Origin of the sequence: Microcoleus sp. MON1_C5, from assembly GCF_036701875.1 — a bacterium.
Classification (GTDB): domain Bacteria; phylum Cyanobacteriota; class Cyanobacteriia; order Cyanobacteriales; family Microcoleaceae; genus Microcoleus.
The window spans coordinates 1-50989 of the sequence record NZ_JAUBRN010000054.1; the positions used below are offsets into that span (position 1 = coordinate 1).

Genomic DNA, 50989 nt, shown 5'->3' on the forward strand with positions numbered 1-50989 from the left:
GAAGTTACATCAGAAAATCTTTGGAATTGGTTTACTCACTGCTGTTATTGTACCTCATCTTTATGAGAAAGGCTATAATACTTATTTAACACTTTTGTTCGCGAGCGTGTTTGCGTAATATATAACTTAATAAAAAAATCAGTGAGGTTTCTGAATAACCATAAAAACAATTTTGTAAATTAGTAAACTTACTGTTTTTTTAGTTAAAGGAATTTGAATTACGTGAGGCAACCTGTCGAATATACGGTAAAAGGCAAGTTTTTCAAAAAGAGTTTTAGGAAGGGCTGGAGTGCTTGCCAGCCCAATCAACCCAACAACGCATTACCCGCCTGTATCTCCCAGAAGTCGCAAGCGCTTTTTGGTCTCGCCATACCTTGCTTCAGCTTCCTCTTTTTGCTTCGCAGCCACTTGGTAGTAAAGCTTCTGTTTTTCTATTTCCTCATCGTTCGCGTGGCGACGATAAAGAGGGTGGTAGCTAGTGTCCGCACCGACTCTTCATCAGATACCAGGCCGGCATCCCGATATTTCCCAGCTTCTTTGAGGCAGTGCCCAAGGGCTGCGACATAATAGTCAACCAGCCCCATGAATTGATTAACATTTTTCTGTGACCACCGTTGCGTTTCTGCCGAGGCGATCAGTTGCCCGTTGCCTGTGGCTGGGGGACAGGAGCGCCGCGCGCGTCAAAGCTGAGGCTCCTTATTGCGGTTTGGAGTGATTATGATTGCGGTCTCTCTCCTACAGCTACAGCTATGCCTGCAAATAGTGCAACGTTATGCAGGCAGCCCTAACCCCTTCAAGCGATCGCCATGATTAATAACGGCTTGAGTGATGGTTTCAAGCGTGATATTCTGCACGATCAAACTCCTTTTTAGTTGTTATTCCTGTTAGGAACCACGACGGTCAACCACCCATTCCAACGGTCGCGGCTGAAAATTCAGTTCGCGTTTTGCCTTGGCATTTGATACACCTCGCATCTGAGTACCGTAGTAAACAGCATCCGCACCGCCTTCCATTTGCAGAGCATCCTCAACCGATACCTGTGGCGGTGGTGGAGCATTCAGCCATTGAGCAAACGCAGTGAGCCATTCGCGCACCGAATGAGGTCGATCGTTAGCAATCAGATAAATACCAGGATTGCCCTGCTCTGCTGCTGCAACGGTAGCGATCGCCGCATCCTCATCTACCAGATGTGATTAGAACGCTAGCTCCAGCACCCACTTAAAAGAGTCCAGAATTGTGAGGTGCAACGGCTGCCGGAATCACGCAAGAATAAGTTACCTATTTGAGGCAATTGAGCCTCTCCTGGTAAACGTGTTCGAGCTATTGATGTGGTAAGTTATTTCTGCGGGACTCTTGAATATATTAACAAGTTTTTAGCTATCCAGAGACAGGCTTTTAGTCTGGCCAGGGTTAGATGAGCTTTGAATCCTTATCAGCCGTTTTTGAGCAGTTAGCCCAATAGTTCGGATTGACTGCACGCCCGATATCCGTGCAGTGATGTTGGTGGGATGTGTGGAATCGGCAGGTTGGACAGTTGGAAAGCATAATGGTAAAGTCGGCACCATTGTCTATTCTAGGAGTTGCACTATCGCGATCGCCTCCAAGCCCGCTGTAGCAAAGCAGCAATCCGCTATGCCACTCTCGTACACCTTGGCTTATTGTCCAATAGTACAGGCTCAAGCTGATGAAGAGGCGCGGTATGCTTGACTAACTGTGAGTAAATTAGGGTGCTATTCTACTTTGGTCGTTCCCAATTCCCCACCAACAAAGAGAACAATGGCTGCTTTCGGCTTGTCACTAAGATTCAAGTTTGCCAAAAGCTGCTTATGGATACCACAGGTGTTAGTTAGCTGTAGCAGATTAGTGTTGCAGGTAGCTACAGCTATGCCTACAAATAGTGCAACGTTATGCAGGCAACCCTAACCCCTTCAAAATCATGGGCAATAACTTACTGCACGCCTCTACAATGCTGGCCGTCTGGGGCAAACTGCTCAATGTTGCCTCAAACATCTTCCTCGCTTTTCGTGTCAGCCCTTCCTTTTTAGCAGGTTCCTCTGTTTGCTTAGCTTCTGCTAAAGCTTGCACCTGCTCTAATAAATCCGTTTTGTCAGGCTCTGATAAATCGGAATCATTTTCGATGACTTGTTGGAGTTGTGTCAGCAGTTCTTTGATGTTGGGTTCATTGGTTTCCGAGGAATCGGGCAACTGATTGAGAGTGTTGGTCACATTGCCACTAATCGTGCCCAAATTAACGACTCCATCACCACCCACTAACCCGCTGATGTCGCCAATGTTGCCACCGCGTGAACGAATGTTGATTCCCTTATTCTGAGTCACAATTAATTCTCCTTTAATGATTTGAATTGTTTCTGCTTGAATCTTAGAGTGATGCGTACCTGTTTCAATAAACTGCTCAATCGTATCCTTAAGTGTACGAATTTCAGCGTCTCGTTCGGCTAGTTGTAGCTGAACGGCGATCGGCAATTCCTTCTTGATTCGAGCGTAATCTCTAAAATACTGATGGCTTAACTCAGATTTGTCGGCTCCTGGTGCAGTTGTAAACCTGAGATTCAAGCCATTGTTGCCCCGCCGTTCGATCGCCACAAACCGTAGCTCTTGCTCTGGATGGTTGGTTGATAACTTTTTAAGCGCAATGGAGATAGCGCGGGGGTCAATATCCTGACTGTGGTACAAATCTAGAGTATCCACGTAAGGTTTAATGAAATCTGCAAACTCTCCCTCAGCAAAGGTTTCTCCCCAGTTATCCGGTTTTCGCAATCGGTTGGGATTATCTTTGGTTTCCAGGCGCATGAATACATAGTCGCATTGCACGTCCTCTAGCTTGGTGTTACCTGTAATCCCCCAATCTTCGATACAAGCTCCCGTGAGAATTGCTCCCGTCATATCTGTACCATCGAGTTGTGCTTGCTTCAGGATGGCTCGGGACAAATCAGCATTCCGTAAATTAGCGTTGTTGAGGTTTGTTCCAATAAAACTGGCATCTTGCAGATTTGCACCTGGCAGATTTGCATCTTGCAGGTTCACCCCTTCCAAATTCAAGCCATCAAAGTTTTGAGACTGTCCGTTGAGCGTGACAACGAGTTGCCGAATGTGGGAATTGGCAAGGTAGGTATTGTCCAGACGAGCATAATCAAGCGCTTTAACTTGATAGAAACGAGTACGAGTAAGATTAGCCTCTCGTAAATCGCAAAACTTAAGCGTTGCACCAGTAAAGTCTACATCAGTTAAGTTAGCTCCCTTAAAGGAATTTCCTCTTCTTGTCACTATTGCTATTACTGCTTGCAGCCTCCATAATCCGCCCGGACTACAAGTGAGTGCTTTTCGGCTAAGGTGCCAGGAAATTGCAATAGTTACAATTACGATCGGCATTACTTTGGCTATGGGTACACTTATAATAGTTACTGCAAGCATTGGAAGAAATGTACTTACAGCAGCTACCACAAGAGAGTCTAATGAAACTCTCAATAAAATTAGCGATAAAGTGGCAATTTCTATACTTATTGAAACTAAAACTATGGCTCCCGATCCTAAAAAGAAAGGAAGACTCATGTCAAGTCTACCCGTTTGGGAAGGCAGAGCGATCGACAATAATAGAAGTGGCAGCAAGGCTCCTATACCTATAATAGTTCCCAGAACAAAGTTTTTTTGTATACTATTAAATAATGTGATACTTAAAGAAAGTAAAACCGAAATCCCATAAGGTAATGAAGATGCCGTCAATAATCCCGTCGCCAATAAGCTTCCTGCTCCTAGAAAACAACCAGCTAAACTAGCTAACAGCAGCGTAGCAAAAAGTAAGAACACTTGCCATCTCACTTTTATTCCAAAATTAACCTTATCGAAACTTGACTTTTCAAGGTTTACCTTAGTAAAAGATATTCCTTGAAAAACAGCCCCCTCAAAACAGGTTCCTGCTAAGCTTTCATAATGCGGTTGTTGCATCTTTTAAAAATGATAATCTACTGAATCATAAGCATACTTAAGTACACTTGTTTACACAGTCAGTATGGCCTTGTTCCCAACATTTTAATAGGCAGAGTAATTGCTTTAAACCCTCAATAGGCTTGTCTCCGGCGCGCAATGCCACTGGTGGAATAATTTCTGTAATGCTAATTCCTTCCGAAGTAGTTGAAGAGTCTACTACCTCAAACTGAAAGTTTTTGATTGCATTATCTATTGGATTTAAGGAGTTATCTGAAGCTTCCTCGAAAAGAGAATCAGATAATTGGGTCGTAGTTATTCTAAAGCTGATGAGTGACTTGATCCATTCTGTTGCAAGCTGTTTTTGCTTCTTAGAGAGATTGTCCCAAGCCGGACATAAAATCTTTGTTGTCATACTGCTAGCTTCTCTAATTTTTTATGTTAAATAATAATAATAGGAGTAAATCAGATGCTTTATCAGCCCTGAAGTTACTTCCCTCGCAACTGGTAAACTAACTGACGAATTCCACTTTCTTTGAGGCTATCCGTCGCTCGCGCTACCTCGTCAAACGCCACCTGAGCCATCGCATCATCATACTTTTATGAATGTCTGGTAAAACTCCAGCATACATCCAAGCTTGACCGCTTCTACTCACTTACTAGAGGCTGGTTGCGACATCAGGACGGTTCTAGAATTGCTAAAACACCAAAACCTAGCGACAAAGATGGTTTACACTTGTGAAAGATTATTCAGCCAGCGTTGATGGATGCGTTCGCCCCAACCAACCAATCCTTAAAATCTCTAACTTGTCTTGTTTTCAGCTAATCAACAGCCACCATGACCGACTCGATCGCCACGCAACTCAAACAAGCTTCAGAAGGTTTGGTCTTCCTCAGCGAAACCGACGCTCCTTTCGACATCATTAGCTGGCAGACACAGGGAGAACTCACCCCGGCGAAACTTCTGCAACTCACCGAAGATTCACCCGATGCTCCCGTAGAACTGGGGACGGTTGATGATTTCTTTGCGATCGCCACCCAAGAAGAAGATTGGCACGATGAAGAAGAACGGGAAACAGTAAAGCGGTTTCAAAACTTAGTGAGCGTGTTGAAGCAGAACCTATCGCAGTTGCAAGTTTACCGAGTGGGCAACACCAACATCGATGCGTACATCGTCGGGGTGACGGACGGTGGTGGTGAATGGGCGGGGCTGTCTACTAAACTGGTGGAGACTTGATTGCAACAGGCATGGCGAGCTATGAATGTTTGTTAATCATTTCGTTAAATAGCAAGCATAATTAGAGTCAGGAAAGGTTGTAATATGAGAACGGTCGGCAAAGTAATTAGTGGGTTTTTTTCTATTGACTTTTTTGTTATGCTAGGAACCTTTTTATTCCTCTCTTACACAGAGAGCAAGCGATACCAGCTAGCTTCTATAGTTTCCTCATTTAAAGGAAGCAGGGCTGAAACACACGCCGGGGCGCACGATATCGACCCACAGTTTGAGACATACGGCGGGAACGCTGGCGCTGCGAGCTGGGGCAAAACTGCGGCAAGTGCAGGACTTGTTGGGGCATAAAGACCCCAGGACAACCTCTATTTATACTCACGTAGCGCAGCGGTGGGCAAATAATCCGGCTCTGAAATTAGGGATTACAATTGGGCAGTAAACGACCGGAGCTACTTTTGCCCTGTTTTTCCCACTTTACTCCCAGTTACCTAAGGAATCGAAAAAACCCTGAAATAGGCGAGCAAATTGCCCAACGTATAGCCAGCTTGCCCAGCGATGACCTCCTAAAGCAAGCTCAGACACCAGCTCAGATAGAGGAATGGTACAAAGCCAGAAAAATCCAGCTTCTTCTGGCTGAGTGTTGGAGAGCAAAGTGGCTCGTTAAAAACTATTATCCAATTGAAGAAGTGCTATATCTTTAGGAAAATGCCAAAAAAGCCAAGATCGGATTTCAAAGTTTTAAAAGTTCTAAACCCGAATCCACTACATTTTAACAGTTTGAAGTTATTATTAATTCCCTCAACATTTGAGATTTGATGCCAGCACAAATGAAGCGAGCGCCCACTCCCGCAGCTCCGGTCAATGAAGCGATCGCCCACCCATCCACTATGTCAACCAAGCGAGCACAATCCATCGAAGTCACGTTAAATTATATTTAATTTGTAGGATTGAAACAGTAAAATTACTGAGGCAAAACTAAGAGAAATCAATTAGAATTATAAAAATTATAAAGTTTCTGCTAACAACCAGGAAAAAGCCATGTTTATTATTGCAGGTTATGAATACTTAGAAAAAATTCACGATAGTTTAATAACCCTAGTTTATAGAGCGCGAAGAATTCGAGATGGTCAACCTGTTGTTATTAAAATTATTAAAAAGGCATATCCTTCCAGTCAAGACATTTATGTATTTAAACATCAGTATGAATTGATGAAAGACTTAGATTCAGAAGGCATTATCAAAGCTTATAGCCTAGAAAAATCTAACAATTATATAGCTATAGTTTTAGAAGATTTTGGTGCTAATTCACTGAAAAACTTTTTTCAAACTGGTAAACTTATAGATTTATCTGTATTTTTGCAAATATCAATTGGATTAACTCAAGCTTTAGAAGAAGTACATAGAATAAATATTATACACAAAGATATCAAGCCCGATAACATCCTTATTAACGAGCGAACATTAAAAATAAAGATCGCAGACTTTTCAATTGCATCACTTCTGATGCAAGAAAAATATCTAGCCAGCAATCCCGATCGATTAGAAGGAACTTTGGCTTATATGTCCCCAGAGCAAACTGGTAGGATGAATCGCGCGATCGATTATCGTACTGACTTTTATTCTTTGGGTGTCACATTTTATGAAATGCTGACTAGACAGTTGCCATTTCAAACTACAGATGCGATGGAACTCGTTCACAGCCATATTGCCAAAATACCTGCTTTACCGCATGAACTAGATCCAACTATCCCGAAAGTAGTATCTGATATCGTAATGAAATTATTAGCCAAAACTGCTGAGGATAGATATCAAAGTGCTTATGGAATTAAGGCAGATTTGGAAGCGTGTTTAACTCAACTACAAACCAATGGAAGAATTAAAGATTTCATTCTCGGTCAGCATGATATTTTTGCTAAATTTCAAATACCCCAAAAGCTTTATGGCCGCGCTCTAGAAATTGCTACCCTAAACGCTGCATTTGAAAGAATCAGTCAAGGTACGAGTGAGATGATACTTGTTTCCGGTTATTCAGGAATCGGCAAGACAGCCTTGATTAATGAGATTGATAGACAAATTGTGCGGCGAAAGGGTTATTTTACTTCTGGAAAATGCGATCAATTTAAACGCGGTATTCCTTATGCTGCACTAATTCAAGCTTTTCAGACCTTGATTCGACAGCTATTAACTGAAAGTAAAGAAAAAGTCGAAATTTGGAAAAATAAGTTATTAAAAGCTTTGGGTACAAATGGCAGAGTTATTATTGAAGTCATTCCTGAAGTAGAATTAATTATTGGGCAGCAACCACCTGTTCCTCAATTAGAATCTGGAGAATCACAAAATCGATTTTATTTAGTATTTCAAAAGTTTGTGGGTGTTTTCACCAGTAAAAAACATCCTTTAGTTCTTTTCATAGACGACTTACAGTGGATTGATTCTGCCTCATTAAAATTACTCCAGCTACTAATAATGTCATTAGATAGTCAATACTTTTTGTTAATTGGAGCTTACCGAGATAACGAAGTGAACGAAACTCATTCATTGACGTTGCTTTTGAATGAAATTCAAAAAGCGGGAGTTAAAGTAAATCAGATCGATATACAACCTTTAAATACTGTTCAAGTTAATGAATTAATTGCAGACACGCTTCACTGCGAATTAGAAAGAGCCTTACCTTTAGCAGAAATAGTCTTTAACAAAACGGCTGGCAATCCCTTTTTTGTAACTCAAATACTTAAAAGATTCTACCAAGAGAACCTACTTTCCTTCGATCTAACTGCTGGTAAATGGCAGTGGGATATTCAGCGAATTAAACAAGTTAAAATGACAGAGAATGTTGTTGAACTAATGGTTAAAAAAATTGAAAAGCTTCCTATTTTCACGCAAAATGTTTTAAAAGTAGCAGCTTGTATTGGTAATACATTTACATTAAAGGATCTAGCAATAGTCAATGAAAAATCTTTATCAGGTACCGCAACAGAGCTTTGGCAAGCACTTCAAGAAGATTTAATTTTCCCTTTGAGCGGTGCTTATAAAATTCCTTTAGCTAATGATTTAAATACAACCTTAACATTAGTTGATGAGTCCGAAAATCAAAGTAATTTATCTCTAAATATTGAGTATAAATTTTTGCACGATCGCGTTCAACAAGCCGCTTATTTTTTAATTCCTGATGGGCAAAAAAAAGAACTTCATTTAAAAGTCGGTCAACTCTTGCTAAAGAATACTCAAACAACAGAAATAGAAGACAAAATTTTTGATATTGTCAATCATTTAAATATAGCTATTGAGTTAATTACCCATCAAAAAAATCCACACAATCTGGCTGAGTTAAATCTGTTTGCTGCTCGGAAAGCAAAAGCAGCAGCAGCTTATGAACTCGCCCATGGATACTTAAATTTTGGTCTAGAACTACTTGCAGAAGATAGCTGGTATAGTAATTATGAATTAACTTGGTCGCTATATACAGAGGCAGTAGAAGTAGAATATTTAAATGGTAACTTTGAAACTTCAAGTTGCCTTGGTGATATTGTGTTAAAACAAGCTACTTCGCTTTTAGAAAAAATTAAAACATACGAAATAAAGATTCAATTTTATATTTCTCTCAATCAGATGCAAGCAGCGCTTGACACATCGTTCTTAGTGCTGGAAATGCTAGGAGAAACTTTAGTTAAAAAATTGCCGGAAGGATTAGAGATCGGAAATTTAAGCAATCTACCAGAAATGGTCGATCCTTATAAACTTGCGGCTATGCGAATATTAATTAAAGCGATAACACCTGCTTATGTAATGAATCCAGCACTTTTGTCACCGATCGTGTTTACGATGGTCAATATTTGCCTTAAGTATGGAAATTCATCACTATCTACTTTCGCTTATGCTTTTTATGGACTGCTCCTTTGTACTTCAATAGATAATATTGAAAGTGGATATCAGATCGCTCAAATAGGAATAAATTTATTAGAAAAGTTGAATGCTAAAGAAGTTAAAACGAAAGTATATGAAGTATTTTATGCTCATATCAAAATTTGGGTAAGCCATGTTAGGGAAACCATAGAACCTTTACAAGAAGCTGTTCAACATGGTTTAGAAAATGGCGATTTAGAGTATGCGGGTTACGCGGCTGGTTACACTTCACTTTATCCATTTTTTGTAGGCGAGCAACTAAATGAAGTCTGTGCTAAACAAACTATTTACATAAACCTATTAGTTAATTTAAAAATAAGTTACTTTAGCTTACCTATTATAATTTGGCGACAATTAGTTGGGAAACTTTTGAATAAGACAGAAAATGAATGTAGAGCGCTAGGTAATTTCTTTGATGAAGAAGTAATGCTGCCTGGTTTTATTGAATCAAATAATGGTGCATTACTTTTTTCTCTGTATCTTGCCAAATCCATATTTTTATATTTATTTGAAAATTACGCAGAAGCAGTTAGTTATATAAAGCTAGCCGAGCAATATTCTGGTTATTTGGCAGGTCTATTACATACAAGCGAACAAAATTTTTACTATTCTATGATTCTACTTGCACAATGTTCAATTGTCGGAGAAATTGATAGAGAAATCAACCTAAAACAAGTGGAAGAAAACCAAATTAAATTAAAAAAATGGTCGTTATATGCTCCCATGAATTACGAACACAAATATTATTTAGTAGAAGCAGAAAAGGCTAAAATTTTAGGGCATATACTGCCAACAATGGAATATTACGATCTAGCAATTCAAGGAGCCAAAGAGCAAGGTTATATTCACGAAGAAGCACTAGCGAATGAAAAAGCAGCAGAATTTTATCGCAGTCTTGGAAGAGAAAAAATAGCTCAAACATATTTAGGAGAGTCTTACTATTGCTATGTTCGTTGGGGAGCAATAGCAAAAGTTAAAGATTTGGAATCAAAATACCCGCAATTACTCTCTTTAACCTCTAATGAAACTTCTAGTCGAGAACTAACTGTTACGACAAGTTCTTCAAGTATAGCAACTAAAGCAGATGTTTTAGACTTGGGAACTATTATCAAAGCATCCCAAGCTCTTGCGGGCGAAATTGTACTTGATAAGTTTTTGGAGAAATTACTAAAAGTTTTAATGGAAAATGCTGGCGCTCAAACTAGCTGCCTTGTTTTAGAAACCGATGGTATTTTAACTCTCAAAGCGACTGGTACTGTAGAAAAAGAAAAAATAACTTTGTGGCCATCGACATCTATAGATAATAGCCCAAGTTTACCAGTTTCTTTGATAAATTACGTAGCCAGAACTAAAGAGAATATTGTTTTAAATAATGCCTCAAAAGAGGGAATATTTGTCAAAGATTCGTATATCATTAAGGCTAAAGTTAAATCCATTTTATGTGCTCCAGTTATTAATCAAAATAAACTCATTGGCATAATTTATTTGGAGAATAATTTAACTGTTGGGGCATTTACATCGGCTCGTTTAGAAATTGTTAAAATTCTTTCTACACAAATAGTTATTTCTTTAGAAAATGCTTTGCTTTATAAAAATTTAGAAGAATACAGCCGCACGCTAGAAGAAAAGGTGGAAGAACGCACATTTGAACTCAGCGACAAAAATGATAAATTAAAAGACCAAGCAATTAAATTACAAAAAGCTTTGGATGAACTAAGGCAAGCTCAAGCACAAATTATTCAAACTGAAAAAATGTCTAGTTTGGGACAATTAGTTGCTGGTGTTGCTCACGAAATTAACAATCCGGTGAACTTTATTTATGGTAATTTAAACCACGCTAAGGAATATAGCGAACAATTATTACATTTAATCGAGCTCTACCAACACAGCAATCATAGTCCTCAATCAGAAATTCAAAATTATATTGAAGAAATTGAGTTGGAATACTTATTGGAAGATTTACCTAAATTGTTTTCTTCAATGCAACTGGGAGCAACCCGTATTCGCGAAATCGTTTTGTCACTCAGAAATTTTTCCCGTTTAGATGAAGCAGATATGAAATCAGTAGATATACATGAGGGTATTGAAAGTACGCTGCTAATTTTGCAAAACCGTTTGAATAAAAAGGCGGTTCATTCAGCGATTCAGGTAATTAAAAACTATGGAAAACTGCCATTAGTAGAGTGTTACCCAGGTCAATTAAACCAAGTATTTATGAACATTATTACTAATGCGATCGATGCGTTAGAAGAGCGCCCTCGGTCACAAACACAAATTAAGAAAAACTCTAATACGATTATTATCGTGACTGAAGTAATAGATTGCGATTGGATAAGAATACGGATTGCTGACAATGGAACTGGCGTAACAGAAGAAGTGCGTACTAAACTATTTGACCCATTCTTCACAACCAAACCCGTTGGTTCGGGAACGGGTTTGGGGTTGTCTATTAGTTATCAAATTGTGGTTGAAAAACATGGCGGACAACTGAACTGCGTTTCAGCACCAGGTCAAGGTGCGGAGTTCATAATTGAGATTCCCGTAACTCAGCAAAATCGCCCAAAGTCAAGCTTTCGAGTGTAGATTTTATTTTGTTGATTCTGAAGGTAGTAAATAATTTTGGCTCCTCCTAAATTTGTGATTTTTTTTCAATTTGGAGTAACCTATATTTAGTAGCAGTGATGCCAAAAATAGCGGACAGAAGAGTAAGCTTTAAACTTAGCTCGAACCTGTCAAGCTTTTCGCTAAACACAAAGGCTTTTAGTTGAGCATTGCTTCAGAGTGAAAGTTCTAGATAATCGCTTACAATCAGTCACTTAGTATAATTACTTAGAGGAAGCATCAAATGTCCGATCATTTGAAAGGTGGAGCTATTCATCAACTGTTTGAATCTCAAGTGGAGCGTACACCGGATGCTGTGGCGGTGGTGTTTGAAGGACAAAAATTAACTTACCGAGAATTGAATGTAAAAGCGAATCAGTTAGCGAATTACCTGCGCTCGCTCGGAGTAAGGCCAGAAGTGTTAGTAGGCATCTGCGTCGAACGTTCCTTTGATACGATCGTGGGAATCTTGGGCGTATTCAAAGCTGGCGGCGCTTACGTCCCCATAGACCCTGCCTATCCATCTGAGCGCATCGCTTATATACTAGATGATTCACAACCACCAGTTCTATTAACTCAGAAACAACTGATTGCCTCGTTACCAGAACATCAAGCACGGGTAGTTTGTGTAGATTCTGATTGGAAAAAAATCTCTGTGATGCCCGAAATTCCTCCCATCAGTGATGTGGTACCAGAGAACTTAGCTTATGTAATCTATACCTCCGGCTCAACCGGAAATCCCAAAGGAGTTCTCATTGCTCACCGAGGATTGTGCAATCTAGCGCTGGCACAAATCAAACTGTTTGATGTGCACCCCGATAGTCGCGTTCTCCAATTTGCCTCCTTGAGCTTTGACGCTTCTATTTGGGAAATTGTCATGGCTCTGTGTTCCGGAGCGCGGCTTTACCTGGGAACGCGAGAGTCGCTGCAACCGGGACAACCTTTACTGCGACTATTGCAAGAGCAGGGGATTACCCATCTTACTCTCGTGCCATCAGCACTTAGTGCTCTGCCGAGTGAGGAGTTGCCAGCGTTGCAGAATATCATCGTCGCGGGAGAACCATGTCCAACAAATTTGGTTGCTCAATGGGCTAAGGGACGGCGGTTCTTTAATGCTTACGGGCCTACTGAGTCTACTGTCTGCGCTACAGTCGCACAATGCTTTGAAAGCATGGACGTGCTGCCAATTGGTCTTGCGATCGATAATACTCAAATCTATATTCTCGATCGCCATAAACAGCCTGTTTCTGTAGGCATTCTTGGAGAACTCCACATTGCTGGTGTGGGACTAGCAAGAGGCTACCTCAACCTTCCCGAAACTACTCAAGAGAAATTTATTCCCAATCCCTTTAGCAATGAACCAGGTTCGCGCCTATACAAAACTGGTGATTTAGCTCGCTACTTACCAGACGGTAATATTGAATTTGTAGGGCGGCTCGATCATCAAGTAAAAATTCGCGGATTCCGAATAGAATTAGCAGAAATTGAAGCATCACTGCGACAACATCCTGACGTGCAGGAAGCCGTTGCGATCGCACGCGAAGACGTACCGGGCGACAAGCGTTTAGTCGCCTACATCGTCTCTAATCTCATCCCGGAACGGATACCTTATCAAAGTCCTTGCCTAGTTGAATTTGATGGGAGTCGTACTATCGAAGTAAGCACCGAAGACATTTCAATAGGTGGGATTAGCTTAGTAGGAATAACAGAAATTTTAGAGCTAGGTAGTCGCGTTCGCCTGCACTTACAACCACCAGGAAATTCTCAATTATTGTGGGTAGAAGGTAAAATAGTATGGCAAGAAGAACAGCGAATTGGGATTCAGTTTGAGCTAACGTCAACCCAGCCAACTACCATCCAAGCTAGCGTTGATTATCTCCTGGAAAAACAGAAATATTTGAAAGTTTTGCAACGCACTGTTAGCCGTAACCTCCGCAGCTTCTTGAAACAGAAGTTGCCCGAATATATGGTGCCTTCTCACTTTGTCATCCTGAAAGAGTTACCGCTAACTCCCAACGGAAAACTGGATCGCAAAGCGCTACCTACACCTAGAAAAATCATAGATAAACAGCCAAATAACAATATTGAATTGGTTAGCGAAAGTGGAGGAAATCCCGAGGTTTTGGAATTGGAACGAGAGCTGGACTTAATGCATTTTGTTCCTCCTGGTACTCCGGTTGAAGAAGTGCTAGCAAGAATTTGGGCGGAAATTTTAGGATTAGAGCGAGTTGGGATTCATGACAATTTTTGGGAATGCGGAGGACACTCGTTACTAGCTGCTCAAGCTATTTCTCGCATCCGCAATACGCTTGAAATAGAATTGTCTCTGCGTTCTTTGTTTGAAGCACCCACCATAGCCGAATTAGCCCAGCAAATAGAAACAGAACTTCAAACAAACTCAAGGTTACAACTTTCTCCAATCGAAGTGATTTCTCGCAACCAGAATTTGCCTCTCTCTTTTGGCGAACAACAGTTGTGGTTTTTGGCACAAGTGGAACCGGGTAATCCTTTTTATAACGAACACTTTACGATTTACTTACCTGGTTCCCTCAACCAGTTAGCGTTAGAACAAAGTTTCAACCAAATTATCGAGCGCCACGAAATTCTGCGAACCAACTTTTCTGTCGTTGATGGGCAACCAATTCGGATCGTTCAGCCAAGTTGTGATTTACCTCTACCATTAATTAATCTTCAAGAAATAGCGTCAGAAAGCGATCGCGAAACAGAAGCTTTGCGGTTGGTAACAGAAAAGGCACGGCAACCTTTTAATCTTACCTCTGATTTGTTGCTACGAACTACGCTAATTCAACTCAGCGAGACGGATTACAGACTATATATAACCGTACATCACATTATTTTAGATGCGGTTTCTATATACAGCGTACTATTTCCCGAACTGGTAGCACTCTACGAAGCTATTTGCGATCGCAAACCCTCCTCCCTGCCAGAATTAACCGTTCAGTATGCCGACTTTGCCTACTGGCAGCGGCAACAACTACAAGTAGAATTACTGAAGCCACAGCTAGCTTACTGGAAACAGCAATTAGCAGATTTGCCCCCGCTACATTTGCCCACCGATAATCCACGACCGCCAGTTCAAAGGTTTCGAGGTGCAATGCAAACTCTGGCACTCTCGAAGGGTTTAACTGAGGCTTTGAAAGCTTTTTCCCTTCAGGAAAATGTCACTTTATTTATGACATTAATGGCGGCATTCAAAATTTTGCTTTACCGCTATTCAGGACAAGAAGATATTCCCGTCGCCACTGTTATTGGTGGGCGAAATCGATCGGAGATTGAAAGATTGATTGGGTACTTTCTTAATACGCTGATTCTGCGTACTGACCTTTCTGGTTTTCCCAGTTTCCGAGAGTTACTTTCCAGGGAACGAGAAGTAGCTTTAGGAGCTTATACTTACCAAGACTTGCCATTTGAAAAACTGGTGGAAGAACTTCAACCAGAAAGAAAGTTGGGTCAAAACCCGTTATTTCAGGTGATGTTTATTTTAGAACCGCCGCTCGTAACTTTGGATTCTAAGGATTGGCAAGTCAGCCAGATGGACATTCATATCGGTACATCGAAGTGTGATTTGTTTCTCCAACTAGAAGAAAAAACGGAAGGAATTATCGGGCGTTTTGAGTACGATACAGACTTATTTGATGCTGCTACTATTTCCCGGATGGTTGGACATTTTATCACTTTGTTGGAAAGTATGGTTGCCAACCCAGACCAGTCCATCTTGAAGTTGTCTTTGTTAACAATTAGCGAACGGCAACAGTTAATAAATTACAATGCTACGGAGGCCAATTATTCGTCAGATAAGTGCATTCACCAGTTATTTGAAGATCGAGTAGAGCAAAATCCCGATGCGGTAGCAGTAATATTTGAAGGGCAACAACTCACCTATCAGGAGTTGAATCAAAGGGCAAATCAATTAGCGCATCATTTACGATCGCTAGGAGTTGTACGAGATGCAGTAGTTGGTATCTGTGTAGAACGATCGCTGGAAATGGCGATCGGACTTTTGGGTATCCTAAAAGCAGGTGCGGCTTACTTACCTCTCGACCCGGCTTATCCGCAAGAACGGATAGCTTATATGCTGGAAAATGCCGGAGTTCCAGTAGTGCTAACTCAGGCAAGTTTATTGCCGCCACTGTTAGAGTATGGGATACCAGCGATCTGTTTAGATCGGGGCTGGAAATCGATCGCCCAACGCTCGCAAGATAACCCCACGACAGCCGTATTACCCGACCATTTAGCTTACGTTATCTATACATCAGGTTCGACAGGCAAACCAAAAGGGGTAGCAATGAGTCACCGTCCCCTGGTGAATCTGATCGATTGGCAATTACAAAATTTCGCTTTTCCTGCTACTAAAACCCTCCAATTTGCCCCCATCAGTTTCGATGTTTCTTTTCAGGAATGTTTTTCCAGTTGGTGTTCTGGCGGCACTTTGGTGTTAATTTCAGACATTACTCGCAAAGATGCAGTAGCTTTATTGCAACTTCTCCAAAATGAAGCGATCGAACGTTTGTTCCTTCCTTTTATTGCGCTTCAGCATCTAGCTGAGGTTGCTGAGGAGCGAGGAATCGTACCTAATAGTTTGCGAGAAATTATTACTGCTGGCGAACAGTTACAAATTAGTCGAGCGATCGTCAATTGGTTTAGTCAGCTAAAAGATGGCACTTTGCACAATCAATATGGCCCTTCCGAAAGTCATGTCGTAACGGCATTTACTCTTACTGGTTCACCTGAAAATTGGCCTAAATTGCCCTCGATCGGTCGTCCTATTGCCAACGCCCAAATCCACATCCTCGATTCGCAATTACAACCAGTACCTATTGGTATTCCTGGAGAACTTTACATCGGCGGTGTTAGTTTAGCCAATGGTTATATCAACCGACCAGATTTAACATCCCAACGGTTTATTGAAAACCCATTCTTAAATAGTGATGAGTTCTTAGTTTTTAGTTCTGAATTAAAAGAAAACTCAAGACTCAAAACTCAAAACTCAAAACTGTACAAAACCAGCGATCTTGCCCGCTATTTACCAGATGGTAACATCGAGTATATGGGTCGAATTGACGACCAAGTAAAAATTCGCGGTTTTCGGATTGAGTTAGGAGAGATCGAAACTGCTTTGGTACAACACCCAAACGTAGCAGAAGCTGTTGTGATAGTTAGGGAAGATATACCAGGCGACAAGCGTTTAGTTGCTTATGTAGTTGCCTCTAAAGAGTTAGCATCTTCTGCTAACGAATTGCGGCACTTTTTGCAAGAAAAGTTGCCTGAATACATGATTCCTAACGCTTTTGTATTTTTACAAGCACTGCCATTAACTCCTTCGGGAAAAGTAAATCGCCGAATTTTACCAGCGCCAGAAGGAAATCGAGAAGAACTACAAACAGCATTCATTGCGCCTCGTACTCCTGTGGAAGAAAAGTTAGCTGAAATCTGGAAAAAGATTCTGGGTATCGATCGAGTTGGCATTTACGATAGCTTTTTCGATTTGGGCGGGCATTCTTTAAAAGTTACTCAGTTAATGTTTAAAGTGAGAGATGCTTTTCAGGTAGAAGTATCGCTGCGACAATTTTTTGAAGTACCGACCATTGCGGGAACTGCGGATGCGATCGCTCTCGCTAGTCGCCCAGATTTCAATTCTACATCACCACAAAAAGAAACTATCGATCTAAACGCGGAAGCAATTCTAGATTCTACAATCTCTGCTGAAAATATTACTTTTGAATGGAGTAAAAAACCCTCTCACATCTTATTAACAGGAGCAACCGGATTTCTTGGTACTCACTTACTTAATGACTTACTAAACCAAACGCAGGCAAATATTTATTGCCTGGTAAGAGCATCCAACCTCGAACAAGGCAGTGAAAAAATCCAAACAAGTCTAGAACGCTACTTACTTTATAACCAACCTATCAGCAACCGGATCATCCCAGTTTTAGGAGATTTATCTCAACCATTCTTAGGACTTACATCAGATGAATTTCGTTCACTGGCAAGCAAAATAGATGTAATTTACCACAATGGTGCATCAACAAATCTAATTTATCCATACTCTGCATTAAAAGCGGTAAACGTTCTCAGTACGCAGGAAGTTTTGAGATTAGCCTGCATTATCAAAGTAAAACCCGTGCATTTCGTTTCTACCATTGGCGTATTTTCCTCGGATACTTACGAGCAAAATACAATAGTTAGAGAACAAGACGAACTACCTGATAGTGAAAGTCTTTCTGAAGGTTACGATCAAAGTAAATGGGTAGCTGAAAAATTAGTTATGACTGCCTATTCAAGAGGGCTACCCGTTTATATTTATAGACCGGGATTTATCTCAGGAGACAGCCAAACGGGTATTTGCAATACTGCCGATCTGCTCCGCAGAATGCTTAAAGGCTGCATTCAAATGGGAAAAACACCTGATTTAGACATCATGGTAGACATGACTCCTGTGGATTATGTTAGCCAAGCGATCGTTCATTTATCCAAACAAAAAGAATTAGTCGGGAAAGCTTTCCATTTAGTTAACCCTCACCCCATTCCTTGGAATCAGCTTTTCGATTTCATTCGCTCTCTTGGCTACTCACTCGAACGCATTCCTCATAAACAATGGAACTTTGAGTTATTAAAATTGGTTGAAAATTCAACAGAAAATGCTTTGCATCCACTGGTCAGCCTTTTCTCTGATGAAGCCGTATCTTTACAGACAATCAAAATTCTAAGTATTTGCTTTGATTCTCAAAAGGCGATCGATGGTTTAGTTGGTAGCTGCATTAGCTGTCCACCAGTAGATGAAAGATTGTTAAATACTTACTTCTCGTACTTACTGAAGTTTTGACTAACCGCGCCTTATACCAATTCTCTAAATGCCGACTACAGATAACGCCTCCAATATATATGCTCTTCCAAGAATTATAGATATTGTCTACTTATTTTGACGAACAGTAGAAACTAAAACTAGAAAACTTAGCGTGGGAAAAAATTCCGAGTTTTGATTTTTCAAAAATGCCATATCAGATGAGTCAACGTGAGTTCAATGGAAAATTTAAGTGTATTGGGTGGTCACAAATCACACAAAAATACCACAACTAGGGACGAAAGGGAAAGCCTAAATTCCTACTCTCTTGCTCTCTTGACGAGACGAACTCAGCTTTTCAGGTTTAACGTTTATCATAAAAGTCTACTTCATTAAAAATAGTAAACTGGTTGTTCAATCTCATACAATGATGGTTGATTTGGTTGATAAGTATAAGCAATCATTCCGGCTACTAAATTCACCATAAAATTAGCTACTTTTCGATGTCTTGTATGTTCAATTTGACATAAGTTTTTTAATTGGTCATTCACGGACTCAATTATCCCTCTTCTTCTTAGCTTCATTTTTTTCATTTTTTCTGACAACAACATCACCCAATACTTCTCGGTTAAGCTCTAAGCGGTGTTGAGAATCGAGAAATGAAGATGCTGTTGCCATTGGTAACAAGTTAAGGCTGCATGGCAGTTGTCAAGAGGATTTCAGTAGAAGCTTTAAAGAAAAATTCGTCAGTGTTACGCTGTCGCTCGGGGAAAGGGGCGACAATTAACTTAACATTGGGTTTTCGTTGTCGTTTAACAATACCTAAATCTTGATTTTCAGGTGCCGTGAAATATGAGATCGGGTCAGTTGCCTTACCTTTTTGATGGGCTACGTAAAAATGGTAAAGACTGCGGTCAATCATTTCTAATGAGATGGCATCTATTGATCAAGAGAGTTGGTCAGCAACAGTATTACCTAAATCGACCAAGACAGCATAAAACAGGCAAGTACCCCAAATTTGTAACTGAATACGGTTGAGAGAACCCGTCCACAAATAACTTAATCCCCAGAGTCTTTTAACGGTATTAAAGGCTTCTTCAATGCGCCACCGCCTGCGATATAAATCTGCCACAACGTAGGGAGGTAATATCTTAGGGTCAAGTACACTTCTTAAATAAGAATGCCAGGTTTTACCCGAACGAACCTCACTCAGACGTAAGGTGATATATGGAGTTTTTGTGGTTCCTGACCCCAGACGAATTAGGCTATCTCGGAGGTCGTAACTCTGGGTGAATACTTGTTCGTATTTAATTGATGCTCCTTTTTTTAACCGAGTAATAAGCGTGAATATCTCGTTCAATTAATTTCAGCCAAAAGCTAAAATGATAGAATCCCCTATCCAGCAAGAGTAAAGTTTTGCCTTCAACCAATTGCAGAATATTTTCTTCTAACTTCACATCAAAAGCTTTGGGATTTTCCAGAAACCAAATTTCGACAGGCAGCCGGGTCATTAAATCTATAACTGTTGCCATTTTCCCGGCCAACTGCCCTTTTGGCAAATCTTCCCGGCTTTTGAGCTTGCAAAATAATGCTTCGAGCGTTGAGCTATCTACTATCCAAACTCGTGAAAACTTCCGCAAGGCAAGTTGAATGCTTTCTGGTAGGGGTCGTTGATTTCTCTGGTGCCAAGATGTTCTTAAACTCGGTAATAAATTTTTGAATACTCCCTCAAATAATTGAGCTGGAAAACTTAAAACTCTCGCTCGACATTGCTTGTTGAGTAACAGTCGTGGGTCGGCACCACAAAAAACCTTCACGCTGCCAGCATTCTTGTGAGTTCTGTCACTCCCGCCACGTCTCGCCACAGTAAAGTTAATACCGCTGCTACCATCAACGGTAGGTTAAGAATTATAAGCGAATAAACCCAGTTGACGGTAGTAATTTTCTTGTGATGTCATGGCTGGTGTAAGTAATGCCGATAGTTGCGAGGCAATCACCTCGTCTTCCACCATCGGTCTGGTGGTTTTTTTGGCATGGTCACGGTTGGTTTTTTGACTCTTAGCCCTATTTACTGACCTACACAATTGCTCAATTTTTTGTCAATTCTATCGTTTGATAATACCAACGCCCGCAACTATCATGCGGGCCCGCAACTACGATCGATCGCCCGCAACGCCAGTCGAGCACACGACTTATTAATAATGATAATCGCTGTCGCTGGGAGAGTCCGCCGTATGCAGACTCTCCCACCTTTACCCCCTTGTTTGATTATCATTATTATTCAATTATCTTTCTACACAAAGGAGTATTGACAAAATCTAGTCCCTTCTAAGTTGTTACCAATGGTATCGGCAGGGAGCATCATTGGCTATCGACTTTCCCCTCAATGATTTGCTGAACCTGCGGCGACACGTTTGACAAGAAATTCAGCCCAGTCTCCCGCTCTACAAGATCCACCGAAACTCGAAAACTTTTCCATCCAGAACCTTTGACGCTGCTATCGTTGGGCATCATCACGGCGATAGCCCTGGTGTTTGATGTGATTCCCTGCATTCCCAATCCTTGTCTGTCGAGCACCACGATAACTTTCCAATTCTTAGCCGGCACTGCAATCTTTTCTTTTTTACCGATGCTGCCCTTCCTCCCCACGGGCCCCGCCGGAGATGTAAAGTTCTTTGCCCTGCTGCACCAATTCTCGGCAATACTCTTCTAAGTCACCCCACACGCCTCTGTTAACTTCAGGCACTTGGGGCATCATATTGGTCATCAGGAAAGTGCTGCTGTTATCCGCTTCATTGGGGGTGCGATCGGCACTGGGTGCAATGTGTCCTCGGTCGTAGCCGCTTCCCGTGTAATCGTTGGGGCGGACTTTGTACCAAGCATCCGGCAGGGCATCGTCGGGGCGGAAGTTGTCTTGGCGATCGGCTGTTCCCATCCAAGAGCGGTTCAGTTGCCACGAAACCCAATTGGCGGTCTTAGTTTTGCTGTTGTAGCTCATCACGTACTGTGGCTTTACCATCAGGTAGTTGTCGGTGCTGGCAACACAGGGAGCTGCATTGCTGGGATTGCCCAGGAGTAAGTTGCGGTTATTGATGGCGCTCGCTGATTGGTTCTCTGGTGCCTGGTTTGGGTGGCTGCACCCTTGGTTTCTCGCGACCAATTTGAGGAAGTCGAGACGGTGGCGATGGCGCAGTTAGATTGCAGCCGCTAAAAATCCCTACCAACACTCTTGGCGATCGTCCCCCGTGGCCACAATTTCCTCACTGTCAGACTCCTATTTTCATTGTTTATCCCGCCCATGATTACAAAGGGCGCACCGTTTCCACAATTGGGAAAGAAAAGCGCCTCAATACTCGATTTGCCGATCGCAGCGGCGAACAATTTATCAAGATTATGAGCCATCTGGGTTTGAGCTATCCCAAGAAGATGAACGAAGCCGTACCTGTCAATGAATACTGTGGCGATTTCATCCCCGAAGCGAGTCTAAATAATGGCACGAGTGCGGCGATCGATGGCGATCGCGAAAAAGTCGAACTGACGCTATGGACCAATACTGAAATCTATGAGGATTACTTAGCCAGGTACATTTAGGGGAAGCAGGGGCTAGGGAAAGCAGGGGCTAGGGGGTAGGGGAAGAAGGCAAGAAGGGAATAGTATCAGCTTTCACGAAATCAGAACCTCCTAGGTAGCCCTGGCGGTTGTTATATCTAGTTGACAAAAATAAAGATTATTTATGTCCAGCTACTTATTTGCTGGATTTTTAGGAAAAACGCTTGATTGAAAACATCAGCTATGTCATAATTCTAAAAATTAAATACAAAATCTCTATCGGTTTACCGTATTTTACGGACTTTGTACCACCTTTCCTCTGGCTGAAAGCCACATTTTAAGTTTTTTAGGATTTATAGCAACCGCCAAGGTGGCTAGAAGATTCTAAATTACTGAAACCCTTAATTCTATTCGCTTCTTCCCCTAGTCCCTAGTCCCTAGCCCCTAGCCCCTAGCCCCTAAGCCCTTCTTCAGGAGATTTATGGTTATGAATTTGAGATTTTTTCGGGGAATCTGGAAAAGATCCCTCAAGCCCTCTGTTTTGGTAATAGTGGCGATCGCAACCTTGGTGGGAGTTTCACTCTTCTCGATTTCACCGCTAACTGCAACACCCAGCGCCCAAATTAAATTTGTTTCTCCCAATTGGGTAACAGCCAACGCAAAAGATCCAAATTTGCGAATTTTGGATGTGCGAAATGCGCCTCTGGAGTATATTGGAGGCCATGTTCCAAACGCAGTACACATTGCAGATACTGCGTTTCGTGGCCCAGACGGATTTTTGCCCGTGCAGTATTGGGATACCCAGAAATTAGCTTCGATCTTTTCTCGATCTGGTGTTAGCAGTAACAGTCGCGTTCTCGTTTATTCCGATGCACGAGATATCTTGGGAGCTACAATGGTTGCTTATTTACTAGAGCGATCGGGAGTAAAAGATATTGCAGTTTTAGATGGGGGATATACAGGATACAAAGCCTCTGGGCAACCTGTTGTTAAGGAATATCCCAAATACAAGTTTACACAGTTTGCGGTTCAAGATAATCCCTCAATTCGCGTTAACCTTCAACAGGTTGGAGAATTAATTGGTAAACCAGGTGTTGTTTTTATCGATCCTAGACCAGGTGATTTATTCCGAGGTGAGAAAGATATCTGGGTACGCAATGGGCACATTCCTGGTGCGAAAAATATTCCCTGGCCTGCGTTTACGGAAGCCGAGAACTCTCAGGAGGCTCTCAAAAATCCTCATCAGTTGAAGTCACTGGATGGAATTCGGCAAATCCTGGCGGACAAGAAGATTAAGCCTTCAGATGATGTGATTGTGTCATGCAGCACTGGGCGTGAAGCAACATTACAATATGTCGTGCTAAAACATCTTTTGGGATATCCTAAAGTTCGGCTCTACGAAGGTTCTTGGACAGAGTACAGTACGTCTAATTTGCCAGTTGAAACGGGACCGGAAAAAGTTTAGTTGTTTGGTGCTAAAAGGTATGAAAGTTTTGATTTCATCACTTGTTGTTTTGGCTACTCTAACAGTAATATTTGGGTGTAATTTGGTACATCTAAGTCAACCTGCTTTAGGCAGTTGCGATCCGCCACCCGAACAACCGAAGAACCCACCTAAGAAGTAGTAAAAATGAGTTCATCAATTTCTGGTGAGCCGTTTTTGGCTCCTTTTCGATCCCATCGCTTGATAATTGCGATCGCCTTAGCACTTTTTACTGTTGGGACAATTACACTGAATCGTTATGGTTGGCAGCAAAGCCTATTGTTCTTGATTGGTGGGTTGCTGGGCTTAACGCTTTACCATTCTAGCTTTGGCTTTGCCAGTGCTTACCGCAAGTTACTTGTGCATAGGGACGCGCGGGGAGCGATCGCACAAATTATCATGCTGGCGATCGCTACTGTTCTGTTTGCGCCGACTCTGGCAGCCGGAACAGTATTTGGGCAGCCGGTGCGGGGTGCTGTTGCGCCTGTAGGCGTTCAAGGGGCGATCGGTGCCTTCCTGTTTGGAATTGGGATGCAGCTTGGGGGAGCCTGCGGCTGTGGCACTTTGTATACCGTTGGTTCCGGTAGTCTCACTCTGCTGATGACGCTGGTGACATTTTGCATTGGAGCATTTGCAGCCAGCTTAACCCGACAGCTTTGGGTGAATTTGCCTGCTTTGCCGGCGATTTCTTTGGCAGATAATCTTGGCTGGTTTTGGGCAGTGGTTTTGCAACTGACAATTTTCGCTGCTTTGTTTGTTGCACTCGGGCGCATTTTCCCTTCTGCAAAAGCTCTTTCTTCTCCTCCCCTAACTTCTTCCCCTCCGCTTTTCCCCTCCTCGCTAACTCAGCTAATTTACGGCCCTTGGTCGCTACTCACAGGTGCGATCGCGCTGTCACTGCTCAACTGGCTGACGCTGATCCTGTCTGGGCAACCCTGGCGGATTACCTGGGGCTTTGCGCTGTGGGCGGCTGAGATTGCATCGTTTTTGGGGTGGGACTCTACCAACAGCCCCTTTTGGAAGACTGCCAACGCTCAGGCTGCCCTCACAAATGGCGTGTTTGCAGATGTCAGTTCGGTGATGAATGGTGGAATCGTTCTAGGAGCACTGCTAGCGGCAGGGTTAGCAGGGCGATGGGTTCCAACTTTTGGGCCTTCCAAACAGATTATGGCGGCGGCGATATTAGGTGGCTTACTGATGGGCTACAGTGCATTTCTTGCCTATGGTTGCAATGTGAGTGGTTTCTTTGGAGCGATCGCGTCTACCAGTTTGCACGGCTGGGTGTGGATTGTGGCTGCACTTCTGGGAACTGCGATCGGGGTGCGGTTACGACCTTTGTTTCGGCTACCCAATTAGCGTAAGGGAACTTATAGAACCCATATGGTTTCCCTTCAACTACTGATCCTGATTACAGTTTTTTTAGCGACCAGCACGATCAGCGTGATTACAGGCAGCACCTCCTTAATTACGGTGCCTGTAATGTTGCAGATGGGCATTGCACCGCGCACGGCTTTAGCCACTAATATGCTGGCACTCACGTTTATGAGTATTGGTGCAACGTTACCGTTTCTGAAGCAACAGACGATTAATCTAAGACGCTTGCCTCTCTTGATTGGGCTGACTCTGATTGGCTCAATTCTAGGAGCAGGATTAGTCCTGGTAATACCGTCAAAGTCCTTACCGCAGATTGTTTCGGCTGCCATGATTGCGGTTGCTGTTTTCTCGATCGCGAATCATCGAGGTGGCGTTCTTCCGGCAGCCGATCGCCCATCACGGGCAGCCCAATTACTCGGTTATGTGGCAACGTTTGGGCTGGGTATCTATGGTGGTTTTTTCAGTGGCGGGTACGTCACCTTGCTAACGGCTGCCTATGTGGCGCTCTTTCGGATGACTTTTGTGGAAGCGATCGCTACAACCAAGCTGGTGAATATCTTTTCCTCGCTCGTTGCAACGGGGGTTTTCACAGCGGCTGGCATCGTTGATTATCGATTGGGCATCATCTTAGGTATTGCCATGTTTATTGGGGGCATCATCGGCTCACAGGTGGCTCTCAAACTTAGCAATCGCTGGTTACGTCGGATTTTTTTGGCGACTGTTGTAATCCTCGCCGTCAAAACCATGATGGGATAGAAAATTCCTAGTCTTCGCTCTCACGGTCGTGAGTTTCATAGACCTGTTGGCTAAAAAGCTCAAAATCCGACTCACAGGCAGTGAGCGCCTCCAAAGCCGTGGAGTAGCCAGGAGCTGCAATAGGAGAAAACATTCAGCATGGATGGTGTATTAGGACTGGAGATCATTGAAGTTGTGGAGCAGGCAGCGATCGCATAGATCCCAAATGGGTTCTATATAGCCGAAGGAAGAAGGAACAAGGAAGAAGGAAGAAGGAAGAAGGAAGAAGGAAGAGGCAATAATGGCAAGGGTTTCAGCGATCAATATAGTCCTAACTGCCAAGAAGGTTGCTATAGCAACCTTCTTGGCAGTTAGGACGTTCTGACTTCCACCAAACTCGCTGATTCTATTCCCATCTTCCCCATCTTCCCCATCTTCCCCATCTTCCCCATCTTCCCCCTCTCCCCCATCTCCCCCATCTTCCCCCTAGCCCCTTCTTCATTTCTAACTTCTTGATTGTCACCATTGATCTTGAGTGTGCATTGCTGTAAGATAAATCAAATACTACGGTAAACCGATTGACTTAACGTATATATCACGGAAGTCCTAATTAAGCGAGACATTCACCAAGGAGTCGAGGAGACGAATCATGAGCAAGTGGTTTGCCATTGCCAGACGTAGGTTACTGCTATTTTTTATTTCTGGGCTGTTTCTATCGCTATTAGTCAATGCCTGTAATTCTTCCTCTCCTGGAACTAATACTACAGCAGCATCCCCAGGCTCATCTCCTACGGCAGTTCCTACGGTAGTACGTTTAGATTATGCCTACTACAATCCTGTCAGTCTCGTACTCAAAGAGAAAGGCTGGCTAGAAGAAGACTTAGCCAAAGCCAATATCAAAGTGGAATGGGTGCTCAGTCAAGGTAGTAACAAGGCATTAGAGTTTCTCAATGGCAGCAGCATTGACTTTGGCTCGACTTCTGGTGCTTCCGCACTGATTGCAAAAGCCAATGGTAATCCCATCAAGTCTATTTACGTTTACTCGAAGCCCGAATGGACAGCATTAGTAACTACGGCGAATTCTTCCATTCAAAAAGTCGCCGATCTAAAAGGCAAAAAAGTTGCAGCAACGCGCGGAACAGATCCGTTTATTTTCTTGTTGCGTGCCTTGGATCAAGTCGGCTTGACTACCAAAGATGTGGAAATTGTGCCTTTGCCCCACGCTGACGGTAAAGCTGCCCTTGAGAAAGGCGATGTCGATGCCTGGGCTGGTCTCGATCCATTTATGGCACAGACAGAAGTAGAAAAAGGCTCTAAACTCTTCTTCCGCGATCCCAAACTAATTAGTCAAGGCTTTTTGAATGTCCGCGAGGCATTTGCCAAACAATATCCTGAACAAGTTAGTCAAGTGCTAAACGCCTATGAGAAGGCAAGGAAATGGGCGATCGCAAATCCTAGTGAACTCAAGCAAGTGGTGATTAAAGCATCTAAGCTGACAGAATCGGTAGCAACTAAACAATTAGAGGAGCGAACCGATATATCAAGCTCATCGATTGGTGACGAACAAAAAGCCGTTATTAGTGCTGCTGGGGATGTCTTGAAAAAAAGCGGCGTGATCGAGAATTCCGTTGATGTCATTACAGTAGTTAACAATTTAATCGATCCGCAGTATGTGGCAAAGGTTGCCAAATCATAAGTAAAAAACATCTGCTGTGGATATACACCAACTCACCAAAGCAGATCAGAAAATTAAAAGTTAAAAATTGAAAATTGAAAATTTAAAAATAAATACATCATTTTTAATTTTGCATTTTTAAATTTTAATTCCGCTCCAAAGCAATCTAGGCATGACACCAAACACTAAGTTATGGAACAAAGACTTGCGATCGCACTCACAAGCGCACAAACAGGTAATATTTGGCAATTCCTCACTCGTCTGGGCAAAGCAAAGGGCTTGCTCTTGCCAGTCTTGCTCTTAATATTGTGGGAAACTCTGTCTAGGTTTGGCTTGGTTGCTCCTAACTTGTTACCTGCTCCGTCAACTATTGTCATAACAGTTTGGAAACTCGGTGCAGCAGGGGAACTATGGCAGCACATCAGCATTACACTCTATCGGGTTTTTGTTGGCTTCTTGATTGGTACATTCTTGGCCACTATTTTAGGAGGATTAACAGGCTATTCTTGCCTAATTCACGATTTACTCGACCCACTTTTGCAGTCACTCCGTAACATTCCTTCCCTCGCATGGGTGCCGCTATTCATCCTCTGGATGGGAATTCATGAGCCTTCTAAAATTGCTCTGATCGCCGTTGGAGTCTTTTTCCCCGTTTACTTAAATCTCATGAGCGGCATTCACAATGTCGATCGCAAATTGGTTGAGGTTGGCAAAATCTATAGACTTAATGATTGGCAGCTTATCAGTCGTGTGTTCTTGCCTGCGACTTTGCCTGCCTACATTGTCGGTTTGCGAAGTGGCTTGGGTTTGGGCTGGATGTTTGTCGTGGCGGCTGAATTAATGGGAGCCAGTCAGGGCTTAGGCTTCTTATTGATCGATGGGCAAGCAACTGGACGACCGGCCATCACCCTCGCTAGCATTCTCTTGTTTGCGATTTTCGGAAAAGTGACTGACTCGGTTATTAGCCTTGCATCGCATTGGCTACTCCATTGGCAGGATGTTTACGCTTCCAACCATTAGTTCAAAATATTAGTTTAAAGCATTCGTTCAAAGCGCCACTGAGGAAACATATATGCTACTTATCGAAGGACTACATAAACGATTTCAAAATGGCTTTGTCGGGTTAGAGTCTATTAATTTAGCTGTTAATCGTAGCGAGATTGTTAGTTTTATTGGTACGAGTGGTTGCGGCAAAAGTACACTTTTACGGCTCATTTCTGGATTAGATTTGCCAACTTATGGAGATGTGCGAATTGACAATATTCGCATTGACAAACCTCATCCCGAAATTGGTGTAATCTTTCAAGAACCTCGCCTGATGCCTTGGTTAACCGTCTGGGAAAATGTGCAGTTTGGTTTGCATCACTTACCGAGAGATGAACGCAAGGCACGGGCAAGTGATGCTCTAGTTAAGGTTGGATTACAAGATTTTGCTCGTTTGCTGCCGCGCCAACTATCAGGAGGAATGGCTCAACGGGTGGCGATCGCCCGTGCCCTAGTCACTAATCCTTCTATTTTGTTGCTAGATGAACCCTTTAGTGCTCTCGATTCCTTTACTAGAATGCAATTACAGGATCGTCTGTTAGAAATTTGGCAATCCGATCGCCAGACCATTATTCTTGTGACCCATGATGTTGAAGAAGCAGTGATTTTAAGCGAGCGCGCGATCGTCATGCGTGGCAACCCTGGGCGCATCCATCTTGAGCTAGATATCAATCTCCCCCGTCCCCGCAGGCGTACCGATCGCGATTTGCAATATTGGAAAGAAAAATTATTGAGAACCTTGGATTTATCCAATACGCCAACTGTTCCCTTAGAGGTTTAAATCTCCGGCTGAGATCGCAATTAATATCTAATCAAGAAGGAGGAGGTTTCATTTGTAACTTCTATAAATTTAAAGATGTAACAATTTCTATATTATAGCGAATAAAATTGTTGCCAAAACCCATCATTATCAAAGCAGCTATCTCAAAACCTAAATCCTAACTCAGCAAAAGTTGACTTAAATCATGACTACTAAACTACTCCCAAGCTACGATCCCACTCTCTTTCAAGGAGCCATTTCTTATTACCTGCAATATCGACCGCGCTACCCAAATACTCTTTACGATTTAATCTCACAGGAATTTCAATTAGATGGGCAAGGCAAGCTTCTCGATCTCGGCTGTGGGATTGGCTTGGTAGCGATCGCCTTACACGATCGATTTCAATCTGTTTTGGGTATCGATCCAGATCCAGAAATGCTCGAAGTTGCCAAGCAAGAAGCTAAACTGGCTCATGCTTCAAATATCGCTTGGGTAAGGGATTTAGCAGAAAATATTTCCCCGGCAATTGGTACATTTTCCCTTGTCACCATTGGTCGTGCTTTTCATTGGATGGATCAAGAACTGGTGCTACAGCGTAGCTACGATCTGCTCGATCGCACCAGTAACGCTAATAGGGGGATAGCGATTATTCAAACTGAAAAAGATATTTGGTCAAATGACTCTGTTTGGGCACAAAATGTGCTAGCTACGATCAAACGGTGGCTAGGAGAAGAGCGGCGTGTGGGATCGATTAGCGTTCCTTTGCTCTACAAGTCTGATTTAGAAGTTTTGGATCGATCGCCATTCGTTCGGATTAAGCGCCATAAGATTGACTTTCAAAAACACTGGACGATTGATAATTTTATTGGTTATCTCTACTCCACCGCTTACTGCCGTCGTGATTACTTTAATGGCGATACTTCCGTATTTGAGGCGGAAATTAAAGCAGCAATTCTCAGTGCAGAACCTTCAGGTCAGTTTGTTGAAGATGTACCTATTTCTGTTTACTTGGGTTTTAAGGACTGACCAACCTATAGGAATCCTAAATCATTTGTACCTCATTACTTCCATCGATTTTTGTATCATCAATATGAAAATATCCCTTGTAGACTCGCAAAGCACAACACAACAAGACAGCAAGCAAGATTATGTCGCGATAGCGAAATCACTTGCTCAAGAATTTGCTGATACTGCTATCGAACGAGATCGTGTTGGCGGTACGCCAAAGTATGAACGCGATCGCATTCGATCGAGCGGTTTGCTCAGTTTGATTATTCCTAAAGAATATGGCGGTATTGGCGAAACATGGATCGCTGCACTCCAAATTTCCCGCGAGTTGGCAAAGACTGATAGTTCTCTAGCCCATGTTTACTCCTATCACCATTTAGGGGTTGTTATCCCGCATCTTTTTGGCACGGAGGAGCGCAAGGCACAGTTCTACAAAGATACGGTGGCAAACAATTGGTTTTGGTGCAATGCTCTCAATCCCCTCGATCGCCGTGCGACTTTAACTCCTGATGGTACAGGCTTTTTACTGAACGGGACAAAAAGCTTCTGCTCTGGCTCGAAAGATTCTGATATCTTACCCATCACTGCGGTTCGTCAAGATACCTCCGAACTCACAACTATTGTAATTCCCACTCAAAGAGAGGGGATACAAATCCATGACGATTGGGATAATATGGGGCAACGTCAAACCGATAGCGGTAGTATTAGTTTCGATCAAGTGCGCGTTTATGACTCGGAAGTGTTTGGCGATCGCACCCGTGCTGATATTCCTTTCCGTACTTTACGAGCTTGCTTGACGCAAATAAATCTTGCCCATATTTATCTGGGTATTGCAGAAGGAGCATTTGCTGCTGCCAAAGACTATACTTGCACCCAAGGACGACCCTGGTTGACTTCTGATGTTCCTAGTGTGACCCAAGATCCCTACATTCTGAAACACTACGGGGAAATGTGGGTCGATCTGCAAGCGGTTAGCAGTTTGACGGATCGAGCCGCCGCCATTCTGCAAGCAGCTTGGGAAAAAGGCATAGATTTAACAACAGAAGAACGTGGAAAATGCGCGATCGCGATCGCAACGGCAAAGGTTGCTGCCACAAAAATAGGTTTAGATGTGACTACTCGCATTTTTGAAGTGATGGGGGCGCGTGCTACCACCAGTAAATATGGTTTCGATCGCTACTGGCGTAATCTGAGAACGTTTACGCTACATGATTCTGTTGACTATAAAATTCACGATCTGGGTAACTGGGTACTCAACGATCAGCTCCCCAATCCCAGCTTTTATACGTAAAAATCATCCTTTTTGAAGGAGGTTTTATCTTCACTCGGCGGTATCTCAGGTTTTTATGTAGATAGCAGCAGGGCTATAGCAATCCTTGCAGGAGTCGTAATTTTTTTACCCACCCTAACTCTCCCCGAAGCCGCTCGCTCGGGAGTAAGAAATGCACAAATGATCTAGGATTTCTATAGATGCTACTTTTTCTCCTGCGGGTACAACTGATACATTACCCCTGAATATTAATCATTCAAGTAACTAGATAAGTCAGACCAGCAAAAATTTACACAATGTGCTTGCATTTTTGAAGTCCTTTGTGGAATAATAGGAGCTTATCAGGATAAACTACGGTATATCGGTCGGGTTATCGTTGCTTGCTCATCCATAATGATTAGCTCAGCTTTTACATAGCTATTGCGTTTTTTTGTTTTCAATACTTGAAACTTAGGAAGGAAAAGTGTTAACCCGATTAAGAGAGAGCCATTTTTTAGCTAAATTGAGGCATTTTGGGAGCCAAATCAAACCTAGTTCAATCAAGACCTTGGCTTTGCTTTTTGCAGTTGGCTTCAGTTTGAGTTTGACCGTTTCTGCCTGTAATCCTACTCAGCAAACAAATACAACTACTGCCCCGACTTCTACTGCCACATCCGTGGCTAGTTCTAAATCACAAGAGAGCAATGTAATTCGGATCGGCTATCAAAAATATGGCACTCTAAGTATCCTTAAATCACGGGGTACTTTAGAAAAGCGTTTGGCATCCCAAAGCACTTCTGTACAGTGGCTTCAATTTCCCGCTGGCCCTCAATTACTAGAAGCTTTGAATGCAGGCACTATTGACTTTGGCCATACAGGAGAAGCGCCGCCTATTTTTGCACAAGCTGCTGGCGCACCATTGGTATATGTTGCGAATGAGCCTCCTAATCCTAAAGGTGAAGCTATCTTAGTACCGAAAGATTCTTCTATTCAAGATGTGGCTGGGTTGAAAGGCAAAAAAGTTGTATTTAATAAGGGCTCAAATGTGCAATATCTCGTGGTAGAAGCATTAAAAGCAGCCGGATTGAAATATAGCGACATTCAGCCTATTTATCTGCCACCAGCAGATGCGCGGGCAGTTTTTGAACAAGGTAGTGCTGATGCTTGGGCAATTTGGGACCCGTTTTTTACCGTAGCGAAACGAGCTACAGAAGCTCGCGTTCTTAAGGATGGAGAAGGGCTTGTAGCTAATCGGGAATTCTATCTAGCTGCCAAACCTTTTAACGAGCAATATCCGGACCGGATTAAGGCAATTTTAGAGGAACTTCAAAAAGTAGATGAATGGGCGGCAGCTCAACCAACTGAAGTGGCAAAACTGCTGTCTCCTGAGCTTGGTATTGATGTTCCAACTTTAGAGGAAATCTCACGGAGGCGGCCTTACGGTGTGCAGCCAATTACGGATGAAGTCGTTACTTACCAGCAAAAAGTTGCTGATACTTTCTTGGATTTGAAGCTGCTTCCCAAATCGGTAAAAATTAGCGAAGTGGCTCAGGTAACTAAACAATAAATAGTGATGGAGACTAATAAAAATGGAATTATTTTGGTTTATTCCAACTCACGGAGACGGACGCTATTTAGCCTCAGGAATTGGCGGGAGATCTTGCAATTTTTCCTACTTAAAGCAAATCGCTCAAGCCGTCGATCGTTTAGGATTTACGGGCGCTCTGCTTCCGACTGGACGCTCTTGCGAAGACGCATGGGTAGTAGCTTCATCCCTAATGGCTGTTACAGAACAAATGCGTTTTTTAGTAGCAATTCGTCCTGGATTAATGTCTCCTGGGGTAGCAGCACGGATGGCAGCAACATTTGACCGGTTATCTAACGGACGCTTATTGATTAATGTGGTGACAGGCGGCGATCCGGTGGAATTGGCAGGGGATGGAGTGCATCTGGGTCACGACGCACGTTATGAACTGACGGATGAATTCTTGACTGTTTGGAGAGATATGCTTGAAGCTAGTAACTCGACTAACGGGCGAGAGCAAGAAGTCAATTTTAGCGGTGAATACCTTGAAATAAAGGGCGGAAAACTTTTATTTCCTCCTGTACAAACTCCTCATCCTCCGTTATGGTTTGGCGGTTCTTCGCCAATAGCACAACAAATTGCCGCTAAACATATTGATGTTTATCTTACTTGGGGAGAACCGCCACAACAAGTAGCGCAAAAAATTGAAGCTGTGAAAAAATTAGCGGCAGAACAGGGTAGAACTGTGCGTTTTGGGATTCGCCTTCATGTCATTGTACGCGAAACTGAAAGCGAAGCTTGGGAGGATGCCAATCGATTGATTAAATATGTCGATGAAGATGCGATCGCAGCCGCCCAAAAAGCTTATGCTAGGATGGATTCTGAAGGGCAGCGGCGCATGACTGAACTGCACGCAGGCAGCCGCGAAGCTTTGGAAATTAGCCCCAATTTGTGGGCGGGAATTGGCTTAGTAAGAGGCGGTGCCGGTACTGCTTTAGTGGGAGATCCCGATACGGTTGTCGCGCGAATGTTGGAATATTCCGAATTGGGAATTGAAACTTTCATTTTTTCTGGTTATCCCCACTTAGAAGAAGCATATCGAGTGGCTGAATTGCTATTCCCCCGCTTGCCGCTGAAAAACCAACCGACTGTACATCAACCGCAAATGTTTAGTCCTTTTGGCGAAATTGTTGCCAACGAAAAATTTCTCCAACAAAAACAAGTTATTCCTACGAGTGCGTCATGAATAAAAAATGGCTCAAAAACCCCTATTTTCAGCAGGTAATCCCCTGGATTGTACCAATGCTGCTGATTGTTAGCTGGCAATTATTGGTGCAGGTGGGTTGGCTTTCCACAAGAGTTTTACCAGCACCAACAGGTGTTTTAAGTGCAGGAATTAGATTGGCAATTAGCGGAGAACTGTTTCACCATATCGGAATTAGTGCTTGGCGCGCGCTGGTTGGTTTCATCATAGGCGGAGGAATTGGTTTGACTCTAGGTTTCCTCAACGGTCTGTGTCCACTCGCCGAAAAGCTGCTAGATACTTCTCTACAAATGGTGCGTAATATTCCACACCTCGCCTTAATTCCTCTAGTAATTTTGTGGTTTGGAATTGGCGATCCAGCTCGCTTGTTTTTGGTGGCTTTGGGTGTGTTTTTTCCAATGTATATCAATACATTTCACGGCATCCGCAGCGTAGATGCCGGGTTGATTGAAATGGGAAAAGTTTATGGCTTGAGTGCCAGGTCTCTTTTGTGGAAAATTATTTTGCCTGGGGCCTTGCCTTCAATTTTGGTAGGTCTGCGATATTCTTTGGGGATTATGTGGCTGACGCTGATTGTCGCAGAAACAATTGCGGCGGACTCTGGTATTGGTTACATGGCAATGAATGCTCGCGAGTTCTTGCAAACTGATGTAGTGGTGGTGAGCATTATCATGTATGCTTTGTTGGGTAAGTTGGCAGATGCGATCGCCAGGAAGTTAGAAGAGAAATGGCTTGCTTGGCATCCCAATTATCAGCCAGCTTAGGTTGACAAAAGAAGCCCTAAGAAAGAAAGATGAGAGTGTCCCATTTTTTTTTCTTAGTTCCTCTAGAAATTACAGCTACAAACCCCTGTCAGCTATGACCCATTTGATTGAATACGAAGACGCAAGTGATGAAGTACGCGCAGTGTATGACGATATTCGCGCGACACGCAAAACCGAGTACATCAACAACTTTTGGAAAGCGATCGCCAACCATCCGCCTACCCTGCAGCGTACCTGGCAGAATGTGAAGGAGGTGATGACGGGTCCGGGAGAACTCGATCCCCTCACCCGCGAGTTAATCTACATTGCTGTCAGCGTTACAAATGGTTGCCCCTACTGCATTTCATCTCATACAGCCGGAGCGCGAGCCAAGGGAATGGATGATGCCATATTTGGGGAACTGATGGCGATCGTGGCAACCGCCAACGCTACCAATCGACTGGCAAATGGCTATCAAATTCCGGTAGATGAACAATTCAAATTATAAAAGGCGTTCAATCTTAACGACTTATAAACCTTCTCTATGGCAACTGAATTAACAGTAGATGTTTCTCAGATTCCCGTTATCGATATTAGTTCGCTGGTATCGGATAATCCTGTAGATACAGTTGCCAACCAAATCCGAAAAGCTTGCTGCGACACGGGTTTTTTTTACATTGTCGAGCATGGTGTAGACCAAGGCTTGCAAAACCGTTTGGAGCAACTGAGCCGTCAGTTTTTTGCTCAAGATTTAGAAACTAAAATGCAAATTCGGATGGCGCTGGGAGGTCGGGCATGGCGCGGCTACTTTCCGGTTGGAGGTGAACTGACGAATGCTAAACCAGATTTGAAAGAAGGAATTTATTTCGGATCGGAATTGAATCAAACCCATCCGGCTGTTCAAGCGGGTGTTCCCATGCACGGAGCAAACCTGTTTCCAGATATTCCTCTTTTTCGCGAAATAATACTAGAATATCTGGCGGTGATGACTCAACTGGGTCACGCAGTAATGGCTGGAATTGCCCTGAGTTTGAACTTAGAAGCATCTTACTTCCGCGATCGCTATACGACAGATCCCCTGATTTTATTTCGCATCTTCAACTATCCACCACAAAGCAATCCGCAAGGGCAATCCTGGGGAGTGGGAGAGCATACCGATTACGGTTTGCTCACGATTCTCAAGCAGGATGATTTAGGTGGGTTGGAAGTGAAGACAAAATCAGGCTGGATTGATGCTCCCCCGATCGCCAACTCATTTGTTTGTAACATTGGGGATATGCTCGATCGCCTCACAGGTGGACTTTATCGGTCTACTCCCCATCGAGTCAAGAATGTGTCAGGACGATCTCGCCTCTCATTTCCATTCTTCTTCGATCCCAATTTCAATGCTGAACTCCACCCGATCGAAATCAAGGGAGCGATCGTCGATGACAACAAGAACGAACGTTGGGATAAAGCCAGCGTTCACGAGTTTCGCGGCACTTACGGCGATTATGTGCTGAACAAAGTTGCAAAGGTTTTTCCCCAATTGCGCCAGGAAGTTTTTTGAGATACTCCCCGGACTGGCGGCGACTACAACACCGTCGCAGCCAGTGCCCGTGCCTGCTCGCGCAGTTCTGGGACAGCAATCGTTTCCCATAAATCACCTCTGCGCGGGGTACCCAAAGTATAGAGCAGACTTGAACGGTTGCCCCCAGCATCTAATACGGCCCCATCAGCGGCAGTATCCAATCCCAAACCGATGTCGTTGGGGCGGATCAACGCTCGGGCGCGCAAATTGGCGATTAGGGATTGGGGCAATCGGCGATAATCTATTTGTACCCCTGTGCAATTCACCGCGCGGGTGACCTGCAAGACCCGATTCGTTTGCGTTTGGCGATCGCGAACGGTAACAGCCACCCCATCAGGTGCCGCTTGATAGTCCTGAATGCGCCCTGCGGTAACTGTCAGTTGCCCTGATTCCAGCATTGCCCGGACAACATCCCCCATTTCAGGGGCAATCCGATGCCGGTGCACATCCCAATAGGGGCTGGCATGGCGCAAAAACCGTCGCTGCTCGACGCGGCCGAGTTGTTGCCAGAGTTGCTGGGTGATGGGACGCAGGGAATCGATCGCCGATCGCCAGTCGCAGCCCTGCTGGGCCGCCGTCTGCACCTCGCTCCGAATGCACCGCAGCAAGCCCCGAATCGTTTTGGGCGCGGTGTCTGGGGTCAAAAAGGCGGGATAGGGTTTGGTCGATCGATGGGTCAGCGGCAACAAGCCCCGCCGAGACACGGCGTAAATTTTGCCTTGATGGTGGCTGTCGTGGAGCGACACCACCATATCCATCATTGTCAGTCCAGTGCCAATCAGCAACACCGGCGCATCAAGCTCAAGCCCAGCCAACGCCGAAGCTGACCAGGCATGGCGGAGGTAGGGGGTGTCATCGTCCTCTGTTTGCGATGCACTGGGAACTGCTGGCGCGTTTCCCACTGCCAGCACAATTTTGTCTGCCACGAAAGCACGGCCGCTCTGCAGGGAGACGACCGCACATGAGGCTTGTGGCTCCACGGCCACCACTTCATCGATGACGCGCGACAGCCGGACGTTACTCGATGCCGCGGCTTCAGCTTCCTCCAGAATCGACTGAATGTAAAGCCCGTAGATATGACGGGGAATGAAACTGCTGGCGTTCAGGTCCTTGGGCAGGAATGCCGCCAATTCGCTGCGGTTATTGTGCAGCCAGCGCAGCAGATGACCGGGATCGTCGGAAAAGGCACTCATCTTGCCTGCAGATACATTCAGCAAATGGCTGGTGTCATGGGTGCTGTATGCAACTCCTAGGCCAATCTCGCGACTGCGATCGATCAGCTCGATCAGCAGGGGTCGGTTGGCTGTTTTCAACAGGTGAACCGCTACGAGACAACCACTAAAGCCAGCACCGACGATCGCGATCGTTGTTATAGGAGCGGAAGTCAGCATTTTATGAACCCTATCAGCATCAAATAGGATAGGAATGTATAGCCTTTCTCAGTAACATGAGGTACTATCTGGCATAAGGCATAGGGCATAGGGCATAGGGCATACCTCACCACGCTTGAGAACCGCTATATTTATTTTTAAGACATCGGATCTATAAAAATAGATCGCTGCCTCTGTGTCCAACACTTACCCACAAGCGGGGATTTTTAATTACCTGGTTTCCAAACTACTTCTTCTACTTTGAGCTGCTTGGGAATTAAGCCGAGTTCAAAAAAAGTATCGGCAATTTCCTGTTGCTCGGCAACCATATCAGCTTGGATCGGTTCAAATCCATAACTCCGCCGTCGAGTGACTACATCTAAGATAGAAACATCAACGTTCAAAATGGGAGCGAGAATCTTGACTACTTCTTCAGGATTCGCATCAGCCCAAGTCGCTACTGCTTGAGTTTCTTCTCTAATTGCCTCAATGATTTTGACATTCGGCTGAGCAAATGACTTATTAGCTAAGTAAAAATCGCGGTTAGCGGCTAGTCCTTTACTATCTTTAACAACACGAACATCTTTTTGCGCTTGAGCTGCTGCATAAAAGGGGTCCCAAATTGCCCAAGCATCTACGTTACCTTGTTGGAAGGCAGCTCTGGCATCGGCTGGTGTCAGGTTAGCAGGCTCAATATCAGTCCATTTTATCCCGGCGGATTTCAGTGCTTTTGCTAATAGGTAATTGGCACTTGAACCTTTTGTAAAAGCTATTTTCTTACCTCGCAAATCTGCCAGGGTTTGAATTGCCGAATTAGCAGGGACTAAAATACCTGAACTGCGGTCTTTGGGCGCGCTACCGCCAATGTAAAGCAGAGGTGCGTTAGCAGCCTGGGCAAAGACTGGAGGAGCGTCCCCGGTGCGCCCGATGTCGAGGCTGCCGACGTTTAGTGCTTCCAGCATCGGGGGGCCTGACTGAAATTCTTTCCACTCAACGGATACACCTAGAGGCTGCAAGCGTTTCTCTAAACCGCCTCTAGCTTTGACTAGGGTGAAGGGGTCGAATTTCTGATGACCGATGCGGACTACCTTAGCTGGAGTTGCTGTGGGGGAAGCGGCGGGGCTTGCAGAGGTGGTAGCGGGGGGAGTATTGTTACAGGCGGCGATCGCCCAATTCAAGCCGATTCCTAATAGAAATAGCACTGCTAGGGAAAAGTGCGATCGCCATAATTGAGCGAGGAATGAAATCAGTCTTTTGAGCATAAACAATAATATTGTTTGTTGCTAAGTTGCCAATCAGAGACTTCCAACTAATTCGGGTTTGCCAGTTTGCAGGGCACCCACAAACTCTTGCAACTGCGATCGCAGTATTTGTTCTGTTTCCTCTTCAAGTTGTACGCTTGTTTCGTCATAACTTTGGATCTGCGTGTCTAAAACATAGACACCAGCCAAGATATGACTAGCGCCCAGCTCGGATAACACTGGTTTGAGGGCGTAGTTAATTGCTAATAAGTGACCCAGCGTACCTCCGGTGGCTATGGGGAGAATAACTTTACCAGCTAAACTCTTCTGCGGTAGCAAATCTAAGTAAGCTTTGAGTACGCCTGTGTAGGCTGCTTTGTAAACAGGTGTGGCGATGATTATGCCCTTGGCTTCTACTACTAAATCATTGACTGCTTTTAAGTCTGGGTTCGCGAATTGTCCGTAAATTAATACCTCTGGCGGGAGATCGCGGACGTTGATAGATGCCGTACTTAGTCCCTCTTTCTCGACAGCGCGGCGGGCGTATTCCAGCACCGCAAAAGACCGGGATGGATGAGACGGGCTACCTGCGATCGCAACAACATTAGGCATTTAATAGTCCTCCTATTTTTGACTCATTTAAAAATGAACGATTTACGGTACAGTCAATAATTACGGTAACTCTACCGATTTACCGTATTTTATAGATAGTAAGCTAGCACGGTCAATTTTAAAAAGCAAGTAAGTTGAGATGTAAAGTTTGATAACTCTTATACAAATTTTGTGCGATCGCGAATCTCGGTCCAAAGCAACTGTCCGGTTATTTCCCCCAATACAGCAGACTCTCACCGGACTCAAAAACAGAAACCGGTTCGCCACCGGATGCGGGTTCACCCAGAAGTAAGGGAAGGAGAGTTACCCCTGATAGTCGCTAGAACAAGCAGAACCTTTACAGGAACAGGGTTTGCTCGTTCTTAACAATTATTTATCAAAGTTCCCGAATTTTGGGAAAAAATTCCCTTGCTTTTTGTAAATACCTATGCAATACTCTTGTTTGATTGTAAAACACTATAACTCGACTGACTTACAGTAGATTAAAGTTAGAGATGCTAATCTGCTCTTCACCCAAATCGGTGAGCAGCAGGCTCATTAACACTTGCTTAACAGCAACTTTTGCAAGCGAACTAAAGTTAGCACTTAACTTTTAACTGTTAATTATTATGAGCCTGTGCGATGAATTGTGAGATATATGGAGGTTTTTTAAAATGGAATCAGGACTCTCAGGAATGCGCTTAGAATTAGTAAAACTCCAGAAGTCATTTGGAAATATTGAAATTTTGCGGGATATCAACCTCGAAATAAATCCCGGAGAATTTGTAGCAATTGTGGGTCGCAGTGGATGTGGCAAAAGTACCTTGCTGCGCTTAATTGCCGGACTAGAAATTCCCAGTCAAGGCACGGTCTTTCTAGACGGAAAGCCGTCTAAAAAACTTAACTCTAAAGTGAGAATGATGTTTCAGGATGCACGGCTACTACCTTGGCAAAAAGTGCTGACCAACGTGCAATTAGGGCTACTAAATGCCAAAGAAAGCACTCGCTATAAAGCCATGCAAGTCCTTCACGCTGTAGGGCTTGGCGATCGCGCCAGCGATTGGCCGGCGGTACTCTCCGGCGGTCAAAAGCAAAGAGTTTCTTTAGCAAGAGCCCTCGCCTGCGAACCCGACTTGCTGCTGCTTGATGAACCCCTCGGCGCGTTAGATGCTTTGACCCGTATTGAGATGCAGCAATTGTTAGAAAATTTGTGGCAAGAAAAAGGATTTACCGCGCTACTGATCACTCACGACGTAGAAGAAGCAGTGGTGCTAGCTGATCGAGTTATTTTAATAGAAAATGGTCAAATAGCAATGAACTGTTATATTGATATCCCACGACCGAGGCAGAGAGGAAATGCTGTATTTGCTGCGAAAGTAGAGACTATTTTGCAGCGCGTTATGGAACGCAAACAAAGTAGTAAAGATGCAGAAAATTATGCAATAACTGCGTTTCGGTAAACGGTTGTTGTCAGAAATTATCTCAATAGCAACTTGTGTAGATTAGTCTGACTGATTATGCTAAATTTTCAGGAGAATGCCCACTAATTAACGCTCGGATTTCACAAGTATTAAAGTTTTGCAAGCTGAAGTGATTCGGCTTGAAAGGGTTTGGTAGTCATGCACAGTAATGATATGGTTTTCTTATGCAAGAATTATAGTAGCATACACAGTTAAACATTGCTACCCTATGGTTTTGCAGTTTTTTTGAGAAAGACAAGGTTTTACGAACCAAACGAGAAAATAGCGACCGTAAAGTATTATTAAGTCTTTAAAGATGACTGGTTTTTCCCGATTCTTTGCCTACAAGTCGATGTCTTTTAAAAGGTAGCACTTCTGAATAATATTTCCAAAAATCCGTATAAAAAACAACACATGGTCTATCGACAGGAGGTAAAGATGGCCAGAGCTGGGACGCAAATTTTTTGAGCGGTCTCCAATATAAAGCCTAGCCTATCAAGTCAGACGAGCGATCGCACTTTCGCAAGAGGTCTAATGATTAAGCACTTTGGGGAAAGTCCCAACCAACAATAGGTTGCAAGCCAAGGATTTTGATTTCTTTGGTGGGGCGGAAGATGCCTTGATTTACGTCAATTCCCACAGATTTTAGTTGCTCAAACCCGTTTTTCTGGAATGGGTGAGAAGGACTGGTGGTGTTGTTGAGCATCCACAGACGAGGATTGTGCGTTTGGTATCCTTCCCAGTTTCGAGGATAGTCAGGGCAATCGAGAGGATTTTTCCAGCCTTTATATTTCAGAACTTGCAGACACCAAGCACGGCATCCCCATTCATCGGGAGTTGGATCTTTGGGCTTAATTATCCCATCGCCACTGAACCAGTCTAGGTTAGGGATTTCTCCTGGGGAACCGTTTTCACGCCATAGAGTAAGGTAACTTGGCGGTTTAGTGGCATAGTGGCTACCTTCATGGAGGATATTCCACCAGCGATCGAAGGGTGGTCTGATGGAGATGTGACTGATGTCCAGTTTGCATTCATCTTGAAGAAACTGCCAAACTTCTGTTTGTGTGGGAATGATGAAGTTTTGAGTGTTGGTTTTTGTTTGGCGATCGCATTCTGGATAGTTGGAAGCTGCGGTTGCACATGAGTCGTGGAAGTTGCAGTCGTTGTAGTTGATGCTTGAGTGGTTGTTATTCATTGCAGTTACTCCAATTTCTCATTCATCAGTTGTTCGGTTTGGCTTGGTTCGGGGTGTATGAGACTGTCCAAGCGTTTTTGGCACCAATCGCTTGGGCAATCCAGGCTTTGTGTTGATAGGGTTTGCCTTGTTTTCGGGCGCGATAGAGAGTGGTGGTAGATACGCCGAGAAGGTCTGCTGCTCTCTGGGTGGTGCAAGATGGTTCAATTACCATAGGGCGTGAGCGGTTCTTGGAGTTTTTGGGTTGGTTGCGATCGTCTAGGCAAACGGGTTCACAGCCTGGAATAGGTAGGCTAAGTTGAAATGCTTTCATTCGCTAAATCTCTGAAACCTATGTCTGATGGGATGTTTCAACGATAGTCGGCGCTAGGGTCAGCGATCGACTAACTGGAGTTAGCAATTTGTTAGCATTGATTCAGCAAGAACTTGATGACGGTTAATTAGGATGCCCCCTATTTCAGATCAACCAGAAGAGAACTTTGACGAGGCTGAAAACAGGTTTGAGCTGAAAAAATTGAAAGCCGCTCTGGAAGCTAAAAAGGGGGGTGAAATCACGGCAACACTCTGGAGATACTTCAAAGGTGTACTTTGCGGAGAAACAACTGAAGACATTGCTAGTAAATGCGGAGTTGAGAAGGAGACTGTTCGAGTTGCCCTAAATAGAGACATAAAGGATTACCTCATAGACATCCTTCAACCCCGACAAATAAACAGGATGAGTTGGGGTAGCGTTCCTAAGTGGCTCACAGAGGCTGGATATGCCTTACCGGAGTCAAGTAAAGAACCTGACCTGATTAACTGGGGAGAAGTTTGCCGTGCGATGCTCAAACCCAAGCGGGAACTTGCCAGCAATCTGTTTACCTCTGGCATGGGGATAAAGTTTGAACTCGATGATATTCATGTCCCTTTAGGATTGGTTGAGCGCCCTCAAAAGGTTCAGCGTCGTGATGATTCTTGTCCAGAAGAAGGTTCACGAGTATATCGAGAAGAAAAGGAGAAAATCACCCCCATCGACTACGATGATTTTTTCCAGCAGGTTCTCGCCAACCAGCAGAGTCCCAAGAGTAATGGTAAGCGTCTCAATATCATTGGTGAACCAGGTGCAGGAAAAACAACCCAGTTGTTGAAGATTGCTGATTGGGTGTTGGATGAAACTGAGGATTTGCCGATTTGGATTTCTTTAGGAGTAGTTGGCGAAAAGCCTCTACAGGAGTATTTGCTCAAAGATTGGCTGCGAGATGCGGCGGGTAAGTTAGATGCTGCACCGCCTGAATGGGTGGAACAGTTAGAAAAACACTTAAAAGATGGGCGAGTGTGGTTGCTGTTGGATGGTGCAGATGAAATGCAGGTCGCTGACCCCTTGGGAAAACTTGCCGAATTCGTCAGAGTTCCCTTGCTGAAAAATGTGCGGGTGGTGCTGACTTGCCGACTGAATCTCTGGGATGCTGCGGGGAATGCTCTGTCTGAGTTTGATACTTACAAGATGCTGGATTTCAGCTATGGAGATGGCAAGAATTCAGATCAGGTGAAGCAGTTTATTGATAAATGGTTTGGGAACCCCTCGCCAGCCTTCCCCTACAAAGAGAGGGAGCAAGGAGCCTTCGCCCGCATCGGGGGGACTGAGGGGGGTCAACAATTACGGAAGGCTTTAGACGAAACTGGCAAAGAGCGAATCAAGGATTTAGCACGCCATCCTTTACGGTTAGCGCTGTTGTGTTTTACTTGGCAATCTGGACGAGAAAAATTACCAGATACCAAAGCTGAACTCTATGAGATGTTTGTTGAAGCGCTCTATGTCTTGAAAAAGGGGGTATTTCCCACCACCTCAGCACAGCAAAGAGACTTAAATGCAGCTCTTGGACGACTGGCTTTGAAGGCGATCGACAAGGGATTCAAGTCTATCCTGCCCCATAGTTTAGTTTATGAGGAACTGGAGAAACCATATCCCGAATTATTTGAGTTAGCTGACAAATTGGGTTGGTTGAATCAAGTAGGTGTTGAGCTAGAAAATTCACTCAAACCAGTTTATGCTTTCTTTCATCCCACATTTCAGGAGTATTTTGCAGCAACAGTGATTGATGCTTGGGAATTTTTCTTGCCACGTGAGCATAAAGATAAACCAGTAAAAGATAAAGAGAAATCGGTAAAATATAAACGCTATCGAGTTTTTGAGTTGCAATGGAAAGAGGTAATTTTACTCTGGCTGGGGCGTCAAGATGAGAAGCTAAAAGAGCAGAAAGAGCAGTTGATAAAAGGTTTAGTAGAGTTCTGCGATGGATGTGACAGTGAAAACTTGAACTTTTATTGGTTTCGAGCGTATTTTCTTGCAGCAGAGGGGATTAGAGAGTTTCCAAACTGCAAACTAGCAAAGGTGATTGTCGAGCAAGTAGCAATCTGGGCTTGCAGTAAACGCTGGTTGTCATCTGATCCTCTATCAGAGACAGCAAGAGAAATATTGAGATATACAGATCAAAGCAGAGCGATCGATGTTCTAATCCGCATATTACACGAAAGTCAGCCTACTCGGCATGACATGACTTGTTTACTAGCTGCTACTGGTTTATTAGAAATTGATTCAAGTCATCAGGAAGCTATTTCAGCTTTGACAACACTAATGAATTATTCCGATTTTGAACCTATTGAGTGGCTGGCTGCTAGAGTTTTACTGAAGAAATTTCCTCATCATCCAGAAGCAACAGAAAAATTGATAGGCGATTTAGATTGGGAAGACAAAAAGGAGTCATGGCGAACCTTTTACGGTAAGTCCGAAGAGATTGCTAATCTAATTAGAATGCTTTGCTCTAGTTCAGACAAATCAACTCGTATTAAAGCGGCTCAGAGTTTGATGAAAATTAGAGAAGTCACGGAAAATATAGGAAATTACACTCTTTCTGATTTGATTGAATCTATTCACAGCAATCAGTATGGTTCAATTGGTCACTATTATTTTTTAATGACTGATATACTGGGTCATATTGGCTTTGCCAATAAAGATGCTATTAATTTCCTGATTAGGATAATCGATAATTCAAATAGCTTTGATGATTTAAAACAGGATGCAATAGATTGGATTCGTAGACGAGCAATTGATAGTCTGGGAAAAATCGCCACTGGTGATTTAAAGGTAGTCAAGGTTTTGACTCAAGTTATATATGGTGATTCCCCAATAGAAAATCGCTATAAGGCAGCGATAAATTTAGGCGGTACAGCTAGTTATAATCCCATAATTTTACTTCATTTGATTGAATTTATTTGCACTGGATGGGTTAGAAGGAATGAACAAAATAATTCTTTGGGAACCGTCTCAAATTTTAGCGATTTTGAACGTCCAGAATTTAACGCATGGTATAGGGGGAAGGTTTTTTATCAACAAGCTCCTGAACTCCTACACGCAGCCACCCAAATAATATTTGCTGCACTTACTCAAGGTAATTTTTATCAGACAGTAGTTACAAAACTAAGTGGCTGCCTGCAAGAGGATACAGATAATCAGCACCATTCCTATAACGACCGTTATGAGTGCTGCTACCAGCTCATCTGGCACTGTGCCCAAAACATGAGCTATCCAGACTTTTATGAAGCATGGCACAGGCAATCCACCGCTACCCATCCTGCAGCACCTGACAACATTCCTGTTGGTAACTCTGCTGAAGCTCAAATCCTCGAAGCGCAAAACATCGAATTTAACCAACTGCGAACCTCTGCACACACTCATCCTCTGGCAATCAACTTACTATCCCTCAAAGAAGAGACAGAACAAGGAGCGATCGCGCAAAAACTCTGCAATAAAATCTACAAGCATCACGCTGTCAAAATTCCAGGGAAACCACCCACAGTCAAGAATGATGCTGAACTTCAACAACACCTCTTCGAGATTCAAGACAAGTTGCAGCGCCCAAACCTAGCTTTGGTTTTGTACATCAAAGACGCTAACGGTTTTTACCAGCCAACAGAGGAAGCGATCGCATTCTGCCAAAAACTTGCCGATCCAGACTTGGGGATTCACCTTGCTTGGATTACCAACCAGTCTCTTGAGCAACCCTTGAAGGATATTCAACCTGACCCACTAAAGCTGATTAGCAAGATTCAAAGCTGGATGGATGAAATTATATAGGATTACGTTTTGGTTTCTTCTACCCAGTTGCTAGACGCACCATTACATAAGTTACTCGATCTGCCTCAAGCCACGCGCGAAGCGGTGAGGAGTTACTCAAGTTGAGTGCAATCCATTACGAGGAAAGAGTTACTGAGAACCTGCAAAAGTTTTGTCCAAGTCAACTAGAACGGGATGTCCAAATCGTCTTCACCATCATCTACCGATAACTGTGATGGTGGTACTGGAGATAATGCTTCGTCAGGAATTACTTCCATCCAATATGGATGCTTGTCGTGAGTCACCTGGACAAACCAGGCTTCGTTAAGAAAGAAACAGACGTTTAACTCGTCCAACACCAAGCCCACCCGGAGGAACTGGATCGTCAGATGTGCATACCGCCAACATGAAGGAGCTTAAGGTGCGATCGAAGCACCGGGTAATGTTTTCCAACCGCTTGACGATTTGTTTCCTTTTCTGTGCGAGCCTTTTTCAGGTTCTTTTCCAAACGACGCAGGTCAGATTCTCTGCGTACATCACTCTCAACTACTAACCACAAAAAAATTTTGGATAAATTAACCCTAGTCGTTACACCGTCGCGGGTGTCTCAGCATCATGTGAGCTTTGTGGAAAGTGACCGCGCTCAACCAGAGCGCGTACAGGCTCACTCTTGGATTATTAATAATAACCGTTTGTTTCAAATTACAAATCTATTGTTTCAAATTATAACGTTGATTATATTTCTCTTAAATTATTTGCTTATCAATTATCCCAGTAATTACCATAATGCTATTTGTTGGCAAGACCCGCAGTACATCAAAAAACCTACCCACACACCTCGATAGGAAAATACTATGAGCAACGGAAGTGGATGCCCATTTACGGGCGGCGGTCAGAAATCTCAGCCCCGTCATAGGCCGTCGCACCGAGACTGGTGGCCGAATTATTTGAATTTGAGCATCCTCCACCAGCACACACCCCAGGCCAATCCTATGGGTGAGGCGTTCAACTACGCTGAGGAGTTCAAGAGTCTTGACTTAGCTGCCTTGAGGGCAGATATCTACGAGCTGATGACCACCTCCCAGGACTGGTGGCCAGCCGACTATGGCCATTATGGGCCGCTCTTCATCCGGATGGCTTGGCACAGCGCCGGCACGTATCGTATTGGCGACGGTCGCGGCGGCGCAGGTTCGGGTAGCCAGCGGTTTGAGCCGCTCAACAGTTGGCCAGACAATGCCAACCTCGACAAAGCGCGTATGTTGCTTTGGCCAATCAAGCAGAAATACGGCAAGAAGATCTCCTGGGCCGACCTCATGATCTTCGCCGGCAACTGTGCGCTTGAGTCGATGGGTTTCAAGACGTTGGGTTTTGCCGGTGGGCGCGTGGATGTCTGGCAGCCAGAGGAAGACATCTACTGGGGTTCTGAGAAAGCCTGGCTCGGCAATGAGCGTTACGAAGGCGATCGGGTGCTCCTGAATCCTCTCGCCGCCGTTCAGATGGGACTGATCTACGTGAACCCGGAAGGGCCAGACGGCGAGCCCGATCCGGTCGGCTCAGGGCGCGATATTCGCGACACCTTTGGTCGGATGGCGATGAACGACGAGGAGACAGTCGCGCTCACCGCCGGTGGGCACACGTTCGGCAAATGTCACGGTGCGGGCGAGGCGACGCACGTAGGGGCTGATCCTGGGGGTGCCACCATCATCGATCAGGGCCTCGGCTGGAAGAACGCCTTTAACACGGGTGTCGGCGTCGATGCGATCACCAGCGGTATCGAAGGCGCATGGACTCCCACTCCGACGCAGTGGGACAACAGCTATCTCGAAACCCTGTTCAAATATGACTGGGAGCTGACGAAAAGCCCCGCTGGCGCGTGGCAATGGAAGCCCAAGGGCGACGCGGGTGCGGGTACGGTGCCCGACGCGCACGATCCCTCGAAACGGCACGCCCCCATGATGACCACGGCAGATATGGCGATGAAGATGGACCCCATCTACAACCAGATTGCGCGACGTTACCACGACAACCCGGATGAGTTTGCCGAGCAGTTTGCCAAGGCGTGGTTCAAGCTGACGCACCGCGACATGGGACCGCGATCGCGGTATCTCGGTTCAGAGGTTCCCCAGGAAGAGTTCTTGTGGCAAGATCCCATTCCCGCAGTCGATCATGAATTGATTGATGAGCAGGACATCGCTGCCCTCAAGGGCAAGATTCTTGCTTGGGGACTGTCTGTCTCCCAACTGATTTCGACTGCTTGGGCGTCGGCGTCAACGTTCCGCTGCTCCGATATGCGCGGTGGAGCGAACGGGGCACGCATTCGTCTCGCGCCGCAGAAGGATTGGGAAGTCAACCAGCCAGAGCAGTTGGCAACGGTGCTGCAAACCCTGGAGGGAATTCAACAGGAGTTTAACAGCTCGCAGTCAGGCCGCAAGCGGGTTTCGCTCGCTGACCTGATAGTTCTGGGCGGATGCGCGGGCATTGAGCAAGCGGCGAAGAACGCTGGTCATGACGTGACGGTTCCCTTCAAGCCGGGACGCACGGATGCGCTGCAAGAAAAAACGGATGTCGAGTCCTTCGCGGTGCTTGAGCCAGCCGCTGACGGGTTCCGCAACTACACCAGCGGCAAACATAGCGAATCGCTCGAAGAGCTACTGGTCGATCGGGCGCAGTTGCTGTCCCTGTCAGCCCCTCAGATGACGGCTCTCGTGGGCGGCTTGCGCGTCCTGGGTGCAAACTTTGGAGGCTCTAAACACGGCGTCTTCACCGATCGGCCAGAGACGTTGACCAATGACTTCTTCGTGAACCTGCTCGACCTGGGTACGACGTGGAAGGCGACCTCTGAAGATGAGTATGAGTTCGAGGGGAGCGATCGCAAAACCGGCGAACACAAATGGACTGCTACCCGTGTTGACCTCATCTTCGGCTCCAACTCTCAGCTACGAGCCCTTGCGGAAGTCTACGGCTGTGTGGATTCGCAGCAGAAGTTTGTGAATGACTTTGTGGCGGCGTGGGACAAGGTGATGAACCTCGATCGCTATGACCTCCGCACAGTCTTAGCGAAAACCTCTGCGAGGAGTTTCTAGGCGTAACTTCAACCAATTATCCGCGATCCCAGATCGAGGCTACGTTAAACCGCGGCAATCCTAAATGCCGGTAGAAGCTAGAGACCAAAATGAGAGCGGCGTTTCAACTTGTCTTGAAACACCGCTCTCAGGTTTAGGCCCTGATGCCAAAGCTGTTTAGAAACATGAACGCGATATTAGTCACGTTGTAAGATGTGCCAATGGTATCGGGGTAGTAGTAAATATGTAGTGATTGAATATTTATTGCCTCAAAGTCGAGTTGTAAAGATGGACAAAATACCAAATAGCACCAATATGGTTTTCTAACTTTTTAGAAAATGAGAGAGTCTTTCTTACAAGATGTGACATTAGGTTAATGCTGAATAAGATCGATATAGGAGATAATATTCAGCAAAAGTGACAGATAACACCCAAGAACCCGGACTTAACCTGCTTTCGTTTCTGTTTAATCCCTTAAAATTAGGGTGTTATCCAGCAGATACGACGGATAATCTTGGAAGGTAAAGGTATTATCCAGCACATCTGTTGAATACTGAAGTTTCTACTGTCCCGGCTTAAACGGGTAGCCACGATGCTGATTAGACCAAAAACAGCCCTAAGTTCCCTAGGTTATGAACTAGATTGCCGTGAGGAGGCTTTTGGTTATCTAAGGGATTCCTCCGAGGTACTCGGACAGCCAGAGCAATTGCGACGGAGGATGCAACAAGACGGTTATTTATACTTAAAAGCCTTTCTTAACTCTCAAGAGGTTTGGCAAGCTCGTCAGGAAATTGCAGCTTGTTTAGCTGCTGAGGGAAGCTTGGAACTTGACAGTCCTGTTCTAGATTGCATCGCTAAACCGGGATTAAGCATGAATTTCCGTCCCGATTTAGCAAGCAGGAGTTCAACACTGAAAACACTGCTTTATTCGGGACGGATGATGGAATTTTTTGGAATGTTTTTAGGCGGTCAAGTCCGGCATTACGATTACACCTGGCTGAGAGCAGTCGCCCCAGGAAAAGGAACTTACGCTCATTGTGACATTGTGTATATGGGACGAGGAACTGACAAGCTTTACACGGCTTGGACTCCATTAGGCGATATTCCTTGGGAATTAGGCGGGTTAATGATTTTGGAAAATTCTCATCATCTAGAGACTATTAAAAATACCTATGGATGTAAAGATGTCGATCGCTATTGTGCCAACAGAAAAACGGCTTCTTTGTATGCCTCCAATCAAAAATCGTGGGATGGAGCCTTATCCAAAAACCCGGTTTCTTTGCGCTGTAAATACGGAGGACGTTGGTTGAGTTCCGAATTCGAGGCTGGAGATGTTCTGATTTTTGGTATGTTTACGATTCATGCCAGTTTGGATAACCATTCTCCTTCTATTCGACTCTCCTCGGACAGCCGTTATCAATTGGCATCGGAACCAGTGGATGAAAGGTGGGTTGGCAGCAACCCTATTGGTCACTCTACTGCTGCTAAGCAAGGTCAGATTTGCTAGAAGAAGAC

At 44.2% G+C, this 50989-nt stretch carries 34 protein-coding genes and 4 pseudogenes; 23 read left to right on the top strand and 15 right to left on the bottom strand.

The genetic code is table 11. The annotated features are described in order from the left end of the window. Window positions 1-884 precede the first annotated feature (884 nt). The gene (locus tag QUA71_RS22310; protein ID WP_333288366.1) at window positions 885-1094 is read right to left on the bottom strand and encodes a hypothetical protein; all 210 of its coding nucleotides are present in this window, start codon (window positions 1092-1094) and stop codon (window positions 885-887) included. Between the two features lie 811 nt (window positions 1095-1905). Beyond that, window positions 1906-3285, bottom strand: coding sequence for a pentapeptide repeat-containing protein (locus tag QUA71_RS22315; protein ID WP_333288367.1), 1380 nt, complete (start codon window positions 3283-3285; stop codon window positions 1906-1908). Window positions 3286-3331: 46 nt separating this feature from the next. On the opposite strand from QUA71_RS22315, the gene QUA71_RS22320 reads away from it, so the two are divergent. Then, window positions 3332-3721, top strand: coding sequence for a hypothetical protein (locus tag QUA71_RS22320; protein ID WP_333288369.1), 390 nt, complete (start codon window positions 3332-3334; stop codon window positions 3719-3721). Between the two features lie 137 nt (window positions 3722-3858). Here the strand turns inward: QUA71_RS22320 and QUA71_RS29360 are convergent. Together QUA71_RS29360 and QUA71_RS22325 are read right to left on the bottom strand one after the other, a co-directional pair. Next, a pseudogene (locus tag QUA71_RS29360) lies at window positions 3859-3963 on the bottom strand (hypothetical protein); the annotation flags it as partial. A 37-nt stretch (window positions 3964-4000) separates the two neighbouring features. Next, the gene (locus tag QUA71_RS22325) at window positions 4001-4357 is read right to left on the bottom strand and encodes a hypothetical protein (RefSeq protein WP_333288371.1); all 357 of its coding nucleotides are present in this window, start codon (window positions 4355-4357) and stop codon (window positions 4001-4003) included. A gap of 423 nt (window positions 4358-4780) precedes the next feature. On the opposite strand from QUA71_RS22325, the gene QUA71_RS22330 reads away from it, so the two are divergent. From QUA71_RS22330 to QUA71_RS22345, 4 genes are all read left to right on the top strand, one after another. Next, on the top strand, window positions 4781-5179 hold the full coding sequence (locus tag QUA71_RS22330; RefSeq protein ID WP_333288373.1) for a nuclease A inhibitor family protein: 399 nt from the start codon (window positions 4781-4783) through the stop codon (window positions 5177-5179). Window positions 5180-5405: 226 nt separating this feature from the next. Continuing rightward, window positions 5406-5612, top strand: a complete 207-nt coding sequence (locus QUA71_RS22335; protein WP_333288421.1) for a tyrosine-type recombinase/integrase — start codon at window positions 5406-5408, stop codon at window positions 5610-5612. Window positions 5613-6211: 599 nt separating this feature from the next. Continuing rightward, window positions 6212-11659: an AAA family ATPase gene (locus tag QUA71_RS22340; RefSeq protein WP_333288375.1), complete on the top strand. Its 5448-nt coding sequence runs from the start codon at window positions 6212-6214 to the stop codon at window positions 11657-11659. 262 nt (window positions 11660-11921) lie between these two features. Then, on the top strand, window positions 11922-18524 hold the full coding sequence (locus tag QUA71_RS22345) for an amino acid adenylation domain-containing protein (RefSeq protein WP_333288377.1): 6603 nt from the start codon (window positions 11922-11924) through the stop codon (window positions 18522-18524). 350 nt (window positions 18525-18874) lie between these two features. Here the strand turns inward: QUA71_RS22345 and QUA71_RS22350 are convergent, their stop codons facing one another. The 4 genes and pseudogenes from QUA71_RS22350 to QUA71_RS22365 form a co-directional block, all read right to left on the bottom strand. After that, window positions 18875-19096, bottom strand: coding sequence for a transposase (locus QUA71_RS22350; RefSeq protein WP_445243818.1), 222 nt, complete (start codon window positions 19094-19096; stop codon window positions 18875-18877). 74 nt (window positions 19097-19170) lie between these two features. Continuing rightward, a pseudogene (locus QUA71_RS22355) lies at window positions 19171-20494 on the bottom strand (IS4 family transposase). Between the two features lie 349 nt (window positions 20495-20843). Continuing rightward, a complete protein-coding gene (locus QUA71_RS22360; RefSeq protein ID WP_445243819.1) occupies window positions 20844-21089 on the bottom strand; it encodes a DNA/RNA non-specific endonuclease in 246 nt (81 codons plus the stop codon). A gap of 16 nt (window positions 21090-21105) precedes the next feature. Further along, entirely contained in the window at window positions 21106-21501 is a 396-nt protein-coding gene (locus QUA71_RS22365; RefSeq protein WP_333288380.1) for a DNA/RNA non-specific endonuclease, read from the bottom strand. A gap of 179 nt (window positions 21502-21680) precedes the next feature. Between QUA71_RS22365 and QUA71_RS22370 the strand changes: the two genes are divergently transcribed. The 14 genes from QUA71_RS22370 to QUA71_RS22435 all read left to right on the top strand — a co-directional run bounded on the left by QUA71_RS22370 (window position 21681) and on the right by QUA71_RS22435 (window position 36441). Next, the gene (locus QUA71_RS22370; RefSeq protein WP_333288382.1) at window positions 21681-22073 is read left to right on the top strand and encodes a hypothetical protein; all 393 of its coding nucleotides are present in this window, start codon (window positions 21681-21683) and stop codon (window positions 22071-22073) included. Window positions 22074-22518: 445 nt separating this feature from the next. Then, window positions 22519-23496: a sulfurtransferase gene (locus QUA71_RS22375; RefSeq protein ID WP_333288384.1), complete on the top strand. Its 978-nt coding sequence runs from the start codon at window positions 22519-22521 to the stop codon at window positions 23494-23496. 165 nt (window positions 23497-23661) lie between these two features. Further along, the gene (locus QUA71_RS22380) at window positions 23662-24870 is read left to right on the top strand and encodes a YeeE/YedE family protein (protein WP_333288386.1); all 1209 of its coding nucleotides are present in this window, start codon (window positions 23662-23664) and stop codon (window positions 24868-24870) included. 24 nt (window positions 24871-24894) lie between these two features. Continuing rightward, complete coding sequence (locus tag QUA71_RS22385) at window positions 24895-25644, top strand: sulfite exporter TauE/SafE family protein (RefSeq protein ID WP_333035546.1); 750 nt, start codon at window positions 24895-24897, stop codon at window positions 25642-25644. 628 nt (window positions 25645-26272) lie between these two features. Continuing rightward, complete coding sequence (locus tag QUA71_RS22390; RefSeq protein WP_333288388.1) at window positions 26273-27319, top strand: aliphatic sulfonate ABC transporter substrate-binding protein; 1047 nt, start codon at window positions 26273-26275, stop codon at window positions 27317-27319. A gap of 171 nt (window positions 27320-27490) precedes the next feature. Beyond that, window positions 27491-28318: an ABC transporter permease gene (locus tag QUA71_RS22395; RefSeq protein ID WP_333288390.1), complete on the top strand. Its 828-nt coding sequence runs from the start codon at window positions 27491-27493 to the stop codon at window positions 28316-28318. A gap of 52 nt (window positions 28319-28370) precedes the next feature. Then, window positions 28371-29123, top strand: a complete 753-nt coding sequence (locus QUA71_RS22400) for an ABC transporter ATP-binding protein (protein WP_333288392.1) — start codon at window positions 28371-28373, stop codon at window positions 29121-29123. Window positions 29124-29307: 184 nt separating this feature from the next. Next, the gene (locus QUA71_RS22405) at window positions 29308-30129 is read left to right on the top strand and encodes a class I SAM-dependent methyltransferase (RefSeq protein ID WP_333288393.1); all 822 of its coding nucleotides are present in this window, start codon (window positions 29308-29310) and stop codon (window positions 30127-30129) included. Between the two features lie 64 nt (window positions 30130-30193). Next, window positions 30194-31402 carry an acyl-CoA dehydrogenase family protein gene (locus tag QUA71_RS22410; protein WP_333288395.1) on the top strand — a complete coding sequence of 403 codons (1209 nt, stop codon included), beginning with the start codon at window positions 30194-30196 and terminating at the stop codon, window positions 31400-31402. Between the two features lie 526 nt (window positions 31403-31928). Beyond that, the gene (locus QUA71_RS22415) at window positions 31929-32927 is read left to right on the top strand and encodes a sulfonate ABC transporter substrate-binding protein (RefSeq protein ID WP_333288397.1); all 999 of its coding nucleotides are present in this window, start codon (window positions 31929-31931) and stop codon (window positions 32925-32927) included. Window positions 32928-32949: 22 nt separating this feature from the next. Further along, window positions 32950-34131, top strand: a complete 1182-nt coding sequence (ssuD, locus tag QUA71_RS22420; protein ID WP_333288399.1) for an FMNH2-dependent alkanesulfonate monooxygenase — start codon at window positions 32950-32952, stop codon at window positions 34129-34131. Next, entirely contained in the window at window positions 34128-34913 is a 786-nt protein-coding gene (gene ssuC, locus QUA71_RS22425; RefSeq protein WP_333288401.1) for an aliphatic sulfonate ABC transporter permease SsuC, read from the top strand. The genes ssuD and ssuC overlap by 4 nt, the downstream gene beginning before the upstream one ends. Window positions 34914-35007: 94 nt before the next feature. After that, the gene (locus QUA71_RS22430; protein ID WP_332959825.1) at window positions 35008-35400 is read left to right on the top strand and encodes a carboxymuconolactone decarboxylase family protein; all 393 of its coding nucleotides are present in this window, start codon (window positions 35008-35010) and stop codon (window positions 35398-35400) included. A 36-nt stretch (window positions 35401-35436) separates the two neighbouring features. Then, window positions 35437-36441 (top strand): 2-oxoglutarate and iron-dependent oxygenase domain-containing protein, encoded by a 1005-nt coding sequence (locus tag QUA71_RS22435; RefSeq protein ID WP_333288403.1) that lies wholly within the window; start codon window positions 35437-35439, stop codon window positions 36439-36441. Between the two features lie 23 nt (window positions 36442-36464). Here QUA71_RS22435 and QUA71_RS22440 read toward each other — a convergent pair whose 3' ends face one another. The 3 genes from QUA71_RS22440 to ssuE all read right to left on the bottom strand — a co-directional run bounded on the left by QUA71_RS22440 (window position 36465) and on the right by ssuE (window position 39685). Then, a complete protein-coding gene (locus QUA71_RS22440) occupies window positions 36465-37853 on the bottom strand; it encodes an FAD/NAD(P)-binding protein (protein WP_333288405.1) in 1389 nt (462 codons plus the stop codon). A 206-nt stretch (window positions 37854-38059) separates the two neighbouring features. Beyond that, a complete protein-coding gene (locus tag QUA71_RS22445) occupies window positions 38060-39094 on the bottom strand; it encodes a sulfonate ABC transporter substrate-binding protein (protein ID WP_333288407.1) in 1035 nt (344 codons plus the stop codon). 33 nt (window positions 39095-39127) lie between these two features. Then, window positions 39128-39685, bottom strand: a complete 558-nt coding sequence (ssuE, locus tag QUA71_RS22450) for an NADPH-dependent FMN reductase (protein WP_333095597.1) — start codon at window positions 39683-39685, stop codon at window positions 39128-39130. A gap of 653 nt (window positions 39686-40338) precedes the next feature. Here ssuE and QUA71_RS22455 point away from each other — a divergent pair. Beyond that, a complete protein-coding gene (locus tag QUA71_RS22455; RefSeq protein ID WP_333288409.1) occupies window positions 40339-41124 on the top strand; it encodes an ATP-binding cassette domain-containing protein in 786 nt (261 codons plus the stop codon). A 157-nt stretch (window positions 41125-41281) separates the two neighbouring features. On the opposite strand, the pseudogene QUA71_RS29365 reads toward QUA71_RS22455, so the two are convergent. The 3 genes and pseudogenes from QUA71_RS29365 to QUA71_RS22470 all read right to left on the bottom strand — a co-directional run. Then, window positions 41282-41581 (bottom strand): annotated as a pseudogene (locus QUA71_RS29365) (IS1 family transposase); the annotation flags it as partial. Window positions 41582-41662: 81 nt separating this feature from the next. Continuing rightward, window positions 41663-42319: a hypothetical protein gene (locus tag QUA71_RS22465; RefSeq protein ID WP_333288411.1), complete on the bottom strand. Its 657-nt coding sequence runs from the start codon at window positions 42317-42319 to the stop codon at window positions 41663-41665. A 25-nt stretch (window positions 42320-42344) separates the two neighbouring features. Next, a complete protein-coding gene (locus QUA71_RS22470; RefSeq protein WP_333288413.1) occupies window positions 42345-42632 on the bottom strand; it encodes a hypothetical protein in 288 nt (95 codons plus the stop codon). 132 nt (window positions 42633-42764) lie between these two features. On the opposite strand from QUA71_RS22470, the gene QUA71_RS22475 reads away from it, so the two are divergent. After that, entirely contained in the window at window positions 42765-46433 is a 3669-nt protein-coding gene (locus QUA71_RS22475; RefSeq protein WP_333288415.1) for an NACHT C-terminal alpha/beta 1 domain-containing protein, read from the top strand. A gap of 833 nt (window positions 46434-47266) precedes the next feature. Then, window positions 47267-49495: a catalase/peroxidase HPI gene (katG, locus tag QUA71_RS22480; protein WP_333288417.1), complete on the top strand. Its 2229-nt coding sequence runs from the start codon at window positions 47267-47269 to the stop codon at window positions 49493-49495. A 240-nt stretch (window positions 49496-49735) separates the two neighbouring features. On the opposite strand, the pseudogene QUA71_RS22485 reads toward katG, so the two are convergent. After that, window positions 49736-49843 (bottom strand): annotated as a pseudogene (locus QUA71_RS22485) (IS1 family transposase); the annotation flags it as partial. Window positions 49844-50066: 223 nt separating this feature from the next. Between QUA71_RS22485 and QUA71_RS22490 the strand changes: the two are divergent. Then, a complete protein-coding gene (locus QUA71_RS22490; RefSeq protein WP_333288419.1) occupies window positions 50067-50981 on the top strand; it encodes a phytanoyl-CoA dioxygenase family protein in 915 nt (304 codons plus the stop codon). Window positions 50982-50989 lie beyond the last annotated feature (8 nt).

Bases quoted from the DNA above. Each gene is read 5' to 3' on its own strand.
- QUA71_RS22325 (WP_333288371.1), bottom strand. From the start codon at position 4,357: ATGACAACAAAGATTTTATGTCCGGCTTGGGACAATCTCTCTAAGAAG.
- QUA71_RS22330 (WP_333288373.1), top strand. From the start codon at position 4,781: ATGACCGACTCGATCGCCACGCAACTCAAACAAGCTTCAGAAGGTTTG.
- QUA71_RS22340 (WP_333288375.1), top strand. From the start codon at position 6,212: ATGTTTATTATTGCAGGTTATGAATACTTAGAAAAAATTCACGATAGT.
- QUA71_RS22345 (WP_333288377.1), top strand. From the start codon at position 11,922: ATGTCCGATCATTTGAAAGGTGGAGCTATTCATCAACTGTTTGAATCT.
- QUA71_RS22365 (WP_333288380.1), bottom strand. From the start codon at position 21,501: ATGGTAAAGCCACAGTACGTGATGAGCTACAACAGCAAAACTAAGACC.
- QUA71_RS22375 (WP_333288384.1), top strand. From the start codon at position 22,519: ATGAATTTGAGATTTTTTCGGGGAATCTGGAAAAGATCCCTCAAGCCC.
- QUA71_RS22380 (WP_333288386.1), top strand. From the start codon at position 23,662: ATGAGTTCATCAATTTCTGGTGAGCCGTTTTTGGCTCCTTTTCGATCC.
- QUA71_RS22385 (WP_333035546.1), top strand. From the start codon at position 24,895: ATGGTTTCCCTTCAACTACTGATCCTGATTACAGTTTTTTTAGCGACC.
- QUA71_RS22390 (WP_333288388.1), top strand. From the start codon at position 26,273: ATGAGCAAGTGGTTTGCCATTGCCAGACGTAGGTTACTGCTATTTTTT.
- QUA71_RS22395 (WP_333288390.1), top strand. From the start codon at position 27,491: ATGGAACAAAGACTTGCGATCGCACTCACAAGCGCACAAACAGGTAAT.
- QUA71_RS22400 (WP_333288392.1), top strand. From the start codon at position 28,371: ATGCTACTTATCGAAGGACTACATAAACGATTTCAAAATGGCTTTGTC.
- QUA71_RS22405 (WP_333288393.1), top strand. From the start codon at position 29,308: ATGACTACTAAACTACTCCCAAGCTACGATCCCACTCTCTTTCAAGGA.
- QUA71_RS22410 (WP_333288395.1), top strand. From the start codon at position 30,194: ATGAAAATATCCCTTGTAGACTCGCAAAGCACAACACAACAAGACAGC.
- ssuD (WP_333288399.1), top strand. From the start codon at position 32,950: ATGGAATTATTTTGGTTTATTCCAACTCACGGAGACGGACGCTATTTA.
- ssuC (WP_333288401.1), top strand. From the start codon at position 34,128: ATGAATAAAAAATGGCTCAAAAACCCCTATTTTCAGCAGGTAATCCCC.
- QUA71_RS22430 (WP_332959825.1), top strand. From the start codon at position 35,008: ATGACCCATTTGATTGAATACGAAGACGCAAGTGATGAAGTACGCGCA.
- QUA71_RS22435 (WP_333288403.1), top strand. From the start codon at position 35,437: ATGGCAACTGAATTAACAGTAGATGTTTCTCAGATTCCCGTTATCGAT.
- QUA71_RS22440 (WP_333288405.1), bottom strand. From the start codon at position 37,853: ATGCTGACTTCCGCTCCTATAACAACGATCGCGATCGTCGGTGCTGGC.
- QUA71_RS22445 (WP_333288407.1), bottom strand. From the start codon at position 39,094: ATGCTCAAAAGACTGATTTCATTCCTCGCTCAATTATGGCGATCGCAC.
- ssuE (WP_333095597.1), bottom strand. From the start codon at position 39,685: ATGCCTAATGTTGTTGCGATCGCAGGTAGCCCGTCTCATCCATCCCGG.
- QUA71_RS22455 (WP_333288409.1), top strand. From the start codon at position 40,339: ATGGAATCAGGACTCTCAGGAATGCGCTTAGAATTAGTAAAACTCCAG.
- QUA71_RS22465 (WP_333288411.1), bottom strand. From the start codon at position 42,319: ATGAATAACAACCACTCAAGCATCAACTACAACGACTGCAACTTCCAC.
- QUA71_RS22470 (WP_333288413.1), bottom strand. From the start codon at position 42,632: ATGAAAGCATTTCAACTTAGCCTACCTATTCCAGGCTGTGAACCCGTT.
- QUA71_RS22475 (WP_333288415.1), top strand. From the start codon at position 42,765: ATGCCCCCTATTTCAGATCAACCAGAAGAGAACTTTGACGAGGCTGAA.
- katG (WP_333288417.1), top strand. From the start codon at position 47,267: ATGAGCAACGGAAGTGGATGCCCATTTACGGGCGGCGGTCAGAAATCT.
- QUA71_RS22490 (WP_333288419.1), top strand. From the start codon at position 50,067: ATGCTGATTAGACCAAAAACAGCCCTAAGTTCCCTAGGTTATGAACTA.